The following is a 56,793-nucleotide window of genomic DNA, read 5'->3' on the forward strand; positions in this document are numbered from 1 at the left end:
GGTCAAAGGCGTGTCGCGAAAGCCACTTTCGGGACGTCTGATGTCCCGAAAGTGGCTTTCGCGACAAGGAATGCACGCCCGATGGCAGTGAAGGCCTCCCGCCGCCCAGGCACACAGCGGGCTCACAGGCGGGACACAACGCGCGCATACGACCACGGCGCACGCTCGTGTCATGGCACCCGGTCCGGTCCCGACCACCGGCCCGCGCCGGTGGTTCCGGCCCGGGCGGCTTTCTCTGCGCGCCAAGCTGACCGGCTCGATGGTGCTGCTGCTCACCTTCGTCTGCCTGGTGATCGGCGTCTCCGGCGAGATCGCCTTGCGGTCGTTCCTCACCCGCCAGATCGACGACCAGCTCTCGGCCGCGTCGGCCCGCGCCCACGACTTCGCGAGCCGGCCGCCGGAGGACGGTCTCGGGCCCGATCCGCTCAACGCGCCCGGCCAGGCCTCCGGGACGCTGAGCGTGCGCGTGTCCGGCGACCGCGTGCTCTACGCGGGAGTCCTCACCGTGCAAGGACTTCCGCAAGGGCTCTCAGCCGAGCAGGAGTCCGGCCTGTTCTCGATCCCGGCGGACCGGCCGCCGATGACGCTGACGATCGGCGGGCTGGGCGACTACCGCGTGCAGGCCGTCTCGATTCCCGGCGGCGTGGTCGTCACCGGGCTTCCGCTCGGTCCGATGCACGACACCCTGACCACCGTCCGGTGGATCCTGTTCGGGGTCGCGGCGGCGGGGGTCACCGGCGCCGGGTTCCTCGGCGCGTTCGCGGTCCGGCGCACGCTGCGGCCGCTCGACCGGGTCGCGGCGACCGCGGGCCGGGTGTCGGCGATGCGGCTCGACCGCGGCCAGGTCGCGCTTTCGGTGCGGGTGCCCGAGATCGACACCGATCCGCGGACCGAGGTCGGCCAGGTCGGTTCGGCCCTGAACCTCATGCTCGGGCATATCGCGCGGGCGCTCGAAGCACGGCACGCCAGCGAGACCCGGGTTCGCCGGTTCGTCGCCGACGCGAGCCATGAGCTCCGCACCCCGCTCGCGGCGATCCGCGGATACGCCGAACTCGCGGGCCGCGGCAGCGCGCTGGCGCCGCCGGAGATCGCCCATTCGATGGCCCGGATCCAGTCCGAGGCCGCGCGGATGACGACCCTGGTCGAGGACCTTCTGCTCTTGGCGAGGCTCGACGCGGGCCGCCCGCTCGAAGCGGGCGAGGTCGACCTGACCCGGCTGGCCGCGGACGCGGTCGGCGACGCGCATGTCGCCGGTCCGGAGCACCGTTGGGAACTGCGGCTCCCACCGGTTCCCGTGCTCGTGCGCGGTGACGTCCAGCGCCTGCACCAGGTTCTGGCGAACCTGCTGTCCAACGCGCGCACGCACACCCCGCCGGGCACCACGGTGATCACCGCGCTGACCCGCTCGCACGGCGGGGCCGCGGTGCTCACCGTCACCGACGACGGCCCCGGTATCGCCCCCGAACTCCTGCCGAGCGTGTTCGAACGGTTCGCCCGCGGCGACTCCTCCCGGTCCCGGACGGCGGGCAGCACCGGGCTCGGGATGGCGATCGCGTCGGCCATCGTCGTGGCGCACCACGGCTCGATCGAGGTGCACAGCCGTCCGGGACACACCGAGTTCGCCGTCCAGCTGCCGGTGATCGGATCCTCACAGCGGGTGCACAGCTCCGGCACAACCACACCCCAGGTCGGGCCCCGACGCTGAGCCCATGACCCTCCTCGCCTCCCGCGACGAAGCCGATCGAACCGCCCCCTCCGCCCGGGACCGACCGGCCGATCCGCGCTGGGTCCGGCCGTCCGTGGCCGCGCTGCTGCTCGCGACCGCCGTCCTGTATCTCTGGAATCTCGGGGAATCCGGCTGGGCCAACGCTTTCTACTCCGCGGCCGCACAGGCCGGGTCGCTGAGCTGGAAGGCGTTGTTCTTCGGTTCCAGCGACGCCGCGAACGCGATCACGGTCGACAAGACACCGGCCGCGCTGTGGGTGATGAGCCTTTCCACGCGCTTGTTCGGCGTCGACGCGTGGAGTGTCCTGGTGCCGCAGGCGTTGATGGGCGTCGGTTCGGTGGCGTTGCTGTTCGCCGCGGTGCGCCGGACTTCCGGTCCGGCCGCGGGACTGCTGGCGGGCACCGTCCTCGCGCTCACCCCGGCCGCCGCGCTGATGTTCCGGTTCAACAATCCCGACGCGCTGCTCGTCCTGCTCTTGACCGCGGGCGCCTATTGCGTCGTCCGCGCGCTGGAGAACGCGAGCCCGCGCTGGCTGGCCTTGGCCGGGGTCGCCGTCGGATTCGGTTTCCTCGCCAAGATGCTGCAGGCGTTCCTGGTGCTGCCCGCGTTCGGACTCGCCTACCTGATCGCCGCTCCGGCGACGGTGGGCCGCCGCCTGCTGCACCTGATCGGAGCGTTGGGCGCGACACTGCTGTCGGCAGGCTGGTACCTCGCCGTCGTCGCGCTGTGGCCGGCCGCCGACCGGCCGTACATCGGCGGCTCACAGGAGAACAGCCTGTGGGAACTGGCTTTCGGCTACAACGGCCTCGGCCGTATCACCGGCGACGAGGTCGGCAGCGTCGGCGGAAACCCCAACGGCGGCTGGGGCGGCACGGGCTGGGACCGGTTGTTAGGGAGCGAGATGGCGGGCGGGATCGCGTGGCTGCTTCCGGCCGCCGTCGTCGCGCTGGCCGCCGGGCTGTGGTTCACCCGCCGCGCCCCGCGCACCGATCGCGGGCGGGCGGCGCTGATCGTCTGGGGTGGCTGGTTCCTGGTGACCGCCCTGGTGTTCAGCTACATGAGCGGGATCATCCACGCCTACTACACGATCGCGCTCGCCCCGGCGATCGCCGCGCTCGCCGGGATCGCGGGCACCCGGTTGTGGCGCGCACGGGGGAATCCGGCGGCCGCGGGCACCTTGAGCGCGGGAATCGGCTTGACCGCGTTGACGGCGTACCTCCTGCTGTCCCGGCGACCCGACTGGCTTCCCGGACTGTCGATCGCGATCCTCGTGGCCGGTCTCCTGTGCGCGTTCCTGGTGTTCTTCGCCTCGCGATTGCCCGGCGCGGCAAGGCGTCTGCTCGCGGCAGGCACACTGGTCACCGTTCTCGCGGGCACCGGCGCGTACACGGTCGCGACGGCCGCCACCCCGCACTCCGGCGCGCTTCCCTCCGCCGGGCCGGATCTGGGCCGGGGTATGCGGATGGGCGGCGGCGGACTGCTCGGGACGAGCCTGCCCGGTGAGGAACTCGCCGCCCTGATCCGGCGGGACAGTGCGAAGTACACCTGGGCGGCGGCGACCGTGGGCTCCAACAACGCGGCGGGCTACCAGCTGGGAAGCGGGGCCCCGGTGATGGCCGTCGGCGGGTTCAACGGCACGGACCCCGCCCCCACACTGGAACGGTTTCAGGAGTACGTCCGAAATGGACAGATCCACTACTTCCTCGGGGAAGGCATGATGATGCGCGGGGAGAGCGGCAGCGACGCCGCCGAGCGGATCGCCGCCTGGGTCGCGGACACCTTCACACCGACCACTGTGGACGGTGTCACCGCCTACGACCTGAGCCGGTGAATCCCGTGACAGGACACAGCGACAGCACAGCTCGGACACAAGGCGACCTCAGCGCGATGACCGAGATTGACACCATGACAACCGCGATCCTCTCCGGCGCCGACTCCGGCCGCCGCCCCGCCATCGCCCCGGACGGCTCCCCCGTGCTTGACGTCGTCATCCCCGTCTACAACGAGGAAACCGACCTCGAGCCGTGCGTCCGGCGCCTGCGCGCGCATCTCGTGGAGCAGTTCCCGTATCCGTTCCGGATCACCGTGGCCGACAACGCCAGCACCGACGGCACCTTGCGCGTCGCCGAACGGCTGAGCCGCGAATTCGACGACGTCGAAGTCCGCCACCTCGACGAAAAGGGCCGCGGCCGCGCGCTGCGCTCGGTCTGGTCCACTTCGGACGCTCCGGTGCTCGCGTACATGGACGTCGACCTCTCGACCGATCTGGCCGCGCTCGGACCACTCGTCGCGCCGCTGCTGTCCGGTCACTCCGACCTCGCCATCGGCAGCAGGCTCGCCCGCGGCGCGCGGGTGGTGCGCGGGCCGAAACGGGAGTTCATCTCCCGCTGCTACAACCTGATCCTGCGCGGCACGCTGGCGGCGAGGTTCAGCGACGCGCAATGCGGCTTCAAGGCCATCCGCGCCGACGTCGCCGAGCGGCTGCTCCCCCACATCCAGGACACCGGCTGGTTCTTCGACACCGAACTGCTCGTCCTGGCGCAGAAGGCCGGGCTGCGGATCCACGAGGTCCCCGTCGACTGGGTGGACGACCCGGACTCGTCGGTGAACATCATCGCCACCGCGACCGCCGATCTCAAAGGGATCGCGCGGCTGGCCAAGGCGACGATGACGGGGCGGATCCCGATCAGCGGCCTGCGCGAACAACTCGGCCGCGCGCCGATCCGGATACAGGCGCCGGGCGTGGCGCCGAGCCTGGTGCGGCAGCTGGTGCGGTTCGCCGCCGTCGGCGTCGCCAGCACCATCGCCTACCTCGTGCTCTTCCTGCTGCTACGGACGTTCACCGGCGCGCAGGCGGCGAATCTCGTCGCGCTGCTGGTGACCGCGATCGGCAACACCGCGCTCAACCGGCGGCTGACGTTCGGCATCCGCGGCCGGGAAGGCGCCGGGCTGCACCAGTTCCAGGGTCTCATCGTGTTCGGCCTCGGGCTCGCGCTCACCAGCGGCGCGCTGGCGTTGCTGCACACGATGACGGCTCCAGGCCTGCCGCTCGAGATCACCGCGCTCGTGCTCGCGAACCTCGCGGCCACCGTCCTGCGCTTCCTGCTGCTGCGCGGCTGGGTGTTCCGCCGCCGCCCCGCCACCGAGATGGAGAGCTGACCCCATGACCACCGCACTCGCTTCCCGGGTGGACCCCGGCCACGCCGGGGAAAGCGCCACGAAACCACCCGGCCGGTGGGTCCGGCCCGCCGTCTTCGGGCTGCTCGCCGCCACCGCGCTGCTGTATCTCTGGAACCTGACCGCCTCCGGCTACGGCAACTCGTTCTACGCCGCGGCGGTGCAGTCCGGCACGCAGGACTGGAAGGCGTGGCTGTTCGGCTCGCTCGACGCCGGGAACGTGGTCACCGTCGACAAACCGCCCGCCGCGCTCTGGGTGACGACGGCGTTCGCCCGGATCTTCGGCTTCTCCGGTTTCACCGTGCTGGCCCCGCAGGCGCTGATGGGCGTCGCCTCGGTCGGCCTGCTGTACCTGACGGTGAAACGGACCTCCGGCCCCGTCGCCGGCCTGTTCGCCGGGGCGGCGTTCGCCGTCACCCCGGTCGCCGCGCTCATGTTCAGGTTCAACAATCCCGACGCGTTCCTGACGTTGCTGCTGATCGCCGGCGGATACTGCACGATCCGCGCGATCGAGAAGGCGAGCCCGCGCTGGCTGGCCTTCGCCGGTGTCGCCATCGGGTTCGGCTTCCTGACCAAGATGATGCAGGCGTTCCTGGTGCTGCCCGCGTTCGGGCTCGCCTACCTGGTCGCGGCGCCGGCGTCGCTCGGGAAACGGTTGCTCCACCTGGCAGGCGCGGTGGTCGCCGTGGTCGTCTCGGCGGGCTGGTTCATCGCGCTGGTCGATCTCTGGCCGACGGACTCGCGTCCGTACATCGGGGGCTCGGACGGTGACAGCCTGCTCGAACTGGCCTTGGGCTACAACGGACTCGGCCGGATCTTCGGCCGGGGTGGCGGCGGCGTGATGGTCGGCCCCGGGGGCGCTGTCAGCTCCGGCGGCGGGAACGTCGGTTTCGGCGGGGAGAGCGGCCTGACCCGGATGTTCGGCGCGAGCTTCGGCGGCGAGGTGTCGTGGCTGCTTCCCGCGGCGCTGATCGGGCTGGTCGCGGGGCTGTGGTTCACCCGGCGGGCCGCCGGGACCGACCGGACGAGGGCCGCGCTGATCGTGTGGGGCGGCTGGATGCTCGTCACCGCGCTGGTGTTCAGCTTCATGAGCGGCATCGTGCATCCGTACTACGCCGTCGCGCTGGCGCCGTCGATCGCCGCCGTGGCGGCGATCTCCGGGACCGCGTTGTGGCGCGGCCGGGCGTATCTCGCGCCTCGGGTGTTCCTGTCGCTGATGATCGCGGCCAGCGCCGTCTGGGCGTACATTCTGCTGGACCGCGACGCCGGCTGGCTGCCCGCGCTGCGCTGGATCATCGCCGGGCTCGGCCTGCTGACCGCGACCGTCGTGCTGGTGGGTGTCCCGCCGGCACGCAAACTCGTCGCCGTCGTCGCGGCGGCCGCCGTCCTGACCGCCGGGCTCGGCACCACCGCGTACGGCATCGAGACCGCTTCGCAGGCGCACTCCGGTTCCATCCCGCTCTCCGGCCCGGCGACCGGCGGCGAACGGGGAATGGGGATGGGCATGGGAATAGAGGAAGGCTCGTCCGCGGAGATCGGGGCCGCGCTCGCCGCGACCACGACGAAATGGGCCGCCGCGACGACGAGTTCGCAATCGGCGGCGAACCTGGAACTCGCGAGCGGGAAATCGGTGATCGGCATCGGCGGCTGGAGCGGCGGGGATCCCGCCCCGACGCTGGCCGAATTCCAGGAGTACGTGGCAAACGGCGACATCACCTACTACGTCGAAGGCGGCCGCGGCGGCGGGCCGGGTGGCGGCTCGAACGAGATCTCCGAATGGGTCGCCGAGAACTTCAGTGCCACCACTGTCGGCGAGCACACGGTGTACCACCTGCTCTCCTGAAATTCCGTCGACAACGTTGGGGCGCACGGGAATCCTGGACGGCATGAATCGGCCGTACCGCTGGGATCTCGTGCGCCCCGACCAGCTCGGGACGCTACTGGAACGCGCCGGAAAACCGTCGCTGTGGTTCCTGGACGAGCTGATCGAATGCGCCGCGAAGGTGATCGCCCGCGCCGGTGACGCGGATCTGTACTTCGTCGGGCGCTCCGCCGACAGCGTGCACGATCTGCTGAGCGGAACCCCTTGGCGGGAAAGGATCCACCAGCTGCCGCTGTCGTTCGCAGGGGCCTACACCGGACTGAAGGAGTCCGATGTGGACACTCTGCGCGGCTATCTCGCTTCGATGGGGCTGAGCCCGCACGACCTGGCCCGCGGGCGGCCGAAGGTGTTCGTCGACCTCGTCTACACAGGACAGACGTTCACCGAGCTCTACGGATTCCTGCGGCGCTGGATCGAGGACGAACGCGAGGCCTGGAGCATCATCCGGGGACGGCTCCGGTTCGTCGGGATCACCATCCGCGAGGACACGAGCCCGACGGCGTTCCGCTGGCAGCAGCAGTTCGGCTGGCCCGCCGACCTGCCCGCGAACGGCGTCCGGAACATCTCGCTCGCCGAGCCGGTCTGGCTCTACTTCGGCAACACGCAGCCCAAGCTCACGGCGTCGTTCCCGCGGCCGCGCTGGTCGGACGAGAACGGCCGCGCGCCGGAGCATTCGGAAAAGCGGCTGCAGGGGCTGGCCGAGGCGGTCGCGATCGTCGAGGCGGGCCGCTCGAAGGCGGGGCGGGACCTGCTGGTGCGGCATCTGCGGAAGGAACCGGCGATGGCGGAGAGCTGGCTGCGGACGCTGATCACGCGCCTGCGCTGACCGCCAAGGCGTAACTCGCGTGCTTAAAGGCGTAACTCGCGTGATCGGAGGCGTAACTCGCGTGTGACGCCTCCAAGCACGCGAGTTACGTCTCTGATCACGTGAGTTACGCCTTCAAGCACGAGAGCGGACCGACAGGCGCCCGACACCGAACCCTCAGGTCGCCCACAGGTTCACGGCGCACCCTGGAAGCAGGGAATCACTTACCCAGGGGTGAGGAGAAGACCATGAGGGAACTTCCGCACTGGCACACGGCGAGCGCGCAGGGGCCGCGCGAACACAACGCGGACGCCGTCGCGGCGTACGCGGCCCCGGCCGGCCGGGGGATCGTGTTCGCACTGGCCGATGGAGTCGGAGATCACCCGAACGCGGCGCGCGCGGCCCGGACGGCCGCCTCGGCGGCCTCCAGGACACCGGTCGAGCAGGGGGCGGCCGGGGCCGTTCTCGCTGCTCAGCGGGCCGTGCTCGCGCTCGGTGAGGCCGGTGACTGCGTCCTCGTCGTGGCCGTGCGGACCGACGAGGGGTATGGCATCGCGTGGGTCGGGGACGCACGGGCGTACGCTTGGGACGGTTACACCGTGCGGCAGGTGACGAAGGACCATACGCTCGCGCAGTACTTCCGCGACCACGGACAACCCGTGACACCGCGGATGGAACACGTCGTCACCACCAGCGTCCGCACGGCCGGTGCGCACGAGATCGGCACGGCCACCGTCACGACCGGCGGGCTCGTGCTCACCAGCGACGGTGTGCACAAGACGCTCAGCGGGCCGACCATGCTCGACATCCTCGGGATGCCGGACAGGGCGGCCACCGAGCTGGTGCGGACGGCGATCTCGCTCGGTGGCTCCGACAACGCCACCGCGCTCGTGGTGGATCCGCCCGGCGCGGACGTCACCACGGAAAAGTTTCGCGTCGCGGCCTGAACCGGGCGGTCAGGCCGCGACGCGATCCCGTTTCAGCTGCCGGTACTCGCGCAGGACCAGCACGACGATCACCACGTCGAGGGCGGCGAAGAACGGAAGCGCGAGCGAGTGGGTGTGGAACGCGCGGAAGATCTCGTAGACCACGAACGCCGAAAGCACCACGGCGGCGACGGGGTACGCCCGCATCACCTTCTTCGCCAGCGCCCAGACCAGGCCGAGTTTGATGAGCCCGTGCGCCACGAGATACACGACGGCGAACGTCCGGCCTTCGGCGAAGTGACCTGCGGCGAGTTCGAGGTGCCGGGCCAGCGTCCCCTCGGGGTCGCCGAGCAGGTCACGGGTGACGACGGCGTGCGCGAAACCGGAGATGAGCGACGCCGGCACGATCAGCAGGACGAGCCCGCCCAACAGCTGCAATGCGCCGTCCAGCCCCTTCAGGGTGATGGCGATCCGGAACAGCTTTTCGGTGCTCATGTCGCTTCACCCTGCCGCACCCCGCCGTCACTCGCAGCCGCCGTCACCGGAACAGGCGGTCCCGGCAGGCCGGGCACCGCTCGTGCCGGGCGGTCCGCCGGGAGCGGTCCCTGCCGTAGAAGGGAAAGCACGGCGCGCCGCAGACGGCGAGATAGATCCGCCCGCAGCGCAGCGGCCGCTCTCCGACGTGGTGGGCCACGAGCAGCGCCCGGTGGCGCTCTCCCGCTTCGGGCAGCCAGCCGTCGTCCGGCAGCTTCGCGAGCACGCCGGCGTTGACGTCGTCCGAACGGGCGAGCAGTGCGGTGCCGAGGTCGGTGAGCCGTTCCCCGAGATCACGGAGGACGTCGGCGCGCGGCATGTCCTCCTCGACCATCCGGGTGACGACGCCGATGTCGGTGCCCAAGGAGCCGTGGAGGTCCCGGAGCCGGTCGAGCAGTCGGTGATCCATGCCCTTCCATTAAGGCGTTGCGCCACCGCAAGGAAAGACTCAGGACGCGTAGGTGACACGCCCGTCCATGATCGTGGCGGTGACGGGCATGTCGCGCAGCCCGGCCGGGGACAGCCGCGCCGGATCCACCGCGGTGACGACCAGATCCGCGACGTCCCCGACGGCCACCGACGTCCGGCCACCGGACGACGCGGCGAGCGCGGCCTCCAGCGGCATGGCCTGCTCGGGATGCCACGGCGGGCGCTCGTCGTCGGTGCGGCTGACCGCCGACGCGATCGCGTCCCACGGGTCCAGCGGCGCGACCGGCGCGTCCGAACCGAACTCCAGCGTCACCCCGGAGCGATGCAGGGCGCCGTACGGGAAGGCACGGTCGGTCCAGCCGTGCCAGTGCCGGTCGGCGACGTCGCGGTCGTCCGGCTGATGGGCGGGCTGCACACTCGCCACGACACCCAGCTCGGCGAACCGCGCGACGTCCTCGGCGCACAACAGCTGCGCGTGCTCGATGCGGCCGGCGCAGCCGACCTTCGCGAAGGCGTCGAGCGCGATCTTGTTGGCGTGGTCGCCGATCGCGTGCACCGCGGGCGAAAGGCCGTGCCCGGACGCCTTGCGCATCAACGGTTCCAGCTCCTCGGGCGGCAGTTCGAGCAGCCCGTGGGACTCGGTTCCGGCGTAGTGACCCACGCAGTACGCGGTGCGCGTGTTCAGCGAACCGTCGACGAACAGCTTGAACGGGCCGACCGTGAGCAGCCCGCCGCTGTCCTCCAGCACGTCTCCGGAACGGTGGCCGCGTTCGATGGCCGTGTCGAGCAGGTACTTCGCGATCACGCAGGAGACCCGGACCGGCAGGGGTCTCCGCGCCTGCCGTCGCCGCCAGTCGGTGACCGTGTCGGCGTATTCGTAGTCGGCGATCCTGGTGACGCCGCGGGCGGCCGCCGCGTCGAGGGCGTCGGCCACCCAGCCGTCGACGACGTCCTCGGGAGCGATCGGGAGTTCGGCCGTCGCGCTCATGCAGTCGTTCTCCAGCAGCACCCCGGTCGGGTGCTCGCGGCCGATGAGCTTGAGCGCGGCGGGACTGAGCCACAGCGTGTGGAGGTCGGCGCTGAACAGCGCGACCGGATGCCCGGGCAGCGCCTTCTGCAGCAGATCCTTGTGCGGGGCGTCGGGCCAGAGCCCGTCGCGGAACCCGGCGCCGAGCACGAGCTCGCCGGGCGGCGCGGGATTCGCCAGCAGGTGTGCCAGCACGAGCTCGACCGTGTGCGCGGCGGAAGTCGCGTCCCCCAGCGGGATCCGGCGGCGCGCGGCCGACCACTGGGCGGTGTGCACGTGCGCGTCGACCAGGCCGGGCAGCAGGGTGCCGCCGTGCCCGTCCAGGATCTCCGACGCCTCACCCGCCTGCCCCGGGCCCGCGATGGCCGCGATCCGGCCGCCCTCGATCCGCACGTCCGACAGGGAACCCGCCAAGCCGACCCGGACCCGGCGCAACAGAAGATCGTCCACGCCTTCACCTTGCCAGCCCTTCCGCGTTTCGTCCTCTGGATGCGGTGGTTCGCGATGCCGACTACCGCATTTAGAGGACGAAACGCAGGGCGTCAGGAGCGGGCGAAGGTGAGCTTTCCGAGCGCGGCGACCAAAGGCGCGAGTTCGGGGAGTTCCTCGGCGGCGGCCAAAGCCTCGGTCAGCACGGCGTCGTGCGTCGGCCGGGCGGCCGCGAGCAGCTCCTGCCCCGACGGCGTGACCTCCGTGTAGATCCCCCGCCGGTCGTCCGGGCAGAGGTACCGCTGCAGCAGCCCCCGGTCCTCCAGCCGCGACACCAGCCGGGTCGTCGCCGACTGGCTGAGCACGACGGCGTTCGACAGCTGGTTCATCCGCAGGTGGAAACCGTCCTGCCGGGCGAGCACGTCCAGCACGGTGTACTCGCTGACGGACAGCGAGTGCTGCTGCGCCAGCGCGCGCTCCAGCGCGTCCTCGATCCGCGCGTGCAGTGCGGCCAGGGTCCGCCAGCCCTGCGCGCGTGCCTCCACGGCGTCGTCGGCCAGTGACACGGTTCACCTCTTCCCCGGTTGCCCGAGCTTCGTTGCGTCATGCATCATCAAGCGTGTGCAATATACGGCGCGTGCAACTATTTCAGACGCCCGTAGTTGCCAACGCCAGACAACACCACTCTACGGGAAGAAGTGAGCCTCCAATGCCTGCCGCTCTGCTCGCACTGGCGATCAGTGCCTTCGGTATCGGCACCACCGAGTTCGTGATCATGGGCCTGCTGCCCGAGGTCGCGGGCGACTTCGGCGTCTCGATCCCCTCCGCCGGACTGCTGATCTCCGGATACGCGCTGGGCGTCGTGGTCGGTGCCCCGCTGCTGACCGCGCTCGCGTCGCGGGTGCCGCGCAAGACGGTCCTGGTCGGCCTGATGCTCCTGTTCATCGCCGGCAACGTCGTTTCGGCGCTGGCCCCCACCTACGGCCTGCTGATGACCGGCCGCGTGGTCGCCGCGCTCTCGCACGGCGCGTTCTTCGGTGTCGGCGCGGTCGTCGCCGCCTCGCTGGTCGCGCCGAACAAGCAGGCGGGCGCCATCGCGATGATGTTCACCGGGCTGACCGTCGCCAACGTCCTCGGAGTGCCCGCCGGGACCGCGCTCGGCCAGGCGCTGGGCTGGCGTTCGACGTTCTGGGCGGTCAGCGCGCTCGGCGTGATCGGCCTGATCGGGATCCTCGCGCTGGTCCCCGTTCAGGCGACGACGAAGAGCGCCGGGCTGCGCAGCGAACTGGCCGTGTTCCGGCGTCCGCAGGTGTGGCTCGCGCTGGCGATGACCGCGCTCGGCTTCGCCGGGGTGTTCGCGTCCTTCACCTACATCGCCCCGATGATGACCGAGGTCGCCGGTTTCTCCCCCGGCGCGGTGACCTGGCTGCTCGTGCTGTTCGGCGGCGGCCTGTTCGTCGGCAATCTGCTCGGCGGCAAGGCGGCCGACCGGTCGCTGATGCCCAGCCTGTACGTCATCCTCGCCGTGCTCGCGGCCGTGCTGGTCGTGTTCGTCTTCACCGCGCACGCCCAGCTCCCCGCCGCGATCACCATCGCGGTCTTCGGCGCCGCCGGTTTCGCGACCGTCGCGCCGCTGCAGGCCCGCGTCATGAACAAGGCCGAAGGCGCGCCCGCGCTGGCTTCGGCGGCCAACATCGCCGCGTTCAACCTCGGCAACGCCGGGGGCGCGTGGCTCGGCGGCAAGGCCATCGACGCCGGCCTCGGCTACACCGCGCCCAACTGGATCGGCGCCGCGCTCGCGCTCGCCGGACTGCTGGTCGCGGTCATCTCGGGCATGCTCGACCACGGGCGGCGAAAGGCTCGTCGCGCCGAACTGGCCCCCGCCGCCTGACCCGCAAATACCCACGAAAGGAAAGCAAGTGACCGACATTCCCACCGTCAAGCTCAACAACGGGGTGGAGATGCCGCAGCTCGGGTTCGGCGTCTTCCAGGTGCCGGACGAGGAGACCACCGCCGCGGTCAAGGCCGCGCTGGACGCGGGCTACCGCAGCATCGACACCGCCGCCGTCTACGGCAACGAAGCGGGCGTCGGCAAGGCGCTCGCCGAGTCCGGGATCGCCCGCGACGAGCTGTTCATCACCACCAAACTGTGGAACAGCGAACAGGGCTACGACGCCACGCTGAAGGCGTTCGACGCCAGTATGACCAAGCTGGGCCTCGAGCAGCTGGACCTCTATCTCATCCACTGGCCGACGCCGGAGCGCGATCTCTACCGCGACACGTGGAAGGCCTTCGAGAAGCTCTACGCCGACGGCCGGGTGCGCGCGATCGGCGTGTCCAACTTCCAGCCCGCGCATCTCGAACGGCTTCTCGACGCCGGCTCGGTGACCCCGGCGGTCAACCAGGTCGAGGTGCACCCGTACCTGCAGCAGGCCGCGGTGCGCGAATTCGACGCGAAGCACGGCATCGCGACCGAGGCGTGGAGCCCGCTGGCCAAGGGCGGCGACCTGCTCGGCGAGGGCGCGATCACCGCGCTGGCCGCCAAGCACGGCCGCACGCCGGCGCAGATCGTCCTGCGGTGGCACCTGCAGCTCGGCAACGTCGTCATCCCGAAGTCCGTGACGCCGTCGCGGATCAAGGAGAACCTCGACGTCTTCGGGTTCACGCTGTCGGAGGAGGACATCGCTTCGCTGTCCGTGCTGGACCGCGGTGAGCGGACGGGGCCGGATCCCGACACCTTCAACGTCGCCTAGTCATCAGCCTCGTGAGTGGTAAGGACGGTTCTAACCGTCCTTACCACTCACGAGGCTTCGGGCTGTCGCAGGTCGCGGGCGTAGCGCTTCGTTCTCGCCCGAGCCCGCTGCGTAGCCGGTTACTATTCGGCCGCACAGACGGCACTGGTGCGAAAAGAGGTAACCGGACGATGCAGGCCCGAGGACGCGCCGTCCTCGCGACACTTCTGCTCGTGGCGTTCCCAGTGGTGGTCGTCGCGGTGGGTGTCGCCAGTGTGCTGGCGGGCCTGCGGATCCAGGGCAAGATCGGCACCTACGTCATGCTCGGCGGGCTCGCGATCATGATCGCGCTCGGCTTCGGGCTGGTGAGCGCGCTGCGGGCACGGCGTCCCCCGATCGAAGGGCCGCGGCTGGACCGCGAAGCGCATCCCGCGCTGTGGCGGATGATCGACGACCTCGCCGCCCAGGTGAAGACGCGGCCGCCGGACGAGATCGTGCTGATCGGCGAGATCAACGCCGCGGTCACCGAGGACGCCCGGTTCCTCGGTCTGCGGCCGGGCCGCCGCACGATGCTGATCGGGCTGCCCCTGATGGCCGCGCTGAGCGTGAGCGAACTGCGCGCGGTGCTCGCGCACGAACTCGGCCATTACAGCGGTGGCCACACCCGGCTGCTCGCGCTGACCTACCGCGGCACCCAGACGCTCGCCTTCACCGTCGACCGGCTGGACGGCGGCCCCGCCAAGGCCCTGCTCTCCGCGTACTCGAAGCTGTACCTCCTGATCGCGCGATCGGCGAACCGGCGGCAGGAACTGCAGGCCGACGAGGCGTCCGTGCTCGCGGCGGGCAGCCGGACGGCGGCCGCGGCGCTGCGGAAGGTCGCGACGCTGAGCCCGCTGTGGAAGGACTACTCGGAGCGCTATCTCTCGCTCGGCGCGGCGGCCCGGCGCACTCCCGCCGTCCTGCTGGGGTTCCGGTCGTACCTCAATCACCCCGTCCAGCGGGACTGGGTGACCGAGTACGCCGACGACATCATCGACGGTGAGGAGCTGTCGAAGTACGACAGCCATCCGCCCACGAAGCGGCGGATCGCCGCGCTGGCCGGCGTGCCGGACAACCCGGTGAAGCCGGACGCGCGGCCGGGCTGGTCGCTTTTGGGCGCGCCGAAGATCGACGTGCCCGAAGCGGAACTGAACGTGCTGGTCCGCGACGTCGGACCGCGCGCCGACTGGGACGAAGTCGTGAAACGCGCGGGCCGCGCGTCGGTGGCTGAGGGCGCGAGGCTGCTGACCGCGGCCGGGATCGAGAGCAGGCTGGCGCCGCGCGGCACGATCGGCGAGGTCGTGCGGGTGCTGCGCGACGGGGACGCCGACGCGCTCGCCAAACCCCTTCGGGCACCGTCCCGCGAGGAGGGCCTCGCACTGCTCACCGAACTGTTCGCCGACACCGTCACCGCCGCGATGATCGACAACGGCGTCGCCGCGCACCGCCTGAACTGGGGCGGCGGCTGGGAACTGTGCCTCGGCGACGGCGAGCCGTTCGACGTCGCCGAACTGGTCGGCCCGGCGGTGCGGAGCCCGCGCGCGGTCGACGAACTGGTCCACAATCTGCAACTGCTGAGCGTGCCCGCCGGGTACTTCTGCAAGCAGGAACCCCAGCCGGAGCCGGATCCCGCCGAGGCACGGATGCTCGGGATGTTCACCGCGCTCAAGGCCAAGCGGAAGCTCTACGACCTGATCGTCTGCGACACCGAAGTGGTGTTGCTGCCGATGGCGCGCTCGGTGCTGATCCGCCGCGGCCTCGCCGGGCTGATCGGGGCGCGCGGTGTGTCGGACCGCAAGCGGATCCGGAAGCTGCGCGAGCGCGGCCTCGACGATCTGCGCGCCGAACCGGGCGCCCGGCGGATCCCGTTCTCGGACATCGTCGCGGGCGGCTTCCCCCGCCGGAAGCTCACCGCGTACCTGACGCTGGAGCTGTCCGACGGCGAGACGCTGGAACTGGCCTTCACCGGCAACACCGAGGACTTCGGGACCGCGCACGACGAACTGACGGCGCTCTTCGCCTCGCTGAGGTCTTGACGCGCTTTCGGGTTCGGTCTCGCTTCGCCCACGTCGCGAAAGCCACTTTCGCGACGCCTGATGTCCCGAAAGTGGCTTTCGCGACACGCACGCCAGTGGCAGCCCCAGACGACGCCCTAAGGCTTGATCCCCACCCCGCCGAGGCTCAGGTGGTTCAGCTCGGACAGCGGAGCGAGCCGCGGCCCCTCGGGCCACCACTCGTGCAGGTGAACGACGCCGGGCTCCAAGACCTCCAGCCCGTCGAACAGCGACTCGATCTCCTCGCGGCCGCGGTGCACGGTGCGGTGCCCGGTGCTCGCCATGAGGTCGTCGAGCTTCCGGGCGAGCGCGCCGCGTGCGCCCTCACCCGGGGTGAAGTCGTGGGTGATCAGCACGTAGGAGCCGGGCGCGATCGCGTCGACGTACGCGCGGACGACGGACCGCGCCTCGTCCAGGTCTTCGATGTGGTGCAGCACCGAGTTCAGGATCACCGCGACCGGGCGGTCCAGCTCGATGTGCTCGGCGACCACCGGATCGGCGAGGGTCTGCTCCGGATCGGTCAGATCGGCGCCGCTGACGTGGACGAGCAGGTCTTCCAGCAGTGCCAGCCCGTGCGCCTGGACGACCGGGTCGTGGTCGACGTAGACGACCAGCGCGTCCGGGTTGTACCGCTGCGCCGCCTGATGCGTGTTCTCCGAGGTGGGCAGTCCGGAGCCCAGGTCGAGGAACTGGTCGATCCCGCGGGCGCCGGCGAGGAACCGGACCACCCGGTTCGCCCAGGAGCGGAACTCCTTGGCCATCGCCGCCGCGTCGGGGGCGATGGCGAGCAGATCCTCGACCGCCCGCCTGTCGACCTCGTAGTGGTCGTGCCCGCCGAGAAGGACGTCCTTCATCCGGGCGAGGTTGGGCTTGCTGTAGTCGAGGGGGAGCGGGCGCCTCGGCACAGACCGGACCTCGTCCGAAGTCATGGACACGTTCCACCCTTCAGCCGCGCACGGGCCGCGCGAACGCGCCCACGGCTCCCTCGACATCGACGGACCGTACACAGATTACGACATGGCGTGCTGTCCCGTGAACCTCCCCAAGGGCCTTGCCTACCTGCGCCGATCACCCGAAGACGAGCTCGCGCCAGGTGACTCCGCCGTCGGTGGTGCGGTACACGGCGGACCCGCCCTCGGCGTCGGGCAGGCCGTCCACGACCACGCCGACCCGTTCGTCCGGGAAGTCCAGATCGTTGAGGCAGACGCCGCGGCCGCTGAGCACGGTCGTCGTCCAGGTCGATCCGCCGTCGGCGGTGCTGTGCAGGAATCCGGTGCCGCCACCTTCCGCCGCGACGGTCGCCGCCGTGGGCGAAGCCGCGCTGAAGCTCTGGTCGATCCCGAGGGTGGGCGCCTGCGCCGTCCCGGTGAAATGCCCGCCGAGCTTCGGCGCGCGCCACAGCCGCCGGACGGTAGCGCCCGGTTGCGGCGTCCCCGGCCCCCCGCTGCACAGTGCCAGCACCTGTCCTCGCCGGACACCGCTCAACGAGGCCGAAGTGTCCGCCGGGCAGGGCGGCGGCGCGGCCGTGAAGGTCAGGCCGTCCGACGACGTCCAGTACTTCTGGACGCGGTGGTCCGCCCCCATCGAGACCTGGATCCCGCCGCTGGTCGCGATGTCGCCGTAGGTCGAAGAGCCGGTGACGGTGAAGCCCGGGACCGGCAGGAGTAACCGCGTGCCGGAGATCCCGGCGTACAGCGTCGTCGTCGACGGGGTACCGAATCCGGTGACCATCGCGAACACCCGCGGCCCAGATTCGGCGATCTTCGAAATATAGAAGGGTTCCCGCACGCCGGCGAGGCGGACCTCGGACCACTTGCCGCCGCCGTCGTGGCTGGCGAGCAGCCGGGTGCCGTCGGAAAGGAACGCGTCGCGCCCGTCGATCACCGTGAGTTTGACCTGATTGTGGTTGTCCGGCAAGGAGATCGGCGGATCACCGACGCGGCGCCACCGCTTCCCGCCGTCGGTGGTCGCCAGCAGCGAAGCGCACCATCCGGGTTTCCCGCACGGCGAGAACCCGAGGACGAATCCGTGCCGCGGCCCGGTCCAGCTCGTCGACGCGGGGGCGAAACCCTCGGGCACCGGCGAGCCGGCGGCGGCGGGCGGGGTTAAGACGGCCAGGGCGGTCAGTGCGGTGGCGGCGAGCGCGGCCCACCGGTTCGGCTTCATGACCACGGGACGTCCGGCCCCCGCCCCGGTTGCCCGCCGTTCGGGGTGAACCCCCAGATCATCTCCGGTACTCTCGCAAACCTTGTTTCGCCCGGGGCCGGACCGGGTATACGGCGTTCGGCCGGTGAGACGGAGGTAGCACCGATGGACGACGCGGGTGCGCGTGCTGGTGGTGATGAGGAAGAAGACCCCGGGACCACTCAGCGCCGGTTCAGCCTGAACGTCCACGACCCGGACCATCTGCCGCGCAGGCTCGCCGGCCGGTACGAGGTCCGTGAGCTGCTCGGCCGCGGCGCGACCGCGCGCGTCTTCCGCGCCTGGGACCTGCGCGAAGGGCGGGAAGTCGCGCTGAAACTGTTCCACGCGGACACGATGGCCAGGGACGAGCGCCGCCGGGAGCAGGAGATCCAGACCCTCAGCGCGGTCCGCCACCCCGGCCTCGTCCCGCTGTACGACGCGGGCTCCGACGACGGCTACACCTACCTCACGATGCGCCTGGTCGAGGGCCCGAACCTGGCCCAGCGCCTGCGGTCCGGCCCGCTTCCCCAGGACGAGGTCGTCGAGCTGGCCGCCCGGCTGACCGACGCGCTCGCCCACGTCCACGCGCACGGCATCACCCACCGTGACCTGAAACCGGCGAACATCCTGATCGACGGCGACGGCCCGTTGATCGGCGACTTCGGCGTGGCGCACGCCTTCGACGCGACCAGGGTGACCGAAACCGGCGGCGTCGTCGGCACGGCGGCGTACATGGCGCCCGAACAGGTCCGCGGCGAGAACGTCGGCCCGCCCGCCGACATCTATTCGCTCGGCCTCGTCCTGCTCGAATGCCTGTCCGGTGAGCGGGAGTACACCGGGACGCCGGTCGAGGCCGCGGTCGGCAGGCTGCACCGGCCACCCCGGATCCCCGGCGGGCTGTCGGTGACCATGACGACCTTGTTGCGCGGGATGACCGCGCGGAAACCGGCGCAGCGTCCGACGGCCGCGGCCATCTCCCGGATCCTGCTGGAGGATTCCACCGGGACGAAGGTGGTCCGTCTCGCGCCCGCCACCCGTAAGCGGGCGGCGGTGGTCGCCGCCGTCAGCGCGCCCGCCGCAGCGATCACCCTCGGTGTCATGCTGGCCCTCAACCAGACGGGTACGCCCGCGCCGGCGCGGCCGGAAGGGATGCTTCCCCCGGCGGTGACCAGCACGTCGGGACCGGTGGCAGGCCCGGGACCGCAGGTTTCGGAGGCCGTCGAGGTGCCCACCCGCGGCCCGAAGGCGAGCAACGGCACCGTCGTGGTGACCGAAGCGGTCCCGGCTTCCGGCGCGGATCCGACAGGCGCCCGGAGCACCGAGGCCACCTCGGCACCGAGGGACACGACCGCCGCCAGCGACCGGCAGAGCACCTCGGGCAAGCCGAGCAAGACCAAGCCCGGCCCGCCGGCGACGAAGAGCAACAAGCCCGGTCCACCCGGCTGAGCGACCGCACGGTACGGGTGTCCACTGTGGACGATGATGGGAGACGGCGATGACCTACATCAACGACCCGCGAGAGCCGCAGGAAGAAGAGATCGTCGAACGGACACCCGGCAGGATCCGCGTCGTGCGGGTCGTCAACGCCGTCGTCCACGCGGTGTGCTGGATCTCCGCGCTGGTGCTGATCGTGCACATCCTGCTGGTGTTCGGCGAAGCCAACCCGGGGAACGGGTTCGCACAGCTGATCGACCAATGGTCGCGCGCCGTCTCACTCGGCCTGCGGAACCTGTTCACCCCGGACGGCCTCAAACTCCGCACCTTGTTCAACGACGGTCTCGCCGCGTTGCTGTGGCTGATCATCGGCGGCGTGGTGACCGACCTGGTCTCGCGGATCGGCCTCCCCGGCCCGAAGCGGGTCTGGTACCGGCGCTCCCTCAGTTGAGCGAGCCCGGTCTCGCCTCCGGGGCGTCACCCGCCTGAGCCTGTTCGGCCTGCGCGTCGGTGACCTCCGGGGCGGCCGTGGTCTCCGCGGGCTCCGTCCGTTCCGGCTGGTGCTCGGTCTCGAAATGCTCACGGCACCAGCGGCCGTAGCGTCTGGCATGCACGGTCATCGCGGCACCTCCTTCCCCGCCACCACGATCCCCCACTTCTGTGACGCGCGCCACTCGTTTATCCGGCGAATCGGGTGACGATCTCGGCGCAGAACGCGGGCAGGTCGTCCGGATTGCGGCTCGACGTCAGGTTGCCGTCGGTGACGACCTCCTGGTCGACGACGGTTCCGCCGGCGTTGCGGATGTCGGTGCGGATGCTGGGGTACGACGTGAGCGTGCGGCCGCGGACGACGTCGGCCTCGACCAGCGTCCACGGCCCGTGGCAGATCACGCCGACGGGTTTGCCGCTGTTCACGAAGTCGCGCACGAAGCGGACCGCGTCCTCGTCGGCGCGCAGATTGTCCGGGTTCATCGTGCCGCCGGGCAGCACGAGCGCGTCGAAGTCGGCGACCGTGACGTCCTTGACGACCCGGTCGACGGTGAACTTCTCCGCCTTGTCGATGTCGCCGTTCATGGCCTGGATCTCGCCGGGCTCCAGCGAGACGACTTCGGCCGTCGCACCGGCGTCGGTGACCGCCTTGCGCGGCTCGACCAGCTCGACCTGTTCCACGCCGTCCGCGGCGAGGATGGCCACGCGGCGTCCGTTCAGCGATGTCGCCATCGGGTTCCCTCCTGGGGTCGTAGTCGCTTTCGGACTACCCCGGACCGCGACCGCCGAACCATGGGTATGAACTCCCGCCGCGGCGGGTATCTGCCCGCATGCGACTTCGGCGAGCGGACCTGGCGTCCCCCGGTATCCGGAGGCGGCGCAGAGGTCGTGGCTTCGGCTATCTGACCCCGGACGGCGAGCCGCTGAAGGACGCGGAGACGATCGAGCGGATCAACGCGCTCGCGATACCGCCCGCGTGGTGGCGCGTGTGGATCTCCCCGCACGAGAACGCCCACATCCAGGCGGTCGGGATCGACGACGCCGGACGGAAGCAGTACCTCTACCACCCCGAATGGCGACGGGCCCGGGACGAGGAGAAACACGATCGCGTCCTCGCGCTGGCGCGGAAGCTGCCCAAGCTGCGCGAGACGGTCCGGGAAGATCTCGACTCCCGTGGCCTGAAACGGGAACGCGTGCTCGCCGGCGCCCTGCGGATGATCGACCTCGGGGTCTTCCGCACCGGCGGAGAGAGCTACGCCGACGAGCACGGCACCCACGGGGTGGCGACGTTGCTGTGCGAGCACGTCGAACTCCGCGGTGAATGCCTGGTGTGCGACTACCCCGCGAAGCACGGCATCCAGCGGAAGGTCCGGCTGCGGGACGAGTCCCTGGTGCGGCTGGTCCGCTCCCTCCGGCGGGTGCGGGGCGGCAACGTGCGCCTTCTCGCTTACCGCAGCGGTGACGGCTGGCACGAGGTGAAAGCGGACGACATCAACGACCGGCTCCGGGAAATCGTCGGCGACGGTTTCACCGCCAAGGATCTGCGCACCTGGAACGCCACCGTCCTGGCCGCTTCGGCCTTCGCGGACACCGAAAAGCCTTCCAGCGAACGAGGATTGAAGCGGGTCGAGAAGGCCGTGATGACGGAAGTCGCCGAGGGGCTCGGCAACACGCCCGCCGTGGCGCGACGGTCCTATGTGGACCCTCGGGTGGTCGAGGCGTACCGGCGGGACCTGACCGTCGCCCGCGCGGTACGGCGAGCCGCGAAGGCGGACAGTCCCGACGAGGCCCGCGACATCGTGGAGCGGGCGGTGGTGCGGCTACTGAACGGGGCGTGAGGCTTCGATGGCGAGGACGGCGATGTCGTCGTGCGTTCCGCTGCCGAGCCATTCCCGCACCGCGGAACGAACCCGGGCGACGACCTCGCGGCCGGACATCCCCCGGCAGCCCGCCAGCAGGTCACGCAGCCGTTCGTCCCCGAACAGGTCCGACGGTCGCTCGTGATGCCGCGCTTCGGTGATCCCGTCGGTGTAGAGCAGGCAGACGTCGCCCTCGGCCAGCCGGATGGCGGTCTCGGCGAACCGGGCCTGCGGGGAGATCCCGACCAGCGTGCCGGGCAGGGTGATCTCGTCGACGCCGCCGCGGCGGCGCACCACCAGCGGCGCCGGATGCCCTCCGGAGGCCAGGGTGACGCCCAGATCGTCTTCGCCCGCCAGCACCGAACCGAGCACCAGCGTGGCGAACCGGCCGCTGCCGCCGGTGATGAGCAGGGAGTTCAGCAGGCTCAGCAACGTCGTGTTGTCGTGCTCGACGAGGTCGAGCGCGGCGAGGGTCTGCCGGACGCGGCCGGTGAGCGCGGCCGCCTCGGCCCCCTTGCCGCAGACGTCGCCGAGGACGAACATCGCGCCGCCGCCTTCACGCGGCAGGACGTCGTAGAAGTCGCCGCCGACGTCGAGCAGTCCGCCCGACGGCTCGTACCAGACGTCGAACTTGGCGCCGTGGACGTCCGGGGGCGGCGTCGGGCGCAGCGTGGTCTCCAGGCCGCGCGTGGCCTCTTCCTGGCGGGCGTAGCGGTGCGCGTTCGCCAGTGCCGTCCCGGCGGCGCGGGCGAACTCGGTCACCGCCCGCGGGTGGTCCTCGCCGAACGCGGGCGCGCCGCGCCTGCCGAGCACCACCGCGCCGGTGACTCCTCCGGAGCCGCCGTCGAAGCCCAGTGAGACGACCGTCACCGACGAATGGACGGCGAGCCGTTCCGCGACGATCGCGGGCAGGGCCGCGATCTCCTCCTCCGGGACCGCCTTGGCTTCGAGTTCGTCCGTGGAGGCGAAGGTGCCGGCGAGTACCGGGGCCAGCTGGGCGGGGACACGCCTGATCCGGCCGTGCCCGTGGGTGGTGCGGTGATCGCAGCTCCACCACTCCCACCGGCCGCGAGTGGTCGGCAGCAGCACGAAGACACAGTCCGCGAGTTCGGCCGCGGCGACCTCGGCGATCACCTTCGCCGTCCCGTGCCTGCCCCGCGCGGAGGCGAGCCTGGGCGCTGAAGCGGCGAGGAAACCGTCCACGCGCGGGCCGTCGGCCGCGACCGCCGAGGTCACCGTCCACGCGTGCCAGCCGCCGGGCAGCGTCCGGATCCGCGCCGGGAACCGGCGGCCGGTGTGCTCGACATGCCCGACGTCGGGGCCTTCCGCGGTGAGCACCGGGCGGCCGCCGCCGAACAGCTCGCGGGCGGCGGGATTCGACCAGCGCAACGCGCCGCCGACGTCCTGCACGAGCACCGCGTCACGGACGTCTTCGAGCAGCTCACGCCAGAACCGCCCGGATTCGGGCAGGGCTCCCTCGCTCGCCGGGGGCGACGACTCCGAGGGGAGCGACGTCGAGGCCGGGGCGGGCCGTGACACCATTCCCGGACCTCCTCCTGCCTTGCGGGTAGCGCAGTGTGAGCGGGCGGACTGGCTCGAAGTGTAGGTCGAATCATGGCACGCTGATGCGACGACCATGGCTTGGCATGCGTGGTGGAGAGGGTCGACACAGATGACACAGCACTCCCAAAGGGACCGGATCCCCGTGGAAGGTGGTGGCGGCCAGGTGGACGAAGCGACCCTGGAACGCCTGCTCGCGGCGGCTCGTGACCTCGGGGACGGCAACTTCCGCCGGCGGCTCGTGGCGCACGGCGACGGGCTCGCGGCCCAGCTCGCGGGCGCCTTCAACGACATCGCCGAGCGGAACCAGCGGCTGGTGACCGAACTCCTGCGCGTCCGCGAAGCGGTCGGCAAGGAAGGCAGGCTGACCGAGCGGGTGGCGGCCGAGATCGGCCCCGGCGGCTGGGCCACCGCGGTCGACGTCGTGAACGGCCTGATCGAGGACGTGAGCAGGCCCACGGCCGAGCTCAACCGCGTCCTCGGCGCGGTCGCCGAGGGCGATCTGTCCGAGCCGATGCCCCTGGAAGTCGGCGGGCGGCCGCTGCAGGGTCAGTTCGCCGAGGTCGCGAAGACGGTCAACGGCCTGATCAAACAGCTGTCGCGGTTCGCGACCGAAGTCACCAGAGTGGCCCGCGAGATCGCCACCGAAGGACGGCTCGGCGGCCAGGCCGAGGTCCCGGGCGTGGCGGGCACCTGGCGTGATCTCACCGACAACGTCAACGTCATGGCCAGCAACCTGACCGACCAGGTGCGCAACATCGCCCAGGTCACCACCGCGGTGGCGCGGGGCGATCTGACCCAGAAGATCAACGTCGACGCGCGCGGCGAGATCCTGGAGCTCAAGAACACCGTCAACATCATGGTCGACCAGCTTTCGTCGTTCGCCGACGAAGTGACCCGGGTTTCCCGCGAGGTGGGTAGCGAAGGCCGTCTCGGCGGCCAGGCGCAGGTCCCCGGCGCCGCCGGCACGTGGCGCGACCTCACCGACTCGGTCAACCTGATGGCGGACAACCTGACCGACCAGGTCCGCAACATCGCCCAGGTGGCCACCGCGGTCGCCCAGGGCGATCTCTCGCAGAAGATCAACGTCGACGCCAAGGGCGAGATCCTCGAACTCAAGAACACGCTGAACACCATGGTCGACCAGCTGTCCTCGTTCGCGGACGAGGTCACGCGGGTGGCGCGCGAGGTCGGCAGCGAAGGCCGTCTCGGCGGCCAGGCGACCGTGCCGGGCGTGGCGGGCACCTGGCGCGGGCTCACCGATTCGGTGAACCAGATGGCCGACAACCTGACCGACCAGGTCCGCAACATCGCCCAGGTGACCACCGCGGTGGCGAAGGGCGACCTGACGCAGAAGATCACGGTCGACGCGCGCGGCGAGATCCTGGAGCTCAAGACGACCGTCAACACGATGGTCGACCAGCTTTCGTCGTTCGCCGACGAGGTCACGCGGGTGGCGCGCGAGGTCGGCACGGAAGGTCAGCTCGGCGGCCAGGCGCAGGTGCCGGGTGTCGCCGGGACGTGGCGCGACCTCACCGGGTCGGTCAACTTCATGGCGAACAACCTCACCGCGCAGGTCCGGAACATCGCCCAAGTGGCGACGGCGGTGGCGAAGGGCGACCTCTCGCAAAAGATCGCCGTCGACGCCAAGGGCGAGATCCTCGAACTGAAGAACACGCTGAACACCATGGTGGATCAGCTGTCGGCGTTCGCGGACGAGGTCACCCGCGTCGCCCGCGAGGTCGGCAGCGACGGGCGGCTCGGCGGCCAGGCGCAGGTGCCCGGCGTGGCCGGGACGTGGAAGGACCTCACCGACAACGTCAACTTCATGGCGAAGAACCTGACCGACCAGGTCCGGAACATCGCCCAGGTGACCACGGCGGTGGCGAAGGGCGACTTGACGCAGAAGATCATCGTCGACGCGCGCGGCGAGATCCTGGAGCTCAAGAACACCGTCAACATCATGGTCGACCAGCTCTCGGCCTTCGCCGACGAAGTCACCCGGGTGTCCCGCGAGGTCGGCACCGAGGGCAAGCTCGGCGGCCAGGCGCAGGTGCGCGGCGTCGCCGGGACCTGGAAGGACCTGACGGACAACGTCAACGTCATGGCCACCAACCTCACCGACCAGGTGCGCAGCATCGCGACGGTGACGACGGCGGTGGCGAACGGCGACCTGTCGAAGAAGATCTCGATCGACGCGCAGGGCGAGGTCGCGGTCCTCGCCGAGACGATCAACAGCATGGTCGAGACACTGCGCGCGTTCGCCGACGAGGTCACCCGCGTCGCCCGCGAGGTGGGTACGGAAGGCATCCTCGGCGGCCAGGCCCGCGTGCCGAACGTGGCGGGCACGTGGAAGGCGTTGACGGACAACGTGAACGTCATGGCCGACAACCTGACCGGCCAGGTCCGCAGTATCGCGACGGTGACCACCGCGGTGGCGCAGGGCGATCTGTCGAAGAAGATCGACATCGACGCGCGCGGCGAGATCCTCGAACTCAAGACCACCATCAACACGATGGTCGACCAGCTCTCGGCCTTCGCCTCCGAAGTCACCCGTGTCGCCCGCGAGGTCGGCACGGACGGCACGCTCGGCGGCCAGGCGGAGGTGCCCGGTGTCGCGGGCACGTGGTCGCGGCTGACCGAAAGCGTGAACCAGCTGGCCGGGAACCTGACCACCCAGGTGCGGGCGATCGCGCAGGTGGCGACCGCGGTGACCGCGGGCGATCTGACCCGGCACATCACCGTCGACGCGTCCGGGGAGGTGGCCGAACTCAAGGACAACATCAACCAGATGATCGCGAACCTGAAGGAGACCACCCGCGCGAACCGCGAGCAGGACTGGCTCAAGACCAACCTGGCCAGGCTGTCCGCGCTGATGCAGGGTCACCGCGATCTCGCGTCGGTGGCGTCGCTGATCCTGTCCGAGCTGACCCCGCTCGTGTCCGCGCAGCAGGGCGCGTTCTTCCTCGCCCGCGAAGACGAGCAGGAAGAGGTGGTCCTGGAGAGCATCGCGACCTACGGGCTGGCGAAATCCCAGACGGGGCTGCGGTTCTCCCCCGGCGAGTCGCTCATCGGGCAGGCCGCCGTCGACCGTCGCACGATCCTGGTCCACGAAGCCCCGCCGGAGTACGCGCTCATCTCGTCCGGGCTGGGTTCGGCCGCTCCCGTGAACGTGATCGTGCTGCCGGTGCTGTTCCAGGGTGAGGTGCTCGGCGTGCTGGAACTGGCGACCATCAACGCCTTCAGCACCGTCCACATCGACCTGCTGGAGCAGCTGAAGGAGACGATCGCGGTCAACGTCAGCACCATCCAGTCGAACTCGCGCACCGAGGCGCTGCTGACGGAATCCCAGCGCCTGGCACAGGAACTGCGCGCCCGGTCCGAGCAGTTGCAGGCGCAGCAACGGGAACTGCGCCGGTCCAACACGGATCTGGCCGAGAAGGCGGCGCTGCTGGCGCAGCAGAACCGCGACATCGAGGTCAAGAACAGCGAGATCGAACAGGCGCGGCAGGAACTGGAAGAGCGTGCCGGGCAGCTGACCATGGCGTCGCAGTACAAGTCCGAGTTCATGGCGAACATGTCGCACGAACTGCGGACTCCGCTCAACAGCGCGCTGATCCTCGCGAAACTGCTCTCGGAGAACCCGGACGGGAACCTGACCGAGAAGCAGGTCCAGTTCGCGCGGACGATCTACTCGGCGGGCAGTGACCTGCAGCAGCTGATCAACGACATCCTCGACATGGCCAAGGTCGAGGCCGGTCACCTGGACCTGCAGATGTCGGACGTCACGCTGCCCGAACTGGTCGAATACGTCGAATCGATCTGCCGTCCGCTCACTTCGGACAAGGGCCTGGAGTTCGCCGTCCTGATCGACCCGCCGGTGCCTTCGTCGATCCACACCGACGAACACCGCGTACAGCAGGTGCTGCGGAACCTGCTGTCCAACGCGGCGAAGTTCACCGACGAGGGCGGCGTGCGCCTGCACATCCGGATGGCCGATCCGGGCGAGGTCGAAGCCGACTCGCTCCGCAACGCCCCCGGCGTCCTCGCGTTCGCCGTCGAGGACACCGGGATCGGCATCGCGCCGGACAAGCTCGCGATCATCTTCGACGCGTTCCGCCAGGCCGACGGCACCACCAGCCGCAAGTACGGGGGCACCGGGCTCGGCCTGTCGATCAGCCAGCAACTCACCGAACTGCTCGGCGGCGAACTGCGCGTCCGCAGCGAACCCGGCAAGGGCAGCACCTTCACCCTGTACCTGCCGGTGAGCGCGTCGAACCTCGTCGTCCCGACCACCGCCGCGGCCGGCGGTGTCCCGCTGATCATGGCGGTGCCGCAGGTGGCCCCCTCCGCGCCGGCACAGCGGTTCCACGGCGAGAAGATCCTGATCGTCGACGACGACCTCCGGAACGTCTTCGCGCTGGCCGCCGTGCTGGAACGCAACGGCCTGGAGGTCATCTACGCCGAGACCGGCGTCGCCGGCATCCGGGCGCTGGAACGGCACGAGGACACCGCGCTCGTCCTGATGGACGTGATGATGCCCGAACTGGACGGCAACGCCACGATCACCGCCATCCGCGCGGAGGCCGCGCACGAAGACCTGCCCGTGATCGCCGTCACGGCGAAGGCGACCGCGGAGGACAAGGCGCGGACGCTCGCTTCGGGCGCGGACGACTACGTGACCAAACCGGTGGACACGGACAAGCTGCTGGACCTGATCGCCGCGCACCTGGAGGCGGATGCCGCGTCCAGCGGCCTCTCGCAGGCCGTGGCGGGCGCCGGTGACGACTCGGACGCCGGCACGGACTGAGCGCTTGGGGCGGGTGCGGTCCTCGACGACTGTGTGGATTTTGGGACGTCAGATGACCCAAAATCCACACGGTCCCGCGAGACTGTCCCTGTCACGACCGGGCCCCGGGGCAGGTAAGAGCCTGCGACCGAGATCACTGAACACAGGTGACCCCAGAGTCCGGTCGGGCCACGGGCCGGCAAGCACTGTCCCCGACTCTCATGACCCACGTCAGCCCCCGCCGTCCTGAAGGTCACCTTTGGGCCGTTAGAGGTCTCAAAGGTGCCCCTCGGGACACCCGGACTTGGCCTGGACGCGAAAGAACCCGCAGGCCAGGCGCCTGCGGGTTCGAATGTAGAGCTATGGAGCGGGTGACGGGAATCGAACCCGCGTAGCTAGTTTGGAAGACTAGGGCTCTACCATTGAGCTACACCCGCGTGCCCCCGGAGTACCGGGTGCGAAAACAGCTTAGCGTGACCCGCTAGGCTGTGCGCACACCCCCCGGGAGATCGGGGAAGTCACGGGATGTGGCGCAGCTTGGTAGCGCATCCGCTTTGGGAGCGGAGGGTCGCAGGTTCAAATCCTGTCATCCCGACCCTAGGCCTTTGGCCTGCATGAACACCCTCTTTCGAAGCGGCGGAGCCGCTTCGGGGGCTAGTGCGACGCTCAGTGACACTCCGCTTTGGGGATTTCACATGCCGCCTCGTACGGCCTCGCCGCCGAGCAGAACGCGACCTAAGGCCTGTTCGATGTCGATCAGGTCTGATGCACACTGTGCTCGTGGATCCGGGCGAGGCGGCGCGGCGCAAGGCATTGCGCAACGCGTACAAGGAGCAGCAGCGTGTCGCCGCCTGGAATGCTCTGGGGCTCGATCGTGCCGAGCTGGACGCGTTGTACGACTGGCTGGATGAGCGGCTTGGCGTCGAAGGCTGTGACCACAGCCTCCGGCTGACCGAGGTGTGGGCGTCGGAGCGGGGTATGGAGTGGCCGGTGCTCCGGGAGGCTCTCGGGGACGCCGGCGGGTATTGCGACTGCGAGGTCTTGGCCAACACGGACCCGGACNGGCTGGATGAGCGGCTTGGCGTCGAAGGCTGTGACCACAGCCTCCGGCTGACCGAGGTGTGGGCGTCGGAGCGGGGTATGGAGTGGCCGGTGCTCCGGGAGGCTCTCGGGGACGCCGGCGGGTATTGCGACTGCGAGGTCTTGGCCAACACGGACCCGGACCAGACGGCGTAGGCCCTAGCGCTTCGGCGAGTTTTCGTCGCACATCGGGTAAAGCACGGCCTCCGCGCACGGCGCACAGTCGCTCGACGCGGACCGGCGACATCGACTGTGTGGATTTTGGTGCGTTGGATGACCCGAAATCCACACGGTCCCGCGTGACCGGACCGATCACGACGGGTGTGTGGAAGTAGGGACACTCAACGTCCCTGTTTCCACACACCCCTCACTCCGAGTCGGCGGCGGACCCGTCCAGGCAAGATGAGGATCATGGAGATCCGCCACGCCCGCCCCACCGACGCTCACGCCGTGACCGCCCTCCTCACCGAGCTCGGTTACCCGGACAACGACGAGACCGACGTGCGCGGACGGCTCGAACGCTGGGCCCGCCATCCCGAGGGTGCCGCGTTCGTCGCCGAGGCGGACGGCGAGGTGGTCGGTGTCGTCGCGGTGGTCGCGATCCCGCTTCTCGAGCGGCCGGGGTCCGGCGGGCGGATCGTCGCCTTGGTGGTGGACGAGACGAAGCGCGGAACCGGCATCGGACGCGAGCTGGTCGCCGCGGCCGAAGCGGAGGCGTTGCGCTTGGGCTGCGACACCATGGAGGTCACCAGCTCCCGCCACCGGACTGCCGCGCACGCCTTCTATCGCGCGCGGGGTTACGAGGATCGCTGCGAACACAGCGCCAGGTTCATCCGACGGCTTGCTCCCGGATACTGAGAGCCCTAGGCCCACCGGCACCCGCTTGCGAACATCGGCACCGTGACCGGCAGGCGGAGCGCCAGTGCCAGCGCGGTGCTCCGCGTGGTGCTGGACGAAGGGACGATCGCGCGCAGCACCATCGCGCGCCGCACCGGGCTGAGCGCCGCGGCCGTCACCGGGCATGTGGCGGAGCTGATGCGCCGCGGGTTCCTCACCGAGCTGCCTGAGGTCGCCGGCGCGGTCGGCAGGCCGTTCGTGCCGGTGGACCTCGACACGGAACGATTCGTGGTGTGCGGGGCGCATGTCGCGGTCGACCATCTCACCGTCGGGCTGCTGGATCTGCGCGGGAAAGTGCTGGCGCAGCACGAAACCCCGCATCACGGCGCCGAACCCGCCGTGCAGGCCGCGCAGATCGCGGAACTGCTCGACGACCTCCTCGTCGGACACGCGCCGGAGCGGACGCCGCTCGGGCTGGGGGTGGCGACCGGCGGCTGGGTCGACGAGTCGTCGGGGACCGTGGTGGAGCACGGTCTGCTCGGCTGGCGCGGGGTCCCGCTGCGGGATCTGCTCACCGAGGTCACCGGTCTCGACGTCCGGGTCGACGGGCATTCGCGGGCGCTCATCCACGCCGAACGCCTGCTGGGGCAACCGAGGGCGCGCCGCAGCGTGGTGCAGTTGTTCACCGGCAACGTGGTCGACGCCGCCTTCGCCACCGGCGACACCGTCCATCATGGGCCGCGGTCGGCGGCGGGAGCCGTCGCGCATCTGCGGGTCGACGACAGCGAGGAACCTTGCCGCTGCGGGCGATCCGGCTGTCTCGAAGCCACCGTTTCGGAGCGCACGGTCGCACGCAAAGCCGTCGAAGCGCAACTCGTCGAAAAACCGATCTTCGCCGATGTACTCCGTTTGGCGGCGTCGGGCAACAAAAGCGCCGTCACCCTTTTCCATGAACGCGCGAGAATCATCGGACAGGCCGCCGCATTGCTCTTCGACGTCCTCAATCCGGAAATCCTCATTGTGCTCGACCAGAGTGTACGCGACGTCGAAGGCTGCCTTTCCATGATCCGGGACGAGGTCTCGCAACGCTCGTGGATCTGCCAGTCACCTCAGGAAAACGTTGTGGCATCGAGCTTTCAGGGAACCGAACTGGCGACCGCCGGTGGCGCGGTCATGCTGAACGCCCTCTACGAGGATCCGCTTTTCACCGACCTCGCCAACGCCTCCTGAATTACTTCACTAAATCGCAAAATTGACGCTCGTCGCCGGGGCTGCGAAGAATCTTCTTCAACGACGCGAACCCGAACGAAAGAGCCCACCGTGAAGAAACCAGTGCCCTTGATCGCCGCGCTCATCGCCGGATTGGCGCTGTCGGGCTGCGGCGCCTCCGCGGCTCCGGCCGGCGTGGCCGGGCAGCCGGAGAAGCTCGAACTCCGCTACCAAGGGTCGGCGAACAACGTCACCTTCCCCGAACTCGCCGAGGACCTCGGGTACTTCGGCCCGGTCAAACTCAAGTGGGTCGGCAACACGATCAGCGGGCCGCAGGACATCCAGTCCGCCGCGACCGACCAGACCGACTTCGGCGGCGCCTTCACCGGCGCGGTCGCCAAACTCGTCGACGCCGGCGCCCCGATCAAGGCCGTCGTCAACTACTACGGCTCCGACGAGAAGACCTTCTTGGGCTTCTACGTCAAGGAAGACAGCCCGATCCGCACGCCGCGCGACCTCATCGGCAAGAAGGTCGGCGTCAACACCGTCGGCGCGAACCTGGAGGCGGCCCTCGACACCTGGCTCAAGCGCAGCGGCCTCTCCGACGCCGAGATCGACCAGGTGCAACTGGTCGTCCTGCCGCCGATCAACACCGAACAGGCCTTGCGCAACGGCCAGATCGACGTCGCCGCGCTCAACGGCGTCCTGCAGGATCGCGCCCTCGCCGGAGGCGGCGTGCGACCGATCGTGAAGGACGTCGAGGCGTTCGGTCCCTACAACGGCGGGCCGTACGTGCTGCGGACCGACTTCATCAAGAAGTACCCGGAGACGACGAAGACCTTCGTCACCGGCGTGGCCAAGGCGATCGAATGGGCGCGCACCACACCACGCGACGAGGTGATCGCCCGGTTCACCAAGATCATCCAGAACCGGGGCCGCAACGAGAACACCGACACGCTCAAGTACTGGAAGAGCACCGGCGTCACCAAGGGCGGGCTGATCTCCGACCACGACTACACGCTCTGGACCGGCTGGCTCAAGCAGTCCGGCTTCATCAAGAACGACCAGGTCGACCTCAAGAAGATCTACACCAACGAGTTCAACCCGTACCGCGAAGGCGGTGGCGCATGACCGCCAAGATCAGTCTCCGCTCGGTCACCAAGACCTTCGGCACGCTGACCGCGCTGGACGACGTCTCCCTCGACATCGAGGACGGCACGTTCCTCTCGCTGGTCGGCCCCAGCGGTTCCGGCAAGTCCACGCTGCTCGATCTGCTCGGCGGGCTCGCGAAACCCACCTCCGGTGAGGTCCTGATCGACGGGAACCCGGTCACCGGGCCGGGATTGGACCGCGGGGTCGTGTTCCAGCAGTACGCGCTGTTCCCGTGGCGCACCGCCCGCGCCAACGTCGAGTTCGGCCTCGAAGGCGGCGCGCTGACCAAACGGCAGCGCGCGGACAGGGCGAGGGAATTCCTCGGCCTGGTCGGGCTTTCCGGCTTCGAAGACCATCTCCCCCATCAGCTTTCCGGTGGCATGAAACAACGGGTCGCGATCGCGAGAAGCCTCGCCTACGACCCGGACGTGCTGCTGATGGACGAGCCGTACGCCGCGCTGGACTCCCAGACCCGTGAACTGCTGCAGGAGGAACTGCGGCGGATCTGGCTGCGCACCGGCAAGACCATCGTCTTCATCACCCACAGCATCGAAGAAGCCGTCTATTTAGGACAGAAGGTCGCGGTGCTCACGTCGCGGCCGGGCAGGCTCAAGGACGTCGTCGACATCGATCTCGGTGACCGTTCGAACGACGACCTGCGCTCGGCACCCGCGTTCGTGGCCCATCGCCACCGGCTGTGGGAACTGCTGCACGACGAGATCCGGAGGGCCGCATGACCGCGACACTCGAAGCGCCGAAAGTCCACACTGGACCGAAAGCCACCGAGAAGCCCCGCAGGAAGAACCCGCTGCGCAAGGCGTTCCGCAGTTCGGCGGCGATCCTGCTCTTCCTCGCCGTCTGGGAGCTCGCTCCCCAATACGTGCTCGACGAAGGCACGAGGACCTTCCTGCCACCGTTGTCGGAAGACCTCGTCGCCCTCTGGGAACTCGTCCTCAACGGGCAGCTGGCCGACCATCTGCTGGCGAGCCTCGGCCGGTCCGCCGCCGGATTCGTGATCGCGGTGGGCGTCTCGGTGCCACTCGGCCTGCTGATCGCCTGGTACCGGCCACTCGCCGAGTTCCTGAACCCGCTGCTGGAGCTGGCCCGCAACACCGCCGCGCTGGCGCTGCTGCCGGTGTTCACGCTCCTGCTCGGCATCGGCGAGGTGTCCAAGATCGCGCTGATCGTCTACGCCTGCGTCTGGCCGGTGCTGCTCAACACGATCGCCGGGGTGAACACCGTGGATCCCTTGCTGGTCAAGGCCGCGCGTTCGCTCGGCCTGTCTAGTCCGAGCCTGTTCCGGAAGGTGATCCTGCCGTCGGCCGTGCCGACCATCTTCACCGGTATCCGGATGGCGGCGGCGTACTCGATCCTCATCCTGATCGCCGCCGAAATGGTCGGCGCCAAGGCCGGGCTCGGCTATCTGATCAACAACTCGCAGGTCAACTTCCAGATCCAGCAGATGTACGCCGCGATCATCACGGTTTCGGTGCTGGGCCTGGCCATCAACGCGGGCTTCGTCGCACTGGAGCGGCGGTTCTCCACCTGGCGGGTCAAGGAGAAGGCATGAAGCAACTACACCTCAACGCGTTCGTGATGCCGAACGGTCATCACGAGGCGGCATGGCGGCATCCCAGCACGGATCCGCATCGCGCCGCGACACTGCGGCACTACGTCGACATCGCGCGCACGGCGGAGCGCGGCAAGCTCGATTCACTGTTCCTGGCCGACGGCGTCGCCTTGTGGGGCAACGTCCGCTACAACTCGCACACCCTGTTCGAACCGCTGACCCTGTTGTCGGCGCTGGCCGGGGCGACGGAGCGCATCGGGCTGATCGCCACCGCGTCGACGACCTACAACGAGCCGTACCACCTGGCGCGGAAATTCGCGTCGCTCGACCACCTCAGCGGCGGGCGCGCGGGCTGGAACATCGTGACGTCGGCGGGAGAGGACGAGGCCCGCAACTTCAACCGCGACGCCCGCCCGGCACACGCGCTGCGCTACGAGCGCGCCTCCGAATTCCTCGAAGTGGCGAAGAAACTCTGGGACAGCTGGGACGACGGAGCGGCCGTCGTCGACAAAGCGACCGGGGTCTACGCCGACACCGACCGCATCCACCGGATCGACCACGACGGCACGCATTTCCAGGTGCGCGGGCCGCTGAACATCCCGCGTCCGGTGCAGGGTCATCCGTTGCTCGTCCAGGCCGGTTCTTCGGAGACGGGCAAGGAATACGCGGCCCGGTTCGCCGAGGCGGTGTTCACCGCGCAGCAGACATTCGCCGAGGGCAAGGCTTTCTACGACGACGTCAAGGGAAGGCTCGCGAAATACGGCCGCTCTCCCGGCGAGATCAAGATCCTGCCGGGGATCAGCCCGATCCTGGGCCGCACCGAGGCCGAGGCGAAGGAGCGCGAGGCCGAACTCAACGCCCTCATCACCCCCGCGTACGGCGTACGGCAGCTGTCGAACATGCTCGACCACGACCTGACGCCGTACCCGCTCGACGGTCCGCTGCCCGACGTCGGCACGTTCACCGAAGGCGCGCAGAGCCGGTTCGAGCTGGTCACCGGCCTGGCGAGGCGCGAGAACCTGACCATCCGCCAGCTCATCGAGCGGCTCGCGGGCGGCCGTGGGCACCGCGTGTTCGCCGGCACCGCCACGCAGGTCGCCGACCAGCTGGAGCACTGGTTCACCGAAGGCGCCGCGGACGGCTTCAACGTCATGCCGCCCACGCTTCCGGGTGGTCTCGAGGACTTCGTGGACCTCGTCGTCCCCGAGCTACAGAAGCGCGGCCTGTTTCGCACCGAGTACACCGCCACGACCTTGCGCGGCCACTACGGCCTCGCCCGCCCTGCCCACCGCACCCCAGTGAAGGAGCACGCCGCATGACCGCCATCGACACCCAGGTCGAGATCCGCAAGATCACCGGAAGGATCGGCGCGCACGTCCTCGGCGTCGACCCGGCCGGGGAACTCGACGCCGCGACCGTCGCGTTCCTCACCGAGGCCCTGCACGAGCACAAGGCGCTCATCTTCTCGGGCGTCGACCTCGACGACGCGGGCCAGCAGCGGTTCGGCGAACTGACCAAGGCGCATCCGACCGTCCCGTCCGTGGACGGCGAGCCCGCGATCCTGCCGGTCGACAGCGAGCAGGGCCGCGCGAACCAGTGGCACACCGACGTCACCTTCGTGCTCAACCCGCCGAAGGCCAGCACGCTGCGCAGCCTGGTCGTCCCTCCGTACGGCGGGGAAACGCTGATCGCCAACTCGGCCGCGGCGTACCGGGATCTACCCGAACCGCTCCGGGCGTTCGCGGACACGCTGCGCGCCGAGCACACCAACGACTACGACTACGCGAAGGCGCCGGAAACCCTCGACGAGGCGGAGCAGGAACGACGCAAAGTGTTCGTCTCGCAGAAGTTCCGCACGGTCCACCCGGTGGTGCGGGTGCATCCGGTGACCGGCGAGCGCGGGCTGTACATCGGCGGGTTCGCGCAGCGGATCATCGGGCTGTCGAAGGGCGAGTCGCGGGACGTCCTGCGGCTGCTGCAGTCCTACGTGACGCGGCCGGAGAACGTCGTCCGGGTGAGCTGGGAGCCGAACCAGCTGGTGCTGTTCGACAACCGCATCACCCAGCACTACGCCGTCGACAACTACGACGACCTGCCCCGCCGCCTGAACCGGGTGACCGTGGCGGGTGACGTGCCGGTGGGTATCGACGGGGTGCCGAGCGAATCCCTCGAAGGCGACGCTTCGCACTACTCCCCCGTCGCTTGACCGCGCGTATGAGGTAAGACTGGCGTCGTGAAGGACGATCGTCAGGTGGAAGCGCTCCTGCGGGAGCTGGCCCCGCAGGTCATCGGGTTGCTGGTGCGCAAGCACGGGCAGTTCGACGCCTGCGAGGACGCCGTCCAGGAAGCCCTGCTCGCGGCCGCGCAGCAATGGCCGGAGCAGGGCATCCCGGACAGTCCGAAGTCCTGGCTCGCGACGGTCGCCACCCGGCGGCTGGTGGACGAGTGGCGCAGCGAGAGCGCGCGACGGCGGCGCGAGGAGAACGACGCGCTGATGGCCCCCGCTCCAGCCACTGTGTCCGATTCGGACGACACGCTCACCGTCCTTTTCCTGTGCTGCCACCCTTCCCTGTCCCCGCCGTCGCAACTCGCGCTCACCCTGCGCGCCGTCGGCGGCCTGACCACGGGCGAGATCGCGAACGCCTTCCTCGTCCCGGAATCGACGCTGGCCCAGCGGATCAGCCGCGCGAAACAGACCATCAAGAAGGCGGGCGCCGAGTTCGTCCTGCCGCCCGCCGGGGAACTGGCCGAACGGCTCCGGGTCGTCCTCCAGGTGCTGTACCTGATCTTCAACGAGGGTTACACGACCAGCGGCGGCCCTGACCTGCACCGCGCGGACCTGACCGCCGAGGCGATCCGGCTGACCCGGTTGCTCCGGCGGTTGATGCCGGACGAGGACGAGGTCACCGGCCTGCTGGCGCTCATGCTGCTGACCGACGCCCGCCGCGCCGCCCGCGCGGGTGAGGACGGCTCGCTCGTCCCCCTCGCCGAGCAGGACCGTTCGCGCTGGAACGCGGAGATGATCGCCGAAGGTGTGTCGCTGGTGAGCGAGGCGCTGGAGGCGGGCCCGGTCGGGCCGTACCAGGTGCAGGCCGCGATCGCCGCCGTCCACGACGAGGCGGCCACCGCCGCCGACACGGATTGGCCCCAGATCCTCGCGCTCTACGACGTGCTCGAGAAGGTTTCTCCCGGCCCGGTCGTCACGCTCAACCGCGCCGTCGCGGTCGCCGAGGTCAACGGGCCGGAAGCGGGCCTCGAACTGCTGGCCACACTCGACGACGACAGCCGGATGAGCCAGACGCACCGGCTCGATTCCGTCCGCGGGCACCTGCTGGAACTGGCCGGGGACCCCGGCGCCGCGCGCGAGGCCTATCTCCGGGCCGCCGGCAAGACCGCGAGCGAACCGGAGAAGCGGTACCTGACGCGGCGGGCGGAGCGGCTCTACTAGGCCGTGTCCTCGGCCTTCCTGGCCGTGGCCATGGCGCGCTCGGTCTCCCAGAACGCGCGCATCGACACGATCAGCCCGTCCTCGCGCACCCGGTAGACGAACACGCCGTCGGTGTCGACGCGGTAGCCACCGGGCAGGTACGTCGTGATGGTGCCGACGTTCGCGACCTCGTCACCGGCCGCGTGCGAATCGCGGATGGTGAACTGGAAGCGTTCGACGTTCGCGATCGTCTTGTCCCAGAAGGCGCTGATCCCGTCCTGACCGTGGTGCCCCTTGCCCTCCTCGTCGAACATCGACGGGCCGACCGGGTCCTCGACGACGGCGTCTCCGGCGAAGAGCGCGAGCCAGGCGGCCTTGTCCCCGGCGGTGACGGCGGTCATCGAGCGGAACGCGGCCTGGCGCGCGGGCGGCTGCGCGGTGGCCGGATCCCAGCAGACGTCGACACCCATGTTCAGTCTCCGATCTTCGCGATGATCTCGTCGCCGAACTTCTTGATGGAATCGAGTTTCGGGCCGACTTCGGCGTCGAAACCGAGGCCGTCGAACACCCACGGCATGGTGATGATGTCGGTGACGCCGATGTCGCCCTGCTCGCGGTAGCCGTCGAGACCGAACTTGTCGATGCAGACGGCCTGGTACTCGAAGGGATCATCGGCGCGGCCCTGGTCGGCCAGCAGCCCGCGCAGCTTGCCGATCGTGTCGCGGAGGTCGTCGAACTTCATCATCGCCGAAGACCAGCCGTCGGCGACGCGCGCGGCCCGGCGCAGCGCAACGTCGGTGTGCCCGCCGATGTAGAACGGCACCCGCGACGGCGGCGTCGGGCTCATCCGGAGCTTGTCGAAGTCGAAGAACTCGCCGTGGAACTCGACCATCCCGCCGTCGAGGATCAGGCGCAGCACCTCGATGGCCTCGTCCACGCGTTTGCCGCGCTTCTCGTACGGCGCGCCGCACCAGCGGAACTCCTCCGGCGACCAGCCGACGCCGAGCCCGAGCCCGAAGCGGCCGCCGGTCAGCGCCGCGACCGAGTTGACCTGGCGGGCGAGCAGCACCGGGTTGCGGGAACCCAGTTTGAGCACGGACGTGTAGAAGGTGAGCCGTTCGGTGACCGCGCCCATCGACGCGGCCGCGATCAGCGGATCCGTCCAGGGCGTCTCCTCGGTCCAGAAGCGGCTGCCGTCGGGCGTGTACGGATAGTCGGCCGAGACCGTCTCGGAATAGAACAGGGAATCCGGGAGCGCGATCGAGGAGAAACCCGCCTCTTCGGCGGCCCGGGCGAGCTCGCCCAGCTGATCGAGCGGATTCATCGCGATCGACAGGGTGAACTTCATGGAGTCGAACTATAACGTGTTCTAGTTTCGCCCGCCAGTGCCCGCGGGGGAACCCCCGGCGGGTTCCCCGCGTTGATCCGGGCAAAGGCCGAACGATTCCTGGAGTGAACCAATGGGCACCGCGATCTTCCTGATCGTGCTCCTCGTCGTCGTGGTCGGCGGCGGCATCTACTTCGCGAAATCCCAGGCGGCGGCCAAGAAGCGCCAACTGGACGACGCGAAGGCGGACGCACGGCGCCTCGTCGAACGACTCGGCGGTCAGGTCATGAACCTCACCGGCACGGACACCGCCTCCCAGCAGGCGATGGCGGACGCGTCCGAACGCTTCACCGCGGCGGGCTCCCAGATGGAGCAGGCGCAGACCGTGGAGCAGGCCCGCCTCGTGCGCGAGACCGCCATCGAAGGGCTCTACTACGTCCGCGCGGCCCGCCTCGCGATGGGCATGGACCCCGGTCCGGAACTGCCCGGCAGCGAAGAGCGCGACCGGGCGGGCAAGGTCACCGAGTACCGCTCGGTCGACGTCGAGGGCGAGCACTACGAGGCTTCGCCGGACCCGAGCCAGCGGACGCCGCACTACTACCCCGGTGGTCGCGTGGCCGGCCGTCCGGTGCCGCAGGGCTGGTACAGCGAGCCGTGGTGGAAGCCCGCGCTCGTCGCCGGTGCCTGGGGACTCGGTTCGATGCTGCTGTTCAGCGCGATGTTCTCCGGTATGGCGGGGATCGCGAGCGCGTCGGCCTGGGAGTCGGGTTATGACGCGGGCCAGGAGGACGCCGGCGCCGGTGATGCCGGCGGCGACGCGGGCGGAGACATGGGCGGGGACACCGGCGGGTTCGACGGTGGCGGCTTCGATGGCGGCGGGTTCGACGGCGGAGGCTTCGACTTCTAACCCGCTTCAAGCGCTATCAAAGGTCCTTTCCTTGCGAAATCTGCAAGGAAAGGACCTTTCATAGCGTTCGGGGCCGGTTTCGGGCGGTTAGGCCACCGCTGACGAACGGGCGGCCGATCAGCCACGGCCTGGTCCGGCGCAGCCGGGCGTGGGGGGGGAGCCCCAAAAGCGGGACAAGAAAAANGCTCGGCGGCGGAGATCCTCTAGCCGCTTGGGTCGCATTTAGTCCTCTAAATGCGTGCAGTCGGCGTGCTCGGCCATGTCGCGAAAGCCACTTTCGGGACATCTGACGTCCCGAAAGTGGCTTTCGCGACACGAGCACCGCAGAGGTGCGACGTCCGCGTCGAGAGGCCGTCAGGCGGGCTGGCAGGTCGGGCACCAGAAGAGGTTCCGCGCCGCCAGATCGCTCCGCTGCACCGCCGTCCCGCACACGAGACAAGGCATCCCCTCGCGCCGGTAGACGTAGACCTCGCCTCCGTGCCGGTCCTGCCGCGGCGCGCGGCCCGTGACCTCGGGCAGATGCTCCGGCGCGACCGTGTCGATCCGTCCCACCCGGACACCGTGTCGCATGAGCGTCACGAGATCCGCCCACATGTCGTCCCACAGCCCGCGATCGAGCGCGCGGCCCGGGACGAGCGGGGCGACACCGTGCCGGAACAGCACCTCGGCGCGATACACGTTGCCGACGCCCGCCAGCACCGACTGGTCCATCAGCAGTGCCGCGATCGACGTCTTCGACCGCGAAATCCGCTCCCACGCCTTGTCCGGCTTCGCGTCGCGACGCAGCGGGTCCGGGCCCAGCCGTGCCTTGATCGCGTCGACCTGGGGCCGGTCGAGGAGTTCGCACCGGGTCGGGCCGCGCAGGTCGGCGAAGTGTGTCGGACCGGCCAGCCGCATCCGCACCTGCCCCACGGGTTCCGTAGTGGGCAGCGGCACGTCGGAGAACGTGCCGTAGAGGCCGAGGTGGACGTGCACCGTCCCGTGTGGACCGTAGTCGTGGAACAGATGCTTCCCGTACGCCTCGGCCTTCACCAGCACCCGGCCGTCCAAACGGGACGCTTCGGCGGCGAACCGTCCTTGTGGGCTGCTCACCTCGACCGGGTGACCGGCGAACCGGCGTTTGTGCAGACGTGCCAGACGATGGAGCGTGTGCCCCTCGGGCATGTCAGTGCTCGGGCAGCGGCGGCGGCCAGCCGGTGTTCTCGTAGTCCAGGATCTGCTGGACGCGGCGGCCGTGGCGCTCGTCCGGGCTCGGCGGGGTCGCGAGGAACGCCTCGACGATCTCCGTGGCCTCCTCGGTGGTGTGCATCCGCGCGCCGACACCGATCAGCTGGGCGTGGTTGTGCTCGCGGGTGAGCTTCGCGGTCTCGACGCTCCACGCGAGGCCGGCGCGAGCGCCCTTGACCTTGTTGGCCGCGATCTGCTCGCCGTTGCCGGAGCCGCCGACGACGATGCCGAGGCTGCCCTCGTCCGCGACGACGCGGCGGGCCGCCTCGATGCAGAACGCGGGGTAGTCGTCGGCCGCGTCGTAGACGAAGGGGCCGACGTCCTCGACGTCGTGGCCCTGCTCCTTGAGGTGGGCCACGAGGTGGTTCTTCAGTTCGAAACCGGCATGGTCGGAGCCAAGGTAAACACGCACAGCGCGGAGTCTGCCATCACGTTCCGGCGCGGGCATGCTGTGGGGGTGGACATCAGGCTCGAATGGGGAAGCGAGGGCGTCGCCGCCTTGGGCGCGGACTGCGCCGTGCTCATCGTCGTCGACGTGCTTTCCTTCTGCACCACAACCGATCTCGTGCTGGGCAACGGCGGCAGCGTGCTGCCCGTCCGTTGGCGCGATCACCGCGGCGAGGAGGCCGCGAAAGCGCGCGGTGCCATCCTCGCGGGTGAAAAACACTGGTCCTTGCGACCTTCGTCTGTGACGGAAATCCCTTCCGGCACACTCCTCGCGCTCCCCTCCCCCAACGGCGCCACACTCTGCGACGCCGCCGCCACGACCGGTGCCCAGGTGCTGGCGGGATGCCTGCGCAACGCGACCGCCGTCGCCGCTCGCGCGGCCGAGCTGGCGGATGGACGACCGATCGGCGTCATCCCGGCGGGGGAACGCTGGGGCATCGACATCCGCGACGAAGCCAAGACGTCCGGGCCGCTGAGGCCGTGCGTCGAGGACCAGCTCGGCGCGGGAGCGATCGTCGCGGCACTGGAGGGCTACGGCCGCCTGTCCGCCGAAGCCCGTCTCGCCGCCGCGGCGGCGAAAGCGATCGACATCGCCGAAGCACTGACAGAGTGTTCTTCAGGACGTGAACTCGCCGAGGCCGGGCACGCGAACGACGTGAAGCTGGCCGCGGAGCTCGACACAAGCAGCACAGTTCCGGTGCTGCGCAACGGAATTCTGGAGGATTCGTGATTTGGCTCGAACTCGCGGACGGCGTGTACGCCCGCCGTTACGAGGAGTTGGACCTGACCGTCGGCCTCGTCGTGGGCGGTGAACGCTGCCTGGTCGTCGACGTCCGCGGTGACGTCGACCAGGGTGCCGAACTGGCCGCGGCGGTCCGGGAGATCACGCCGCTGCCGTGGTCGGTCATCTACACCCACGCGCATTTCGACCACGCCTTCGGCACGACGGCGTTCCTGCCGTGTGACGTCTGGGCACACGAAGCGTGCCTCGCCGAACTGACCACCTTCGGCGAGGGCGCGCGGCGCAAGTGGATCCAGCACTACCTCGGCGAAAACCGGCCGGAGATGGCGGAAGCGCTGGAGCGCACCCAGATCACCCTGCCGGACAAGCCGGTCACCGACACCGCCGAGATCGACCTCGGCGGCCGCACCGTCGTGCTGCGGTTCCTCGGCCGGGCGCATACCGATCACGACCTGTTCGTGCACGTGCCCGACGCTGGGGTCGTCTTCGCGGGCGACGCGGTCGAGAACGCCGAGGCCGGCTTCAGCGCGTTCTCGTTCAACGACGGCAGTTTCCTGGCCGAATGGCCCGGCGTGATGGACGCGATCCTCGCGCTGGAGCCGAAGATCGTCGTGGCCGGCCACGGGGACCCCGTCGGCATCGAGTTCGTCGAGAAGCACCGCGACGGGCTGCGCGAACTCGTCGCGCTCAAGGCCCGGGTCGCGGCGGGAGACCTCACGACGGACGAAGCCGTCGCGAGGTCCTCCTACCCGGACGATGTCACCAGGGCCGCATTGGCGACCCCTTAGTCGAAGTTCAGCTCACCGGAGCGGGTGCGCTTCAGCTCGAAGAAGTCCGGGTAGCTCGCCAGCGCGCGGGCGCCGTCGAAGACCTTGACGGCGTCCTCGCCACGCGGGATCGAGCTGAGCACCGGGCCGAAGAAGGCGACGCCGTCGATGTGGATGGTCGGGGTGCCGACGTCCATTCCGACCGGATTCATACCTTCGTAGTGACTCTTTTTCAGCGCCTCGTCGTACTCGGCCGACTCCGCGGCCTCGGCCAGCTCGGCCGGCGCGCCGATGGCCTCGAGGGTCTCCTTGATGACCTTGGGGATGTCCTTGTCGCCCTGGTTGTGGTGGCGCGTGCCGAACTCCGTGTAGAAGTCGCGCAGCGCCTCCTCGCCGTTCTTCTGCGCCAGCGCGGTGGCGACGCGGACCGGGCCCCAGCCGCGGTCCAACAGCTCCTTGTACTGCTCAGGCAGGTCCTCACGACCGCTGTTGAGCTCGGACAGGCTCATGATCCGGAACCTCAGCTCGAGGTCGCGGTGCTTCTCCACCTCGAGGATCCAGCGCGAGCTGATCCAGGCGAAGGGGCAGATCGGATCGAAGTAGAAGTCGACCTTGGTCTTCTCGGACGGGGCGGTCATCAGGTTCTCCCAGTGCCATCGTCTTGGGCGGGCCGGTACACACACAGGGTGCTACACAGCGAGCCAACATCGCGGCCGTCGGCGTTGTTCCCGTCGTCAGCACGGGCCCCGACATGATTGGATGCCTGTAGTTGGAAACCAAAACCGATACCGATGACCAGAGGTGCCAGTGCCCGCCCCCAATCTGACCCGAGACCAAGCCAAGCTGCGCGCGGAGCTGCTCGACGTCGAGTCCTACGACATCGAGCTGGATCTGACCGACGGCCGCGGCGGTCCCGGTGAGAAGACCTTCACGTCGAAGACGACGATCAAGTTCGCCAGCGCCAGAAGCGGCGAAGCGTCGTGGGTCGACATCGTCGCCGAGGGGATCGAGTCGGCCGTCCTCAACGGGACGGAACTCGACGTCAGCGGGTACGTCGAGGACAAGGGCGTCGAGCTGCCCGGCCTCGCCGAGTCGAACGAGCTCGTCGTCGACGCGGTCTGCCGCTACATGAACACCGGCGAGGGCCTGCACCGGTTCGTCGACCCGGTCGACGACGGCGTCTACCTCTACACGCAGTTCGAGACCGCGGACGCGAAGCGCATGTTCGCCTGCTTCGACCAGCCCGACCTCAAGTCGGTCTACCGGCTCACCGTGATCGCGCCGAAGGACTGGAAGGTCATTTCGAACGCGCTGGTCGAGTCGGCCGAGGAGACCCCGGAAGGGGCCGTCCGCACGGTGTTCAAGGTGTCCGAGCGGATCTCGACGTACCTGGTCGCGCTGATCGCCGGCCCGTACAGCGAGTGGCGCGACGAGTACACCGACTCCCACCGCACGATCCCGCTGGGCATCTACTGCCGCGCCTCGCTCGCCGAGCACATGGACGCGGACAAGCTGTTCACCGAGACCAAGCAGGGTTTCGCCTTCTACCACGAGAAGTTCGCCACCCCGTACCCGTTCTCCAAGTACGACCAGCTGTTCGTGCCGGAGTTCAACGCGGGCGCGATGGAGAACGCCGGCGCGGTCACCTTCCTGGAGGACTACGTCTTCCGGAGCCGCGTCACCCGCTATGCCTACGAGCGCCGCGCCGAGACGCTGCTGCACGAGATGGCGCACATGTGGTTCGGCGACCTGGTCACCATGCGCTGGTGGGACGACCTGTGGCTGAACGAGTCGTTCGCGACCTTCGCGAGCGTGCTGGCACAGGCCGAGGCCACCGAGTACAAGAACGCGTGGACCAGCTTCGCGAACATCGAGAAGTCGTGGGCGTACCGGCAGGACCAGCTGCCCTCGACGCACCCGATCGCCGCGGACATCGTCGACCTGCACGCGGTCGAGGTGAACTTCGACGGCATCACCTACGCCAAGGGCGCGAGCGTGCTCAAGCAGCTCGTCGCCTATGTCGGGCTGGAGCACTTCCTCGAAGGCCTCAAGGTCTACTTCGGCAAGCACGCCTGGGGCAACGCGACCCTGGCGGATCTGCTGGGCGCCCTGGAAGAGGCTTCGGGCCGCGACCTGTCGTGGTGGAGCGCGCAGTGGCTGGAGACCACCGGTCTCAACTCGCTGAGCCCGCGCTACGAGATCGGCTCCGACGGCACGTACACCGCGTTCGCCGTCACCCAGACCGGCGCCAAGCCGGGTGCCGGTGAGCTGCGGACGCACCGGGTAGCGGTCGGCGTCTACGACGAGGACGAGAGCGGCAAGATCGTCCGCAAGCACCGCGTCGAGCTCGACGTCGACGGCGAGCGCACCGAGGTGCCGGCGCTGGTCGGTCTCCCGGCGGGCAAGCTCGTGCTGGTCAACGACGACGACCTGACCTACTGCACGATGCGGCTCGACCCGGCGTCGCTGACCACGCTGATCGACCGCATCGCCGACATCACCGAACCGCTGCCCCGCACGCTGTGCTGGTCGGCGGCGTGGGAGATGACGCGCGAGGCCGAGCTCAAGGCTCGCGACTTCGTCACCCTGGTGCAGCGCGGCGTGCACACCGAGACCGAGGTCGGCGTGGTGCAGCGGCTGCTGCTGCAGGCGCAGACGGCGCTGAACTCGTACGCGAACCCGGCGTGGGCGGCGGACAAGGGCTGGCCGGAGTTCTCCGCGCGGCTGCTGGAGCTGGCGCAGGGCGCGGAGGCCGGTTCGGACCACCAGCTGGCGTTCGTGAACTCGCTCGCCGGGTGCGTGCTCGACGACAAGACGCTGCGGATCATCGCGGGCTGGCTCGACGGCACCGCGCCGCTGGAAGGTCTCACCGTCGACACCGACCTGCGCTGGCGACTGCTGCACGCGCTCGTCGCGCACGGCAAGGCGGAGAACCCGGAGATCGACGCGGAGCTCGCCAAGGACGACACCGCCGCCGGACGACGTCAGGCGGAGCGCTCGCGGGCGCTGCGGCCGACCGAGGACGCGAAGGCCGACGCGTGGCAGCGGGCGGTGTACGACGACGAGCTGCCCAACGCGGTCAGTGACTCGCTCATCACCGGCTTCTCCCACCCGGGCCAGAAGCACCTGCTCGGCGGCTACGTGACGCGCTACTTCGAGGTCATCGACGAGGTGTGGCAGCGGCGCTCCAGCGAGCGTGCGCAGCCGACCGTGGTCGGGCTGTACCCGTCGTGGGCCGTCGAGCCCTCGACGGTGGAGGCGTCGGACGAGTGGCTGGCCGGGGAGCACCCGGCGGCGCTGCGCCGTCTCGTGTCGGAGGGCCGGGCCGGGATCGTGCGGGCGCTGGCCGCCCGTGAGTTCGACTCGCAGGCCGGGGTCTAGTCCCGTAACGCCGTGAAGGCCTCCTTCCCTACTCTCAAGGTAGGGAAGGAGGCCTTCACGGCGTAAAGCGTCAGTGCTGCGGAGCGCCCGCCTGGTCGCTCAGCATGCGGAGGGCGTTCACGAGACCGCCGATGAGGTCGCCTTCCTTGAAGGAAGCGACCATGCTGGCCACGGCGAGCTTCGCGCCGCGGTCGGGCAGGCGGTGCCGGGCCTGCGAGCCCGTCACGATCTCGATGACACGCTGGCCGGGCGACACGGCGACGACGACACCGTCGGCCGGGTTGTCGGTCGAGGCCAGCAGGCCTTCGGCGGTGGCGCGGGTGTCCTCGCCGAGGTCGCCGAGGTACACGCTGAAGTCCAGCCCGGTCTCGCGGCTGGCCAGCGTCAGCGCCTCGTCCAGCCGGGCAAGCTGCTGGGTGGTGAATGGGCTGATCGGACCAGCCGGTTCGTACATCTTGGCGGCGGAAATCCGGCCGCTGGAGGTAACGGCGGCGCCGTAACCGGGCTCTTCGTCAACAGCGGTGGACGAATGGGTCAGTTCACCAGTTGCCACGAGCGCCTCCCGTCACCGAAGCTCCGTCCGCCGCACCGACGGCGGTCGCGCCGCCCGCGTGCGAATGCCTGGCGCCGACACCGTCGGGGTTGGCGCTCCACCACATGGCCGGGTACTCCCACGGCTGCCCCGGCCGGTACCGGGCGACGCCCGCGCCCTTCGACCGCAGCGTGGCCACCCCGCACAGGGCGTAGATGACCAAGGGGATCACCGCGAAGACCAGGATCGTCTCGACAAGGTTCACGCGCGTGAGCGTATCCGATGGCGCGCGGCCGCACCCGCTGGCACGGCACCTACCGCTCATCGTCCGGAGGGGGCCGTCCGCCGCTTGCCGCGAAAGCGCTCCCACGTTGGGGCGAAGCCCGCAAGGCCGAAAGGTTGCAACTCAACGTACGGGCGGCCGCACCCGGCGCTGTCGTCTTGTCGCAGCCTTGAAATCCTCGTAGCTTTTTCACCTGTACGGGCCTTGCGCCCAGCTCCCCCACCCCAGCAGGTAACGCACCGGTCGCAGGAGGACATGTCATGCAGAGCACCCAGACACCCGGCCAGGCGATCATCGACGACATTTCGTCACTCTTCGAAATTGGATTCGTCCCCGGTACGCGTGTGACGGCGGGCACACGGGTTACGCGCGGTACTCGTGTCACTCGCGGTACGCGGGTCACCGCCGGCACCCGGGTGACCCGTGGCACCCGCGTCACCCGAGGCACCCGTGTCACCGCCGGAACCCGCGTCACCCGCGGAACGCGCGTCACTCGCGGCACCGGCGTGACGGCCGGAACCCGCGTCACGTGCGGCACGCGCGTCACCCGCGGAACCCGGGTCACCCGTGGCACCCGCGTCACCTGCCAGAGCGACTTCTCCCTCGCCGCCTGAGTCCGAGCACGACCGGTTAGCAGGGGACGGCGTACTCGTAACGAGCTCCACCACGGCATCATCGGCCCGCCCCGGCCGCCGCGAGGCAGCCGGGGCGCCGACGTGTTCGCGGTCGGATCAGGCCGCGGTGCCCAGGTACGGCCGCCACAACGGGTCGGCCTCCTTCGAATGCGCGAGCAGCCGCCAGTGCGGCCCGTGCGGGGCCCTNCATCAGCGGCCCGCCCCGGCCGCCGCGCGGCCGCGGGGGCGCCGACGTGTTCGCGGTCGGATCAGGCCGCGGTGCCCAGGTACGGCCGCCACAACGGGTCGGCCTCCTTCGAATGCGCGAGCAGCCGCCAGTGCGGCCCGTGCGGGGCCCTCGGCACGACGCGCAGGCGCCAGCCGATCTCGGAAAGCAGCTTGTCCGCCTTCCGGTGGTTGCACTTGGCGCAACAGGCCACGCAGTTCGTCCAGCTGTGGGGTCCGCCACGACTGCGCGGGACGACGTGGTCGATCGTCTCGGCCCGCCCTCCGCAGTAGGCGCAGCGGTACCGGTCGCGGTGCATCAGCCCGGCCCGGGTCAGCGGCACCTGCGCGCGGTAGGGCACGCGCACGTAGGTGCTCAGCCGGATCACCGAGGGCACGGGCAGCGAGACCGTGGCGGCGTGCAGTTCGAGCCCCGCCGGGTCTCCGTGCACCACCTCGGCCTTGCCGCACATCACGAGGACCACCGCCCGCCGCAACGGCAGTGCCGTCAGCGGTTCGAACGTGGCGTTCAACAGCAATACCCGTCTGCGGCCCCAGGACGACGCTGTCGTCGTAGTGGGTACCGCCGAAGTCGACGGGTCCCGCCCTCTACGCTGTCCGGGCGGGCGGGCAACACCCCCTGGCCGCGTTCCCGGCCCGCCCGGTGGAGCCCCGTGCGAGGGGGCACCTCCCGGATGTGCGCGCAACACGACCTCCGGCGCCTGTCCGGCCACGGCTTGGCTCGGGACGCCGAGGGGGATGGGTTGTCGGTCTGGCACTCGACCACCTCCACCGGTGCAGGCATAGTCGACCACAGATCAGCCCCAAAGTGCACGTGTGTTACTGGACGTGTCACATGCACGCGACCCGGCGGCCACATGATGTTGGCTGATCCGCATCCGCCGGGGACGAGCGGCGTGACCGGTCCCCGTCGAGTACGAAAGGACATTTCCTCTCCGTGAACCTGCTGCCCACCGAACCCCCGGCCTGCACGCGCGAGGCCGGCAGCCTGTGCTACCAGGTGTTCCAGGTCACAAAGAACGAATGGCTCTCCGCGTCGGCGGGCTGGCTGCTGACGAAGCCGCTGAGGATCCTGATGATCGTCGCCGTGGCGTTCCTGCTGCGGTATCTGGTGCGACGCCTGATCAACCGCGTGACGCGGATGCCGAACGGCGGTTCCTCGAAGCTGCCCGCCCTGTTGAGACCGCTGCGGGAGAAGGCTCCCGAGGTGCTCGGGTCGGCGGTGATGGAACGGCGCCGTCAGCGCGCCGCCACCATCGGCTCGGTGCTCAAGTCGATGGCGACGTTCCTGATCTACGGCCTCGCGTTCATCCTGGTGCTCGGTGAACTGGGCATCGACCTCGCGCCGATCATCGCTTCGGCGGGCATCGTCGGCGTGGCGCTCGGATTCGGTGCGCAGAACCTGGTCAAGGACTTCCTGTCCGGCATGTTCATGATGATCGAGGACCAGTACGGCGTCGGTGACGTCGTCGACGTCGGCGAGGCGTCCGGCACCGTCGAGGCCGTCGGCCTCCGGATCACCACCTTGCGTGACATCAACGGCACCGTCTGGTACGTCCGCAACGGCGAGGTGCTGCGGGTCGGCAACTCGAGCCAGGGCTTCGCGGTGGCCGTTGTCGACGTCCCGCTCAGCTACTCGGCCGACGTCGAGAAGGCCACCGAGCTGATGGCCGACAAGGCGAAGACGCTCCTGGAGAGTGAAGGGCTCGCACCGAACGTGCTGGAGCCGCCGGAGATGCTCGGCGTGGAGACCGTCACCCCCGAGAGCATCAAGCTCCGCCTGACGGTGAAGGTCCGGCCCGGCAAGCAGTGGGCCGTGCAGCGCGCGCTGCGTGCGCATCTGCTCGCCGCGCTCGACGAAGCCGGGTTCGAGCCGCCACTGGGGCGCTTTATGTCGTCCGGCCCCGCGGCCCAGTAGGACAAGGGCAGAATGGAGCTGTGTCCGTGACCGAACCTGACCCCACCACCCTGTACGAAGCGATCGGCGGTGAACCGGTCTTCACCCGGATCGTCGCGCGGTTCTACGCCGAAGTGGCGGTCGACGAGGTGCTTCGCCCGCTGTACCCCGAGGAGGACCTCGGCCCGGCCGAGGAGCGTTTCCGGCTGTTCCTCATGCAGTACTGGGGCGGCCCGCACACCTACTCGGACCAGCGCGGTCACCCGCGGCTGCGGATGCGGCACGCGCCGTTCAAGATCGGCCCGATCGAACGCGACGCCTGGCTGCGCTGCATCAAGATCGCGGTCGACGAGGAGAAGATCGAGGAGCCCTACCGCTCGCAGCTGTGGGCGTACCTCGAGATGGCCGCCAACAGCATGATGAACAGCTTCGTGTGATGGAACGCGACGTGGCTTGGTGGGCCCAAGCGGTCTTCTACCAGGTCTACGTACGCTCGTTCGCCGATTCGGACGGGGACGGCGTCGGTGACCTCGAAGGCATCCGCGGCAAGCTCGGGTACCTGGAGCTGCTCGGGGTCGACGCGTTGTGGCTGACGCCGTTCTACCGGTCCCCCATGGCCGACCACGGCTACGACATCGCCGACCCGCGCGACGTCGACCCGATGTTCGGCACCCTCGGCGATTTCGACGTCCTGCTGACCGAGGCGCACAAACGCGGCATCAAGGTCACCGTCGACGTCGTCCCCAACCACACCAGCAACACCCACGCCTGGTTCAAATCGGCGATGGCGGCGGCGCCGGGCAGCCCGGAACGGGATCGCTACATCTTCCGTGACGGGCTCGGCCCGCGCGGCGACCAGCCGCCGAACAACTGGGTCAGCGCGTTCGGCGGCCCGGCGTGGACGCGGGTCCCGGACGGCCAGTGGTACCTGCACCTGTTCTCGCCGCAGCAGCCAGACCTGAACTGGGCCAACCACGAGGTCGCCGCCGATCTGGAGCGGACCCTGCGGTTCTGGCTGGACCACGGCGTGGACGGTTTCCGCGTCGACGTCGCGCACGGCATGGCGAAACCGCCGGGCCTGCCGGACATGGACCCACGGGTGAACGCGATCGGGCCGAGCGAGTTCTACGATCCGCGGTTCGACAACGACCGCGTCCACGAGATCCACCAGATGATCCGCAAGGTGCTCGACGAGTACCCGGGCACCATGGCCGTCGGCGAGATCTGGGTGACCGACGAGGAACGGCTCGCGCGCTACCTGCGGCCGGACGAGCTACATCTGGCGTTCAACTTCCGGCTCGTGCTCACGCATTTCGACGCGGACGCGCTGCGGACGGCCATCGAGCGGTCGCTGGCGGTGCCGAAATCCGCCGGGGCGCCCGCCACCTGGACGTTGGGCAACCACGACGTCTGGCGGCAGGTCAGCCGGTACGGCGACGGCGAACGCGGCGTCCGGCGCGCGCGGGCGATGGCGCTCGTCGAGCTCGCGCTGCCCGGAGCGGTCTATCTGTACAACGGCGAAGAACTCGGGCTCGGCAACGTCGACATCCCGCCCGACGCGGTCGCGGACCCCCGGGCCAAGACCTCCGGCCCCGAGTTCGGCCGGGACGCGTCACGGGTGCCGCTGCCGTGGGAAGGCGACCTGCCGCCGTTCGGGTTCTCGCGCAATCCGCGCACGTGGCTGCCGATGCCCGCTTCGTGGGCTTCGGTGACCGTGGAAGCGCAGCTGGAGGATCCGGCGTCGACGCTGTCGCTGTACCGGCGGGCGATCGAGATCCGCAAGTCGCACAAGGCCTTCCGCGGCGACGACCTCGAGTGGTACGGCGCGCCCGCGGGGTGTTTCGCGTTCCGGCGGCGGGGCGGCGGGCTGGTGTGCGCGCTGAACACGTCGGCGAGCCCGATCGCGCTGCCGCCCGGTGAGGTGCTGCTGTCGAGCGTTCCGCTGGTGAACGGGAAACTGCCGCCGGACGCGGCCGCCTGGCTCGTCTGAACCAGGCGGCCGCTACCGGACTACTTGTTGAAGCCCGGGTGCAGCTTGTACTGCGTCTGGGCGTTGAACTCGTTCTGCCGGACGAGCTTCGCCGGGAAGGTCCGCCAGTCGTTGAGGTCCAGGACGTCCAGGCCCTTCACGATGTCGGACGAGTAGATGTGGCCGTTGTACCAGTACGCGGACCACGTGCCACCGCCGACGAGCTTCTCGTTCGAGAGCGGGCCACGCTCCCAGAACGCGATCTCCTTCGGGTTCTTCGCGTCGGTGAAGTCCCACACCGAGACGCCGCCCTGGTACCAGGACTGGACCATGATGTCCTTGCCCGGCACCGGGATGAGCGAGCCGTTGTGCGCCACGCAGTTCTCGGTCTCGGACTGCAGCCGCGGGATCTTGTAATAGCTGACGAACTCCAGCTTGCGGTCGTCGCCGCGGCCGGTGATCTGGTAGATGCCGTTGGCGCCGCGGGTGGAGCCGAACTTCTCCAGGCAGGTCGCCATCCCGCCGCCGCCGAGCTCGTCGGTGAAGACGATCTTGGTGGCGTCGTTGTTGAAGGTGGCGCTGTGCCAGAACGCGAAGTTCACGTTGTCCTGCACGCGGTTGAGCACCCGCGGCTTGAGCCGGTCGGAAATGTCGAGCAGGACGCCGTCACCCATGCAGGCACCGGCCATCAGGTCCTTCTCCGGCAGCGCCGTCAGGTCGTGGCAGCCGGTGGTCGGCGACCGGCGGGTGCCGTCGGGGTTCGTGCCGCCGGGGTTGCCGCCGCCTTCGGTGGCCGGGAACAGCACCGGGGTCGCGACGAGCGCGGCCTTCGCCGGGTCCTTCACGGGGACCTTGATGATCGACAGCTTGTCGTGCGGCGGCTGGCAGTCGGGCAGGTTGGCCGCCGGCGCGTACGACGAGACGTAGATGTAGACGTCCTTGCCGCGCTTGTCCGGCACCAGGGTGTTGGTGTGCGAACCGCAGTCCGTCTCGATCGCCGCGACGTACTTGGGCGCCGCGAGGTTCGAGATGTCGAAGATCTTGATGCCCTCCCACGACGTCTTGTCCGAGGCGGGCTTCGAGACGCTGTTGCACGAGTTGTCGCTGCGCGACGCGTCGGTCGACAGGAAGAGCAGGTCGCCGGAGATCGACACGTCGTTCTGCCCGCCGGGGCACAGGACCTGGCTGACGATCTTCGGGCGGTACGGGTTGCGGACGTCGTAGACGTTGAACCCGTCGTAGGTGCCGACGATCGCGTGCCCCTTCGTGAACGCGATGTCGGTGCCGGTCGAGTCCTTGGTGAACGGTCCCTGCTGCGGGACGTTCGCGATCGACCGGAGGTTGGGGCTGTGGACGATCTCGTCCACGCCCGGAATCGCGGTCGCCGACGGTTCGGCGATGACGGCCGGCGCGGCGAGCGCGCTGGAGGCCCCGAGGGCGGCGACTGCGGCCGCCGACACGAAGACCCTGGTCAAGCGGCGTTTCAGCCCAGGCTGCAGCACGATATGGCTCTCCTTCCACCCAGCTTTACGCGCACCTTATTCCTTATTTAGGCTCAACAGATACCGACCAACGGAGGAACTCCCGGGATGAGAAAAAGTTTGACATCGGCACTGGTCGCCGCTGCTTTCGTAGTCTCGGGCTGCACCGGCGACGAAACCCCGGCGCAACCGGCCCAAAGTGCTCCGGTGATCGTGCCCGGGAAGCCCGGAGAGCAGGCGGGCACCGGTTCCCCCGGGCCGGTGAACCGCGATCAGCCCAACGAGGCCGACGTCGAGTACATGACGATGATGATCCCCCACCACCAGCAGGCGAAGGTGATGACGGATCTGGTGCCGGGCAAGACGGCGAACGAGCAGATCCGGGCGATCGCCGGGCGGATCTCGGTCGCGCAGGACGGCGAGGTCACGATGATGAAGACCTGGCTGTCCGACCGCGGCAAGCCGGTGCCCGGCGAAGGACACGCGGGCCACGGCGGCGGGCACGATCACGCGCTCATGCCGGGGATGGCGACCGACGCCCAGCTGGCGGATCTGCGCGCGGCGAACGGGGTGGCGTTCGAAAAGCTGTTCCTCGACCTGATGATCGCGCATCACCAGGGCGCGCTGACCATGGCCGAAGCCCAGCTCGGCAAGGGTGTGGAGATCAAGGCGCAGGAGATGGCGCAGGAGGTCATCACCGGCCAGTCCGCCGAGATCGAGCGCATGAAGACGATGCGCTCGAAGCTCTGATCCCTCGCGTTTAGTCCTCTGGATGCGGTAGTTCGTAACGCCAACTACCGCATTCAGAGGACTAAATGCGGGAGTCAGGCGTCGCCGGAGGAGCCCATATCGCCGAACCCGGAGTCGTCTGAGTCGTCGAGAGTGCCCGAGACGATCCAGGTCGCCAGCGCGGCTGCCTGGACGTAGGGCGCCGCCTTCGCCGCGGCCCGTCCCGCGGATTTGGCGCGGCCCCACTTCTCCGGGCGTTCGGCGCGTTCCGGCGCCTCCTCACCCGGCGGGCGCTCGGTCCGCCACGGGGTCTCCTCCGGCCGGACCTCGGCAAGGAAATCCGCCGTCGGGTCTTCCCCGTCCTTGTCTCTCATGGAGACAGCCTGACACCGCGGGCGGCCTTAAGCCACCCGCGGCGCTCAGCGGTAAGAAAGCCGTCAGAACAGCAGCGGCAGGAGCGCGTGACGGCGCTTGAGGACCGCGCCGTACCGCGCGTCGATGCGCATCCACGAATCGGTCGCGGTGACGCGGACGACGTCGCCGTCGATCGACGAGTCCACGAACCCCATCCCCGACAGCGCGAACAGGCACCGCATCTGGACCTTGATCTCCAGCTCGTTGCCCGAAACGGTGAGCACCGCCTGGTCCATCAAAGACGCGGGCGGGTTGCCGTGCGGGCCGACGTTGTCGCGGGCCAGTGTGACGCCGCGATCGGCCAGCTCGGAGATCACCGTCGCCGGCAGCTCGTCCACCAGCTGCCAGCGGCCGGGGGCGGGCAGCTCGGAGTGCCACATCAGGTCGCGGGCCGGGCCCGGATCCATCCGCTCGCCGCCGGCGACGGTCAGCGCGGCGAGCAGCTCGTTCCCGGACACGGTGACGTCCGACGGCGTGATGTCACCGGCCACGGCCCTGGTCGCGAGAACCTCGAACGGCGTCGCGCACCACGCCTCGACGACGCCGTCACCGCGCTGCCGCAACCGCACCAGCGTGTTCTGGTCGAGCCGGACCGCCCTGGCCACGAACGCGCCGAGCGTTTCGCGGTCGCCCGCGTCCGGGATGACGAGTTCAGGCATCCGCGAACCCCTTCTCCAGGAAGGCACGTTCGTCCTCGGTCAGCCGCCGGGGCCGCTCCGACGCGGTGTCGAACGGCGCGAGCACCGTCTCCGCGGTGACCGCGACCTTGTCGGCCTCGGCCGGGCCTGCGTGCACCCGGTACCCGAGGGTGAAGCTGGCGTGCTTCAAGTCCTTCAACGAGATCTCCACCCGGATGTCCTGATCGGACACCACGATCGGCGAACGGTAATGGACGGCCAGCTTCACCACCACGATGCCCTTGGGCAGTTCGGTGAGCCCCGCGCGGACGGCGTCCCCGAACAGCAGGGGGATCCGTGCCTCTTCGAGCAAGGTCACCAGATTCGCGTGGTTGACGTGCCCGTAGACGTCCATATCCGACCAGCGCGGCCGGATCAGGGAAATGTAGCTCACTACCTCACCGTGCTCCGGATCTGCCTCGCCGCCACCGACAGCGTCGCCAGGTCGAGCTTGCCGGACTGACTGATCTCGTCCAGTGCGACGCGGGCCCGCTGCAACCGTGAGGCGTTCGTCTTCTCCCAGTGGGCGATCTTCTCGTCCGGGTCGGTACCCGAATCGCTGTGCCGCAAGGCGTCCAGCGTGATCGTCCGCAAGGAACCGTAGACGTCGTCCCGCAGCGCCAGCCGCGCGAGCGCGTGCCAGCGGTTGCCGCGTTCGAGGCCGCTGATCGACGTCAGCATCTTGTCGATGCCGAGGTGGTCGGACAGCGCGTAGTACAGGCCCGCGGTCTCCGCCGGGGTGTGCACCGCGTCGATCCCCACCTGCTGCTCGGCCAGCTCCGCGACGTCGGTGACGTCGAGCAGGCCGTAGGTGTGCAGCAGCAGCGCCACCCGTCCGGCGAGCTCCGCCGGGACGCCCTTCTCGATCAGCCGCTCGGTGTTCGCGTCCACCGAAGCGCACTCGACACCACGAAGCAGCTCGTGCGCCCGCGGGGCCAGCTCGCCGACGACACGGCCGAACCGGTTGATCTCGGCGAGCGGGGCCAGCGGCTGCGGCCGGTTGGTGAGGAACCAGCGGGCGGCCCGGTCGAGCAGCCTGCGGGTCTCCAGCATCATCTCGTCCGCGACCTCGGTCGGCACGACGTTGTCCAGCGCGTCGATCTGGGCCCACAGCGACGGCAGGTCGTACACGTGGGTGACCACGGCGTACGCGCGGACGGCGTCGGTCGCGGTCGCGTTCATCTCCTCCATCAGGCGGAAGACGTACGAGATCCCGGCGCCGTCGACGACCTCGTTGGCCACCATCGTCGTGATGATCTCGCGCTTCAGCGGGTGCTGGAAGATCGCGTCGCCGAAGCGCTCCCGAAGCGGCTTCGGAAAGTACTCGGGCAGACGACGCGAGAACACCTCGGAGTCCGGCAGCTCGCTCGCCAGCAGCTCGTCCTTCAGGTCGAGCTTGACGTGCGCGAGCAGCGTCGCCAGCTCCGGCGAGGTGAGGCCTTCGCCCGCCTTCTCCAGTGCGCGGAACTCCGCCGAACTCGGCAGTGCTTCAAGCTTGCGGTCGAAAGCGCCCTTCGCGACCAGGGCCGCGACGAGCCGCTGGTGCACCGACACCATCGGGCCGGCATGCGCCCGGCTGACGCCGAGCACCGCGTTCTGCCGGTAGTTGTCGGCCAGTACCAGCTCGCCGACCTCGTCGGTCATCTGCTCCAGCAGTTCGTTGCGCTGCTCGGCGTCCAGCGACCCCGTCGAGACCAGGTGGTCCAGCAGGATCTTGATGTTGACCTCGTGGTCCGAGCAGTCGACGCCCGCCGAGTTGTCGAGCGCGTCGGTGTTGATCTTGCCGCCCGCGCGGGCGAACTC

General features: G+C 69.6%; 52 protein-coding genes and 2 tRNA genes (1 of these 54 only partly in view). 31 read left to right on the forward strand and 23 right to left on the reverse strand.

What is annotated here, in order from left to right; all coding sequences use genetic code 11:
• Nucleotides 1-172 precede the first annotated feature (172 nt).
• From ACXIZN_RS22555 to ACXIZN_RS22580, 6 genes are all read left to right on the forward strand, one after another.
• Entirely contained in the window at nt 173-1,705 is a 1,533-nt protein-coding gene (locus ACXIZN_RS22555; protein ID WP_457956711.1) for a sensor histidine kinase, read from the forward strand.
• A gap of 4 nt (nt 1,706-1,709) precedes the next feature.
• Entirely contained in the window at nt 1,710-3,557 is a 1,848-nt protein-coding gene (locus tag ACXIZN_RS22560; RefSeq protein ID WP_457956713.1) for an ArnT family glycosyltransferase, read from the forward strand.
• Nucleotides 3,558-3,631: 74 nt separating this feature from the next.
• Nucleotides 3,632-4,885 (forward strand): glycosyltransferase, encoded by a 1,254-nt coding sequence (locus ACXIZN_RS22565; protein ID WP_457956715.1) that lies wholly within the window; start codon nt 3,632-3,634, stop codon nt 4,883-4,885.
• A gap of 4 nt (nt 4,886-4,889) precedes the next feature.
• Nucleotides 4,890-6,746 carry a glycosyltransferase family 39 protein gene (locus ACXIZN_RS22570; protein ID WP_457956717.1) on the forward strand — a complete coding sequence of 619 codons (1,857 nt, stop codon included), beginning with the start codon at nt 4,890-4,892 and terminating at the stop codon, nt 6,744-6,746.
• Nucleotides 6,747-6,789: 43 nt separating this feature from the next.
• The gene (locus ACXIZN_RS22575; RefSeq protein WP_457956719.1) at nt 6,790-7,611 is read left to right on the forward strand and encodes a hypothetical protein; all 822 of its coding nucleotides are present in this window, start codon (nt 6,790-6,792) and stop codon (nt 7,609-7,611) included.
• 227 nt (nt 7,612-7,838) lie between these two features.
• A complete protein-coding gene (locus ACXIZN_RS22580) occupies nt 7,839-8,537 on the forward strand; it encodes a PP2C family protein-serine/threonine phosphatase (RefSeq protein ID WP_457956721.1) in 699 nt (232 codons plus the stop codon).
• A gap of 9 nt (nt 8,538-8,546) precedes the next feature.
• Here ACXIZN_RS22580 and ACXIZN_RS22585 read toward each other — a convergent pair whose 3' ends face one another.
• From ACXIZN_RS22585 to ACXIZN_RS22600, 4 genes are all read right to left on the reverse strand, one after another.
• The gene (locus ACXIZN_RS22585) at nt 8,547-9,011 is read right to left on the reverse strand and encodes a DUF2127 domain-containing protein (RefSeq protein WP_457956722.1); all 465 of its coding nucleotides are present in this window, start codon (nt 9,009-9,011) and stop codon (nt 8,547-8,549) included.
• A gap of 43 nt (nt 9,012-9,054) precedes the next feature.
• A complete protein-coding gene (locus ACXIZN_RS22590; RefSeq protein ID WP_457956724.1) occupies nt 9,055-9,459 on the reverse strand; it encodes a hypothetical protein in 405 nt (134 codons plus the stop codon).
• 39 nt (nt 9,460-9,498) lie between these two features.
• Nucleotides 9,499-10,956, reverse strand: a complete 1,458-nt coding sequence (locus ACXIZN_RS22595) for an amidohydrolase (protein ID WP_457956725.1) — start codon at nt 10,954-10,956, stop codon at nt 9,499-9,501.
• Nucleotides 10,957-11,048: 92 nt separating this feature from the next.
• On the reverse strand, nt 11,049-11,501 hold the full coding sequence (locus tag ACXIZN_RS22600) for a MarR family winged helix-turn-helix transcriptional regulator (RefSeq protein WP_192745876.1): 453 nt from the start codon (nt 11,499-11,501) through the stop codon (nt 11,049-11,051).
• Nucleotides 11,502-11,644: 143 nt separating this feature from the next.
• Between ACXIZN_RS22600 and ACXIZN_RS22605 the strand changes: the two genes are divergently transcribed.
• The 3 genes from ACXIZN_RS22605 (at nt 11,645) to ACXIZN_RS22615 (ending at nt 15,742) form a co-directional block, all read left to right on the forward strand.
• A complete protein-coding gene (locus ACXIZN_RS22605; RefSeq protein WP_457956726.1) occupies nt 11,645-12,826 on the forward strand; it encodes an MFS transporter in 1,182 nt (393 codons plus the stop codon).
• Between the two features lie 28 nt (nt 12,827-12,854).
• Entirely contained in the window at nt 12,855-13,688 is an 834-nt protein-coding gene (locus ACXIZN_RS22610; protein ID WP_457956727.1) for an aldo/keto reductase, read from the forward strand.
• A 170-nt stretch (nt 13,689-13,858) separates the two neighbouring features.
• Nucleotides 13,859-15,742, forward strand: coding sequence for a M48 family metalloprotease (locus ACXIZN_RS22615; protein ID WP_457956728.1), 1,884 nt, complete (start codon nt 13,859-13,861; stop codon nt 15,740-15,742).
• 116 nt (nt 15,743-15,858) lie between these two features.
• Here ACXIZN_RS22615 and ACXIZN_RS22620 read toward each other — a convergent pair whose 3' ends face one another.
• Together ACXIZN_RS22620 and ACXIZN_RS22625 are read right to left on the reverse strand one after the other, a co-directional pair.
• Nucleotides 15,859-16,689 carry an SAM-dependent methyltransferase gene (locus tag ACXIZN_RS22620; protein WP_457956729.1) on the reverse strand — a complete coding sequence of 277 codons (831 nt, stop codon included), beginning with the start codon at nt 16,687-16,689 and terminating at the stop codon, nt 15,859-15,861.
• Nucleotides 16,690-16,828: 139 nt separating this feature from the next.
• Nucleotides 16,829-17,926 (reverse strand): hypothetical protein, encoded by a 1,098-nt coding sequence (locus ACXIZN_RS22625; protein WP_457956731.1) that lies wholly within the window; start codon nt 17,924-17,926, stop codon nt 16,829-16,831.
• A 144-nt stretch (nt 17,927-18,070) separates the two neighbouring features.
• Between ACXIZN_RS22625 and ACXIZN_RS22630 the strand changes: the two genes are divergently transcribed.
• Nucleotides 18,071-19,390 (forward strand): protein kinase domain-containing protein, encoded by a 1,320-nt coding sequence (locus ACXIZN_RS22630; protein WP_457956732.1) that lies wholly within the window; start codon nt 18,071-18,073, stop codon nt 19,388-19,390.
• Between the two features lie 49 nt (nt 19,391-19,439).
• Nucleotides 19,440-19,829: a hypothetical protein gene (locus tag ACXIZN_RS22635; protein WP_126729796.1), complete on the forward strand. Its 390-nt coding sequence runs from the start codon at nt 19,440-19,442 to the stop codon at nt 19,827-19,829.
• On the opposite strand, the gene ACXIZN_RS22640 is transcribed toward ACXIZN_RS22635, so the two are convergent.
• Together ACXIZN_RS22640 and ACXIZN_RS22645 are read right to left on the reverse strand one after the other, a co-directional pair.
• The gene (locus ACXIZN_RS22640) at nt 19,822-19,998 is read right to left on the reverse strand and encodes a hypothetical protein (protein ID WP_457956734.1); all 177 of its coding nucleotides are present in this window, start codon (nt 19,996-19,998) and stop codon (nt 19,822-19,824) included. The two genes, ACXIZN_RS22635 and ACXIZN_RS22640, sit on opposite strands and share 8 nt — an antisense overlap.
• Nucleotides 19,999-20,056: 58 nt before the next feature.
• Nucleotides 20,057-20,599, reverse strand: a complete 543-nt coding sequence (locus tag ACXIZN_RS22645) for a type 1 glutamine amidotransferase domain-containing protein (RefSeq protein WP_126729798.1) — start codon at nt 20,597-20,599, stop codon at nt 20,057-20,059.
• A gap of 98 nt (nt 20,600-20,697) precedes the next feature.
• Between ACXIZN_RS22645 and ACXIZN_RS22650 the strand changes: the two genes are divergently transcribed.
• The gene (locus ACXIZN_RS22650; RefSeq protein ID WP_457956736.1) at nt 20,698-21,705 is read left to right on the forward strand and encodes a DNA topoisomerase IB; all 1,008 of its coding nucleotides are present in this window, start codon (nt 20,698-20,700) and stop codon (nt 21,703-21,705) included.
• On the opposite strand, the gene ACXIZN_RS22655 is transcribed toward ACXIZN_RS22650, so the two are convergent.
• Nucleotides 21,688-23,268, reverse strand: coding sequence for a SpoIIE family protein phosphatase (locus ACXIZN_RS22655; RefSeq protein ID WP_126729799.1), 1,581 nt, complete (start codon nt 23,266-23,268; stop codon nt 21,688-21,690). The two genes, ACXIZN_RS22650 and ACXIZN_RS22655, sit on opposite strands and share 18 nt — an antisense overlap.
• 130 nt (nt 23,269-23,398) lie before the next feature.
• Between ACXIZN_RS22655 and ACXIZN_RS22660 the strand changes: the two genes are divergently transcribed.
• Nucleotides 23,399-28,096 carry a HAMP domain-containing protein gene (locus ACXIZN_RS22660; RefSeq protein ID WP_457956738.1) on the forward strand — a complete coding sequence of 1,566 codons (4,698 nt, stop codon included), beginning with the start codon at nt 23,399-23,401 and terminating at the stop codon, nt 28,094-28,096.
• 342 nt (nt 28,097-28,438) lie between these two features.
• Here the strand turns inward: ACXIZN_RS22660 and ACXIZN_RS22665 are convergent.
• A tRNA-Gly gene (locus ACXIZN_RS22665) sits at nt 28,439-28,512 on the reverse strand.
• Nucleotides 28,513-28,596: 84 nt separating this feature from the next.
• Between ACXIZN_RS22665 and ACXIZN_RS22670 the strand changes: the two genes are divergently transcribed.
• The 10 genes from ACXIZN_RS22670 to ACXIZN_RS22715 all read left to right on the forward strand — a co-directional run bounded on the left by ACXIZN_RS22670 (nt 28,597) and on the right by ACXIZN_RS22715 (nt 37,371).
• Nucleotides 28,597-28,670, forward strand: a tRNA-Pro gene (locus ACXIZN_RS22670).
• A 170-nt stretch (nt 28,671-28,840) separates the two neighbouring features.
• Nucleotides 28,841-29,311 carry a DUF2695 domain-containing protein gene (locus tag ACXIZN_RS22675; RefSeq protein ID WP_457956740.1) on the forward strand — a complete coding sequence of 157 codons (471 nt, stop codon included), beginning with the start codon at nt 28,841-28,843 and terminating at the stop codon, nt 29,309-29,311.
• A gap of 255 nt (nt 29,312-29,566) precedes the next feature.
• Nucleotides 29,567-30,013: an N-acetyltransferase family protein gene (locus ACXIZN_RS22680; protein ID WP_457956741.1), complete on the forward strand. Its 447-nt coding sequence runs from the start codon at nt 29,567-29,569 to the stop codon at nt 30,011-30,013.
• Between the two features lie 42 nt (nt 30,014-30,055).
• Entirely contained in the window at nt 30,056-31,222 is a 1,167-nt protein-coding gene (locus ACXIZN_RS22685) for an ROK family protein (RefSeq protein WP_457956743.1), read from the forward strand.
• Nucleotides 31,223-31,312: 90 nt separating this feature from the next.
• A complete protein-coding gene (locus ACXIZN_RS22690; RefSeq protein ID WP_457956745.1) occupies nt 31,313-32,332 on the forward strand; it encodes an ABC transporter substrate-binding protein in 1,020 nt (339 codons plus the stop codon).
• Complete coding sequence (locus ACXIZN_RS22695) at nt 32,329-33,090, forward strand: ABC transporter ATP-binding protein (RefSeq protein WP_457956747.1); 762 nt, start codon at nt 32,329-32,331, stop codon at nt 33,088-33,090. Before ACXIZN_RS22690 ends, ACXIZN_RS22695 begins: the two co-directional genes overlap by 4 nt.
• Entirely contained in the window at nt 33,087-33,923 is an 837-nt protein-coding gene (locus tag ACXIZN_RS22700) for an ABC transporter permease (RefSeq protein WP_457956749.1), read from the forward strand. The genes ACXIZN_RS22695 and ACXIZN_RS22700 overlap by 4 nt, the downstream gene beginning before the upstream one ends.
• Nucleotides 33,920-35,242 carry an LLM class flavin-dependent oxidoreductase gene (locus ACXIZN_RS22705; protein WP_457956750.1) on the forward strand — a complete coding sequence of 441 codons (1,323 nt, stop codon included), beginning with the start codon at nt 33,920-33,922 and terminating at the stop codon, nt 35,240-35,242. Before ACXIZN_RS22700 ends, ACXIZN_RS22705 begins: the two co-directional genes overlap by 4 nt.
• On the forward strand, nt 35,239-36,129 hold the full coding sequence (locus ACXIZN_RS22710; protein ID WP_457956751.1) for a TauD/TfdA dioxygenase family protein: 891 nt from the start codon (nt 35,239-35,241) through the stop codon (nt 36,127-36,129). Before ACXIZN_RS22705 ends, ACXIZN_RS22710 begins: the two co-directional genes overlap by 4 nt.
• Nucleotides 36,130-36,156: 27 nt before the next feature.
• Entirely contained in the window at nt 36,157-37,371 is a 1,215-nt protein-coding gene (locus ACXIZN_RS22715) for an RNA polymerase sigma factor (RefSeq protein WP_457956752.1), read from the forward strand.
• Here the strand turns inward: ACXIZN_RS22715 and ACXIZN_RS22720 are convergent.
• Together ACXIZN_RS22720 and ACXIZN_RS22725 are read right to left on the reverse strand one after the other, a co-directional pair.
• Entirely contained in the window at nt 37,368-37,820 is a 453-nt protein-coding gene (locus ACXIZN_RS22720; RefSeq protein ID WP_457956753.1) for a nuclear transport factor 2 family protein, read from the reverse strand. The two genes, ACXIZN_RS22715 and ACXIZN_RS22720, sit on opposite strands and share 4 nt — an antisense overlap.
• Before the next feature lie 2 nt (nt 37,821-37,822).
• Nucleotides 37,823-38,698 (reverse strand): TIGR03619 family F420-dependent LLM class oxidoreductase, encoded by an 876-nt coding sequence (locus tag ACXIZN_RS22725; RefSeq protein WP_457956755.1) that lies wholly within the window; start codon nt 38,696-38,698, stop codon nt 37,823-37,825.
• Between the two features lie 112 nt (nt 38,699-38,810).
• On the opposite strand from ACXIZN_RS22725, the gene ACXIZN_RS22730 reads away from it, so the two are divergent.
• Nucleotides 38,811-39,584, forward strand: coding sequence for a hypothetical protein (locus ACXIZN_RS22730; protein ID WP_457956756.1), 774 nt, complete (start codon nt 38,811-38,813; stop codon nt 39,582-39,584).
• Between the two features lie 354 nt (nt 39,585-39,938).
• On the opposite strand, the gene ACXIZN_RS22735 is transcribed toward ACXIZN_RS22730, so the two are convergent.
• Both ACXIZN_RS22735 and ACXIZN_RS22740 read right to left on the reverse strand, forming a co-directional pair.
• The gene (locus tag ACXIZN_RS22735) at nt 39,939-40,748 is read right to left on the reverse strand and encodes an Fpg/Nei family DNA glycosylase (RefSeq protein ID WP_457956757.1); all 810 of its coding nucleotides are present in this window, start codon (nt 40,746-40,748) and stop codon (nt 39,939-39,941) included.
• A gap of 1 nt (nt 40,749) precedes the next feature.
• Complete coding sequence (locus ACXIZN_RS22740; RefSeq protein ID WP_007034718.1) at nt 40,750-41,223, reverse strand: ribose-5-phosphate isomerase; 474 nt, start codon at nt 41,221-41,223, stop codon at nt 40,750-40,752.
• On the opposite strand from ACXIZN_RS22740, the gene ACXIZN_RS22745 reads away from it, so the two are divergent.
• Together ACXIZN_RS22745 and ACXIZN_RS22750 are read left to right on the forward strand one after the other, a co-directional pair.
• Entirely contained in the window at nt 41,143-41,988 is an 846-nt protein-coding gene (locus ACXIZN_RS22745) for a 2-phosphosulfolactate phosphatase (RefSeq protein WP_457956758.1), read from the forward strand. The two genes, ACXIZN_RS22740 and ACXIZN_RS22745, sit on opposite strands and share 81 nt — an antisense overlap.
• Nucleotides 41,985-42,788 carry an MBL fold metallo-hydrolase gene (locus tag ACXIZN_RS22750; RefSeq protein WP_457956759.1) on the forward strand — a complete coding sequence of 268 codons (804 nt, stop codon included), beginning with the start codon at nt 41,985-41,987 and terminating at the stop codon, nt 42,786-42,788. Before ACXIZN_RS22745 ends, ACXIZN_RS22750 begins: the two co-directional genes overlap by 4 nt.
• On the opposite strand, the gene ACXIZN_RS22755 is transcribed toward ACXIZN_RS22750, so the two are convergent.
• Nucleotides 42,785-43,405: a mycothiol-dependent nitroreductase Rv2466c family protein gene (locus ACXIZN_RS22755; protein ID WP_457956760.1), complete on the reverse strand. Its 621-nt coding sequence runs from the start codon at nt 43,403-43,405 to the stop codon at nt 42,785-42,787. The two genes, ACXIZN_RS22750 and ACXIZN_RS22755, sit on opposite strands and share 4 nt — an antisense overlap.
• Before the next feature lie 169 nt (nt 43,406-43,574).
• On the opposite strand from ACXIZN_RS22755, the gene pepN reads away from it, so the two are divergent.
• Nucleotides 43,575-46,148, forward strand: coding sequence for an aminopeptidase N (pepN, locus tag ACXIZN_RS22760; protein ID WP_457956762.1), 2,574 nt, complete (start codon nt 43,575-43,577; stop codon nt 46,146-46,148).
• A gap of 70 nt (nt 46,149-46,218) precedes the next feature.
• On the opposite strand, the gene ACXIZN_RS22765 is transcribed toward pepN, so the two are convergent.
• From ACXIZN_RS22765 to ACXIZN_RS22775, 3 genes are all read right to left on the reverse strand, one after another.
• Nucleotides 46,219-46,701, reverse strand: coding sequence for a DUF5130 family protein (locus ACXIZN_RS22765; protein ID WP_457956763.1), 483 nt, complete (start codon nt 46,699-46,701; stop codon nt 46,219-46,221).
• On the reverse strand, nt 46,688-46,945 hold the full coding sequence (gene ctaJ, locus ACXIZN_RS22770; RefSeq protein WP_034313897.1) for an aa3-type cytochrome oxidase subunit CtaJ: 258 nt from the start codon (nt 46,943-46,945) through the stop codon (nt 46,688-46,690). The genes ACXIZN_RS22765 and ctaJ overlap by 14 nt, the downstream gene beginning before the upstream one ends.
• A gap of 901 nt (nt 46,946-47,846) precedes the next feature.
• The gene (locus ACXIZN_RS22775; RefSeq protein ID WP_007034711.1) at nt 47,847-48,341 is read right to left on the reverse strand and encodes an HNH endonuclease; all 495 of its coding nucleotides are present in this window, start codon (nt 48,339-48,341) and stop codon (nt 47,847-47,849) included.
• Nucleotides 48,342-48,760: 419 nt separating this feature from the next.
• Between ACXIZN_RS22775 and ACXIZN_RS22780 the strand changes: the two genes are divergently transcribed.
• The 3 genes from ACXIZN_RS22780 to ACXIZN_RS22790 are packed head-to-tail and all read left to right on the forward strand — an operon-like array spanning nt 48,761 to nt 51,710.
• Nucleotides 48,761-49,741 carry a mechanosensitive ion channel family protein gene (locus ACXIZN_RS22780; RefSeq protein WP_126729832.1) on the forward strand — a complete coding sequence of 327 codons (981 nt, stop codon included), beginning with the start codon at nt 48,761-48,763 and terminating at the stop codon, nt 49,739-49,741.
• Between the two features lie 20 nt (nt 49,742-49,761).
• A complete protein-coding gene (locus tag ACXIZN_RS22785; protein ID WP_034313889.1) occupies nt 49,762-50,157 on the forward strand; it encodes a globin in 396 nt (131 codons plus the stop codon).
• Nucleotides 50,157-51,710: a glycoside hydrolase family 13 protein gene (locus ACXIZN_RS22790; protein WP_457956764.1), complete on the forward strand. Its 1,554-nt coding sequence runs from the start codon at nt 50,157-50,159 to the stop codon at nt 51,708-51,710. Before ACXIZN_RS22785 ends, ACXIZN_RS22790 begins: the two co-directional genes overlap by 1 nt.
• A 20-nt stretch (nt 51,711-51,730) precedes the next feature.
• On the opposite strand, the gene ACXIZN_RS22795 is transcribed toward ACXIZN_RS22790, so the two are convergent.
• Nucleotides 51,731-53,191 carry an LVIVD repeat-containing protein gene (locus ACXIZN_RS22795; RefSeq protein WP_457956765.1) on the reverse strand — a complete coding sequence of 487 codons (1,461 nt, stop codon included), beginning with the start codon at nt 53,189-53,191 and terminating at the stop codon, nt 51,731-51,733.
• Between the two features lie 87 nt (nt 53,192-53,278).
• Between ACXIZN_RS22795 and ACXIZN_RS22800 the strand changes: the two genes are divergently transcribed.
• A complete protein-coding gene (locus tag ACXIZN_RS22800) occupies nt 53,279-53,920 on the forward strand; it encodes a DUF305 domain-containing protein (protein ID WP_457956766.1) in 642 nt (213 codons plus the stop codon).
• A gap of 74 nt (nt 53,921-53,994) precedes the next feature.
• Here ACXIZN_RS22800 and ACXIZN_RS22805 read toward each other — a convergent pair whose 3' ends face one another.
• From ACXIZN_RS22805 to ACXIZN_RS22820, 4 genes are all read right to left on the reverse strand, one after another.
• A complete protein-coding gene (locus ACXIZN_RS22805) occupies nt 53,995-54,273 on the reverse strand; it encodes a hypothetical protein (protein WP_457956767.1) in 279 nt (92 codons plus the stop codon).
• 63 nt (nt 54,274-54,336) lie between these two features.
• The gene (locus ACXIZN_RS22810; RefSeq protein WP_457956769.1) at nt 54,337-54,972 is read right to left on the reverse strand and encodes a hypothetical protein; all 636 of its coding nucleotides are present in this window, start codon (nt 54,970-54,972) and stop codon (nt 54,337-54,339) included.
• Nucleotides 54,965-55,384 carry an acyl-CoA thioesterase gene (locus tag ACXIZN_RS22815; RefSeq protein ID WP_125676402.1) on the reverse strand — a complete coding sequence of 140 codons (420 nt, stop codon included), beginning with the start codon at nt 55,382-55,384 and terminating at the stop codon, nt 54,965-54,967. Before ACXIZN_RS22815 ends, ACXIZN_RS22810 begins: the two co-directional genes overlap by 8 nt.
• A protein-coding gene (locus ACXIZN_RS22820; protein ID WP_457956770.1) for an NAD-glutamate dehydrogenase crosses the window boundary here: on the reverse strand, nt 55,384-56,793 show its end. The gene runs 3,564 nt beyond the window's last position; only the last 1,410 of its 4,974 coding nucleotides appear in the window; its start codon lies off the right edge, out of view; its stop codon occupies nt 55,384-55,386. The genes ACXIZN_RS22815 and ACXIZN_RS22820 overlap by 1 nt, the downstream gene beginning before the upstream one ends.

Source organism: Amycolatopsis sp. TRM77291, from assembly GCF_054166285.1.

Bases quoted from the DNA above. Each gene is read 5' to 3' on its own strand.
- ACXIZN_RS22555 (WP_457956711.1), top strand. From the start codon at position 173: ATGGCACCCGGTCCGGTCCCGACCACCGGCCCGCGCCGGTGGTTCCGG.
- ACXIZN_RS22560 (WP_457956713.1), top strand. From the start codon at position 1,710: ATGACCCTCCTCGCCTCCCGCGACGAAGCCGATCGAACCGCCCCCTCC.
- ACXIZN_RS22565 (WP_457956715.1), top strand. From the start codon at position 3,632: ATGACAACCGCGATCCTCTCCGGCGCCGACTCCGGCCGCCGCCCCGCC.
- ACXIZN_RS22570 (WP_457956717.1), top strand. From the start codon at position 4,890: ATGACCACCGCACTCGCTTCCCGGGTGGACCCCGGCCACGCCGGGGAA.
- ACXIZN_RS22575 (WP_457956719.1), top strand. From the start codon at position 6,790: ATGAATCGGCCGTACCGCTGGGATCTCGTGCGCCCCGACCAGCTCGGG.
- ACXIZN_RS22580 (WP_457956721.1), top strand. From the start codon at position 7,839: ATGAGGGAACTTCCGCACTGGCACACGGCGAGCGCGCAGGGGCCGCGC.
- ACXIZN_RS22585 (WP_457956722.1), bottom strand. From the start codon at position 9,011: ATGAGCACCGAAAAGCTGTTCCGGATCGCCATCACCCTGAAGGGGCTG.
- ACXIZN_RS22590 (WP_457956724.1), bottom strand. From the start codon at position 9,459: ATGGATCACCGACTGCTCGACCGGCTCCGGGACCTCCACGGCTCCTTG.
- ACXIZN_RS22605 (WP_457956726.1), top strand. From the start codon at position 11,645: ATGCCTGCCGCTCTGCTCGCACTGGCGATCAGTGCCTTCGGTATCGGC.
- ACXIZN_RS22615 (WP_457956728.1), top strand. From the start codon at position 13,859: ATGCAGGCCCGAGGACGCGCCGTCCTCGCGACACTTCTGCTCGTGGCG.
- ACXIZN_RS22620 (WP_457956729.1), bottom strand. From the start codon at position 16,689: ATGACTTCGGACGAGGTCCGGTCTGTGCCGAGGCGCCCGCTCCCCCTC.
- ACXIZN_RS22625 (WP_457956731.1), bottom strand. From the start codon at position 17,926: ATGAAGCCGAACCGGTGGGCCGCGCTCGCCGCCACCGCACTGACCGCC.
- ACXIZN_RS22630 (WP_457956732.1), top strand. From the start codon at position 18,071: ATGGACGACGCGGGTGCGCGTGCTGGTGGTGATGAGGAAGAAGACCCC.
- ACXIZN_RS22635 (WP_126729796.1), top strand. From the start codon at position 19,440: ATGACCTACATCAACGACCCGCGAGAGCCGCAGGAAGAAGAGATCGTC.
- ACXIZN_RS22640 (WP_457956734.1), bottom strand. From the start codon at position 19,998: ATGACCGTGCATGCCAGACGCTACGGCCGCTGGTGCCGTGAGCATTTC.
- ACXIZN_RS22645 (WP_126729798.1), bottom strand. From the start codon at position 20,599: ATGGCGACATCGCTGAACGGACGCCGCGTGGCCATCCTCGCCGCGGAC.
- ACXIZN_RS22650 (WP_457956736.1), top strand. From the start codon at position 20,698: ATGCGACTTCGGCGAGCGGACCTGGCGTCCCCCGGTATCCGGAGGCGG.
- ACXIZN_RS22655 (WP_126729799.1), bottom strand. From the start codon at position 23,268: ATGGTGTCACGGCCCGCCCCGGCCTCGACGTCGCTCCCCTCGGAGTCG.
- ACXIZN_RS22660 (WP_457956738.1), top strand. From the start codon at position 23,399: ATGACACAGCACTCCCAAAGGGACCGGATCCCCGTGGAAGGTGGTGGC.
- ACXIZN_RS22680 (WP_457956741.1), top strand. From the start codon at position 29,567: ATGGAGATCCGCCACGCCCGCCCCACCGACGCTCACGCCGTGACCGCC.
- ACXIZN_RS22695 (WP_457956747.1), top strand. From the start codon at position 32,329: ATGACCGCCAAGATCAGTCTCCGCTCGGTCACCAAGACCTTCGGCACG.
- ACXIZN_RS22700 (WP_457956749.1), top strand. From the start codon at position 33,087: ATGACCGCGACACTCGAAGCGCCGAAAGTCCACACTGGACCGAAAGCC.
- ACXIZN_RS22705 (WP_457956750.1), top strand. From the start codon at position 33,920: ATGAAGCAACTACACCTCAACGCGTTCGTGATGCCGAACGGTCATCAC.
- ACXIZN_RS22710 (WP_457956751.1), top strand. From the start codon at position 35,239: ATGACCGCCATCGACACCCAGGTCGAGATCCGCAAGATCACCGGAAGG.
- ACXIZN_RS22720 (WP_457956753.1), bottom strand. From the start codon at position 37,820: ATGGGTGTCGACGTCTGCTGGGATCCGGCCACCGCGCAGCCGCCCGCG.
- ACXIZN_RS22725 (WP_457956755.1), bottom strand. From the start codon at position 38,698: ATGAAGTTCACCCTGTCGATCGCGATGAATCCGCTCGATCAGCTGGGC.
- ACXIZN_RS22730 (WP_457956756.1), top strand. From the start codon at position 38,811: ATGGGCACCGCGATCTTCCTGATCGTGCTCCTCGTCGTCGTGGTCGGC.
- ACXIZN_RS22735 (WP_457956757.1), bottom strand. From the start codon at position 40,748: ATGCCCGAGGGGCACACGCTCCATCGTCTGGCACGTCTGCACAAACGC.
- ACXIZN_RS22755 (WP_457956760.1), bottom strand. From the start codon at position 43,405: ATGACCGCCCCGTCCGAGAAGACCAAGGTCGACTTCTACTTCGATCCG.
- ACXIZN_RS22790 (WP_457956764.1), top strand. From the start codon at position 50,157: ATGGAACGCGACGTGGCTTGGTGGGCCCAAGCGGTCTTCTACCAGGTC.
- ACXIZN_RS22800 (WP_457956766.1), top strand. From the start codon at position 53,279: ATGAGAAAAAGTTTGACATCGGCACTGGTCGCCGCTGCTTTCGTAGTC.
- ACXIZN_RS22805 (WP_457956767.1), bottom strand. From the start codon at position 54,273: ATGAGAGACAAGGACGGGGAAGACCCGACGGCGGATTTCCTTGCCGAG.
- ACXIZN_RS22810 (WP_457956769.1), bottom strand. From the start codon at position 54,972: ATGCCTGAACTCGTCATCCCGGACGCGGGCGACCGCGAAACGCTCGGC.